General features: G+C 70.4%; 38 protein-coding genes and 2 pseudogenes. 24 read left to right on the forward strand and 16 right to left on the reverse strand.

Features of this window, described 5'->3' with window-relative positions; translation table 11 throughout:
- Nucleotides 1–598 precede the first annotated feature (598 nt).
- The 8 genes and pseudogenes from ACFWV8_RS21800 to ACFWV8_RS21835 all read left to right on the forward strand — a co-directional run bounded on the left by ACFWV8_RS21800 (nt 599) and on the right by ACFWV8_RS21835 (nt 8,309).
- Nucleotides 599–1,090 carry a flavin reductase family protein gene (locus ACFWV8_RS21800; RefSeq protein WP_384204541.1) on the forward strand — a complete coding sequence of 164 codons (492 nt, stop codon included), beginning with the start codon at nt 599–601 and terminating at the stop codon, nt 1,088–1,090.
- 51 nt (nt 1,091–1,141) lie between these two features.
- Nucleotides 1,142–2,500, forward strand: a complete 1,359-nt coding sequence (locus tag ACFWV8_RS21805) for an LLM class flavin-dependent oxidoreductase (protein ID WP_384204545.1) — start codon at nt 1,142–1,144, stop codon at nt 2,498–2,500.
- Nucleotides 2,501–2,571: 71 nt separating this feature from the next.
- Complete coding sequence (locus tag ACFWV8_RS21810; RefSeq protein ID WP_384204551.1) at nt 2,572–3,030, forward strand: RrF2 family transcriptional regulator; 459 nt, start codon at nt 2,572–2,574, stop codon at nt 3,028–3,030.
- A 142-nt stretch (nt 3,031–3,172) separates the two neighbouring features.
- The gene (locus tag ACFWV8_RS21815) at nt 3,173–4,516 is read left to right on the forward strand and encodes an acyl-CoA dehydrogenase (protein ID WP_384204556.1); all 1,344 of its coding nucleotides are present in this window, start codon (nt 3,173–3,175) and stop codon (nt 4,514–4,516) included.
- A gap of 186 nt (nt 4,517–4,702) precedes the next feature.
- The gene (locus ACFWV8_RS21820; RefSeq protein ID WP_384204561.1) at nt 4,703–5,677 is read left to right on the forward strand and encodes an esterase/lipase family protein; all 975 of its coding nucleotides are present in this window, start codon (nt 4,703–4,705) and stop codon (nt 5,675–5,677) included.
- A gap of 35 nt (nt 5,678–5,712) precedes the next feature.
- Nucleotides 5,713–6,689, forward strand: a pseudogene (locus ACFWV8_RS21825) (ADP-ribosylglycohydrolase family protein).
- Nucleotides 6,690–6,761: 72 nt separating this feature from the next.
- Nucleotides 6,762–7,403, forward strand: a complete 642-nt coding sequence (locus tag ACFWV8_RS21830) for an alpha-ketoglutarate-dependent dioxygenase AlkB (RefSeq protein WP_384204565.1) — start codon at nt 6,762–6,764, stop codon at nt 7,401–7,403.
- A gap of 153 nt (nt 7,404–7,556) precedes the next feature.
- On the forward strand, nt 7,557–8,309 hold the full coding sequence (locus ACFWV8_RS21835; RefSeq protein WP_384204570.1) for a carbonic anhydrase: 753 nt from the start codon (nt 7,557–7,559) through the stop codon (nt 8,307–8,309).
- A gap of 116 nt (nt 8,310–8,425) precedes the next feature.
- Here ACFWV8_RS21835 and ACFWV8_RS21840 read toward each other — a convergent pair whose 3' ends face one another.
- Entirely contained in the window at nt 8,426–9,190 is a 765-nt protein-coding gene (locus tag ACFWV8_RS21840) for a YqjF family protein (RefSeq protein ID WP_384204574.1), read from the reverse strand.
- A gap of 54 nt (nt 9,191–9,244) precedes the next feature.
- A complete protein-coding gene (locus ACFWV8_RS21845) occupies nt 9,245–9,559 on the reverse strand; it encodes a YkvA family protein (RefSeq protein WP_384204581.1) in 315 nt (104 codons plus the stop codon).
- 379 nt (nt 9,560–9,938) lie between these two features.
- Between ACFWV8_RS21845 and ACFWV8_RS21850 the strand changes: the two genes are divergently transcribed.
- The 3 genes from ACFWV8_RS21850 to ACFWV8_RS21860 all read left to right on the forward strand — a co-directional run bounded on the left by ACFWV8_RS21850 (nt 9,939) and on the right by ACFWV8_RS21860 (nt 12,304).
- The gene (locus ACFWV8_RS21850) at nt 9,939–10,712 is read left to right on the forward strand and encodes a polysaccharide deacetylase family protein (RefSeq protein ID WP_384204586.1); all 774 of its coding nucleotides are present in this window, start codon (nt 9,939–9,941) and stop codon (nt 10,710–10,712) included.
- An 82-nt stretch (nt 10,713–10,794) separates the two neighbouring features.
- The gene (locus tag ACFWV8_RS21855) at nt 10,795–11,289 is read left to right on the forward strand and encodes a DNA-binding protein (protein ID WP_384204592.1); all 495 of its coding nucleotides are present in this window, start codon (nt 10,795–10,797) and stop codon (nt 11,287–11,289) included.
- Between the two features lie 4 nt (nt 11,290–11,293).
- On the forward strand, nt 11,294–12,304 hold the full coding sequence (locus ACFWV8_RS21860; protein WP_384204598.1) for a D-cysteine desulfhydrase family protein: 1,011 nt from the start codon (nt 11,294–11,296) through the stop codon (nt 12,302–12,304).
- Nucleotides 12,305–12,366: 62 nt separating this feature from the next.
- Here the strand turns inward: ACFWV8_RS21860 and nhaA are convergent, their stop codons facing one another.
- The 3 genes from nhaA to thrS form a co-directional block, all read right to left on the reverse strand.
- Nucleotides 12,367–14,262: a Na+/H+ antiporter NhaA gene (gene nhaA / locus ACFWV8_RS21865; protein WP_384204603.1), complete on the reverse strand. Its 1,896-nt coding sequence runs from the start codon at nt 14,260–14,262 to the stop codon at nt 12,367–12,369.
- 105 nt (nt 14,263–14,367) lie between these two features.
- Nucleotides 14,368–15,099 carry a 2OG-Fe(II) oxygenase gene (locus ACFWV8_RS21870; RefSeq protein ID WP_384204609.1) on the reverse strand — a complete coding sequence of 244 codons (732 nt, stop codon included), beginning with the start codon at nt 15,097–15,099 and terminating at the stop codon, nt 14,368–14,370.
- 179 nt (nt 15,100–15,278) lie between these two features.
- Entirely contained in the window at nt 15,279–16,634 is a 1,356-nt protein-coding gene (gene thrS, locus ACFWV8_RS21875; protein WP_384204718.1) for a threonine--tRNA ligase, read from the reverse strand.
- Nucleotides 16,635–16,912: 278 nt separating this feature from the next.
- Between thrS and ACFWV8_RS21880 the strand changes: the two genes are divergently transcribed.
- On the forward strand, nt 16,913–20,200 hold the full coding sequence (locus ACFWV8_RS21880) for a LamG-like jellyroll fold domain-containing protein (protein WP_384204615.1): 3,288 nt from the start codon (nt 16,913–16,915) through the stop codon (nt 20,198–20,200).
- 89 nt (nt 20,201–20,289) lie between these two features.
- Here ACFWV8_RS21880 and ACFWV8_RS21885 read toward each other — a convergent pair whose 3' ends face one another.
- Nucleotides 20,290–21,420 carry a lectin gene (locus ACFWV8_RS21885; RefSeq protein ID WP_384204620.1) on the reverse strand — a complete coding sequence of 377 codons (1,131 nt, stop codon included), beginning with the start codon at nt 21,418–21,420 and terminating at the stop codon, nt 20,290–20,292.
- A gap of 190 nt (nt 21,421–21,610) precedes the next feature.
- On the reverse strand, nt 21,611–22,726 hold the full coding sequence (locus ACFWV8_RS21890) for a galactosyldiacylglycerol synthase (protein ID WP_384204625.1): 1,116 nt from the start codon (nt 22,724–22,726) through the stop codon (nt 21,611–21,613).
- A gap of 251 nt (nt 22,727–22,977) precedes the next feature.
- Between ACFWV8_RS21890 and ACFWV8_RS21895 the strand changes: the two genes are divergently transcribed.
- The gene (locus ACFWV8_RS21895) at nt 22,978–23,793 is read left to right on the forward strand and encodes an SDR family NAD(P)-dependent oxidoreductase (RefSeq protein ID WP_384204628.1); all 816 of its coding nucleotides are present in this window, start codon (nt 22,978–22,980) and stop codon (nt 23,791–23,793) included.
- A 146-nt stretch (nt 23,794–23,939) separates the two neighbouring features.
- On the forward strand, nt 23,940–24,716 hold the full coding sequence (locus ACFWV8_RS21900; protein ID WP_384204631.1) for a polysaccharide deacetylase family protein: 777 nt from the start codon (nt 23,940–23,942) through the stop codon (nt 24,714–24,716).
- Nucleotides 24,717–25,022: 306 nt separating this feature from the next.
- Here the strand turns inward: ACFWV8_RS21900 and ACFWV8_RS21905 are convergent.
- Nucleotides 25,023–25,235 (reverse strand): annotated as a pseudogene (locus ACFWV8_RS21905) (IS5/IS1182 family transposase); the annotation flags it as partial.
- Between the two features lie 110 nt (nt 25,236–25,345).
- Here ACFWV8_RS21905 and ACFWV8_RS21910 point away from each other — a divergent pair.
- Nucleotides 25,346–26,296: an NmrA/HSCARG family protein gene (locus ACFWV8_RS21910; RefSeq protein WP_384204635.1), complete on the forward strand. Its 951-nt coding sequence runs from the start codon at nt 25,346–25,348 to the stop codon at nt 26,294–26,296.
- Nucleotides 26,297–27,085, forward strand: a complete 789-nt coding sequence (locus ACFWV8_RS21915; RefSeq protein WP_384204641.1) for a 3-oxoacyl-ACP reductase family protein — start codon at nt 26,297–26,299, stop codon at nt 27,083–27,085.
- A 455-nt stretch (nt 27,086–27,540) separates the two neighbouring features.
- Here ACFWV8_RS21915 and ACFWV8_RS21920 read toward each other — a convergent pair whose 3' ends face one another.
- On the reverse strand, nt 27,541–28,134 hold the full coding sequence (locus ACFWV8_RS21920) for a GNAT family N-acetyltransferase (protein ID WP_384204644.1): 594 nt from the start codon (nt 28,132–28,134) through the stop codon (nt 27,541–27,543).
- Nucleotides 28,135–28,311: 177 nt separating this feature from the next.
- Between ACFWV8_RS21920 and ACFWV8_RS21925 the strand changes: the two genes are divergently transcribed.
- Nucleotides 28,312–28,569, forward strand: coding sequence for a type B 50S ribosomal protein L31 (locus ACFWV8_RS21925; RefSeq protein WP_384204647.1), 258 nt, complete (start codon nt 28,312–28,314; stop codon nt 28,567–28,569).
- A gap of 174 nt (nt 28,570–28,743) precedes the next feature.
- A complete protein-coding gene (locus ACFWV8_RS21930; RefSeq protein WP_384204651.1) occupies nt 28,744–29,115 on the forward strand; it encodes a VOC family protein in 372 nt (123 codons plus the stop codon).
- Nucleotides 29,116–29,144: 29 nt separating this feature from the next.
- Here ACFWV8_RS21930 and ACFWV8_RS21935 read toward each other — a convergent pair whose 3' ends face one another.
- The 4 genes from ACFWV8_RS21935 to ACFWV8_RS21950 all read right to left on the reverse strand — a co-directional run bounded on the left by ACFWV8_RS21935 (nt 29,145) and on the right by ACFWV8_RS21950 (nt 33,307).
- Complete coding sequence (locus ACFWV8_RS21935; RefSeq protein ID WP_384204656.1) at nt 29,145–30,539, reverse strand: MFS transporter; 1,395 nt, start codon at nt 30,537–30,539, stop codon at nt 29,145–29,147.
- Between the two features lie 31 nt (nt 30,540–30,570).
- Nucleotides 30,571–31,059: an RpiB/LacA/LacB family sugar-phosphate isomerase gene (locus tag ACFWV8_RS21940; RefSeq protein WP_384204660.1), complete on the reverse strand. Its 489-nt coding sequence runs from the start codon at nt 31,057–31,059 to the stop codon at nt 30,571–30,573.
- Nucleotides 31,060–31,062: 3 nt separating this feature from the next.
- Nucleotides 31,063–32,073 carry a ribokinase gene (locus ACFWV8_RS21945; protein WP_384204666.1) on the reverse strand — a complete coding sequence of 337 codons (1,011 nt, stop codon included), beginning with the start codon at nt 32,071–32,073 and terminating at the stop codon, nt 31,063–31,065.
- A 223-nt stretch (nt 32,074–32,296) separates the two neighbouring features.
- Entirely contained in the window at nt 32,297–33,307 is a 1,011-nt protein-coding gene (locus ACFWV8_RS21950; protein ID WP_384204670.1) for a LacI family DNA-binding transcriptional regulator, read from the reverse strand.
- Between the two features lie 195 nt (nt 33,308–33,502).
- On the opposite strand from ACFWV8_RS21950, the gene ACFWV8_RS21955 reads away from it, so the two are divergent.
- Entirely contained in the window at nt 33,503–34,282 is a 780-nt protein-coding gene (locus ACFWV8_RS21955) for an SDR family NAD(P)-dependent oxidoreductase (protein ID WP_384204673.1), read from the forward strand.
- A gap of 51 nt (nt 34,283–34,333) precedes the next feature.
- On the opposite strand, the gene ACFWV8_RS21960 is transcribed toward ACFWV8_RS21955, so the two are convergent.
- A complete protein-coding gene (locus ACFWV8_RS21960) occupies nt 34,334–35,272 on the reverse strand; it encodes an EamA family transporter (protein WP_384204677.1) in 939 nt (312 codons plus the stop codon).
- A gap of 40 nt (nt 35,273–35,312) precedes the next feature.
- Here ACFWV8_RS21960 and ACFWV8_RS21965 point away from each other — a divergent pair, with 40 nt between their 5' ends.
- Nucleotides 35,313–35,846 carry a MarR family winged helix-turn-helix transcriptional regulator gene (locus tag ACFWV8_RS21965; RefSeq protein WP_384204683.1) on the forward strand — a complete coding sequence of 178 codons (534 nt, stop codon included), beginning with the start codon at nt 35,313–35,315 and terminating at the stop codon, nt 35,844–35,846.
- 63 nt (nt 35,847–35,909) lie between these two features.
- Here the strand turns inward: ACFWV8_RS21965 and ACFWV8_RS21970 are convergent, their stop codons facing one another.
- Nucleotides 35,910–36,209 carry a hypothetical protein gene (locus tag ACFWV8_RS21970; RefSeq protein ID WP_384204687.1) on the reverse strand — a complete coding sequence of 100 codons (300 nt, stop codon included), beginning with the start codon at nt 36,207–36,209 and terminating at the stop codon, nt 35,910–35,912.
- Nucleotides 36,210–36,392: 183 nt separating this feature from the next.
- On the opposite strand from ACFWV8_RS21970, the gene ACFWV8_RS21975 reads away from it, so the two are divergent.
- Nucleotides 36,393–37,079 carry an ArsR/SmtB family transcription factor gene (locus ACFWV8_RS21975; RefSeq protein WP_384204692.1) on the forward strand — a complete coding sequence of 229 codons (687 nt, stop codon included), beginning with the start codon at nt 36,393–36,395 and terminating at the stop codon, nt 37,077–37,079.
- Nucleotides 37,076–38,491, forward strand: a complete 1,416-nt coding sequence (locus tag ACFWV8_RS21980) for an MFS transporter (RefSeq protein ID WP_384204701.1) — start codon at nt 37,076–37,078, stop codon at nt 38,489–38,491. The genes ACFWV8_RS21975 and ACFWV8_RS21980 overlap by 4 nt, the downstream gene beginning before the upstream one ends.
- Before the next feature lie 36 nt (nt 38,492–38,527).
- On the opposite strand, the gene ACFWV8_RS21985 is transcribed toward ACFWV8_RS21980, so the two are convergent.
- Nucleotides 38,528–39,271 carry an SDR family oxidoreductase gene (locus tag ACFWV8_RS21985; RefSeq protein WP_384204704.1) on the reverse strand — a complete coding sequence of 248 codons (744 nt, stop codon included), beginning with the start codon at nt 39,269–39,271 and terminating at the stop codon, nt 38,528–38,530.
- A 111-nt stretch (nt 39,272–39,382) separates the two neighbouring features.
- Here ACFWV8_RS21985 and ACFWV8_RS21990 point away from each other — a divergent pair, with 111 nt between their 5' ends.
- Nucleotides 39,383–39,856 carry an Rrf2 family transcriptional regulator gene (locus ACFWV8_RS21990; RefSeq protein WP_329377327.1) on the forward strand — a complete coding sequence of 158 codons (474 nt, stop codon included), beginning with the start codon at nt 39,383–39,385 and terminating at the stop codon, nt 39,854–39,856.
- Nucleotides 39,857–39,941: 85 nt separating this feature from the next.
- Nucleotides 39,942–41,231 carry an aromatic acid exporter family protein gene (locus ACFWV8_RS21995; protein ID WP_384204709.1) on the forward strand — a complete coding sequence of 430 codons (1,290 nt, stop codon included), beginning with the start codon at nt 39,942–39,944 and terminating at the stop codon, nt 41,229–41,231.
- The last annotated feature ends 90 nt before the right edge of the window (nt 41,232–41,321 follow it).

The raw sequence follows: 41,321 nt of genomic DNA on the forward strand, positions 1-41,321 counted from the left end.
GGGCGCTGCGGTTACGTTGCCGGACATGCAGCGATCCGCGCACCTGACGACTCGGGGTCACATCGATCTCAAGCGTGTGTGCTCCGCGGCGTGTCACCAGGGCTGACGACTCAGCGCCCACGCGGTCCGGCCGACCTCCGACCAAATGCGTCCCGGGGCCTCCGCCGCAGCCTTCGAGCATCTGGAAGACACCCGTGAGACAGCCGCAGGTGCCCGTCCGTCGCCCACCCACCCCGATACGCCGCGCGGACATCCCGCCGGCCACCGCCCCACCCCGCCGCGCCCCTGGCACGAAGAGTGTGCTGAACGCCGTCCTCGACCATGGCCCGGTCGCCCGCAGCACCGTCGCACGCCTCACCGGTCTTTCGCCCGCGTCCGTGCCCTGCCTCTGTTGTCGCGCGTGAATTCCCCCCGCGCCTGAATTCTCCTCGCGCCACGGTCCATCCCTCGATTCACCGGCGAGGGCCTTCGGCCCGCTCGGTACGCCTCGGTTCACCTGGTCCCACGTGTGCGTACGCCGGCCACCACCCGCACGGCCACCGCCTGCCCAATTCCGCAGATCCCACTTCTCTTCCTGGGGGAGACGTTGACTCTCATCGTGTCGTCGCATCTCACCGCGGGCATCGCCCCGGAGCGCTTCAAGAAAGCATTCCGCCGATATCCGGCGGGCGTCGTCGTCATCACCGCGGACGCCGGCCAGGGTCCGGCCGGATTCACCGCCACCTCGCTCACGTCCCTGTCCATCGCCCCGCCGCTCGTGTCGTTCGGTATCGCCCTCTCGGGATCGTCCTGGCCGACGATCGAGCGCGCGTCATCGGCCGTCGTCAACTTCATCGGCGCCGAACAGGAGCCGCTGGCACGGACGTTCGCGACCAGCGGTGCCGACAGGTTCGCCGCGCCGACCGCCTGGCACCGGCTGCCGGAGGGTGACCCCGTACTCGACGACACGGCCGGCTGGCTCCGGCTGAGCATCCAGCAGATCGTCCCCGCAGGCGACCACCGGATCGTCATTGGACGGGTCGAGGAGGCCCAACACGACGAGAACCGGCGCCCGTTGCTCTTCCACGACGGCCGCTATCTCGCGCTCTGAGCCGTCCCGGCAGCAGTCCCTCCGGCCGTAACCCCCAGGAGAAGAAGACCCATGTCACGCGACCCGGACCGTAAGCCCCTGCACCTCAACGCCTTTCTGATGACCGCCGGCCATCACGAGGCCGCCTGGCGCCTGCCGCGGAGTCCGAGCGACGGCACGGACGTCGAGCACTACAAGAATCTGGCCCGCATCGCGGAGCGCGGCAGACTCGACTCCCTGTTCCTCGCGGACGGGCCCGTCCTGCACGGCGACCCGGGGCGCCGGCCCTCCAGCATCCTGGAACCCACCGTCCTGCTGACCGCCCTCGCCGGTGTCACCAGCAGGATCGGCCTCATCGCCACCGCGTCCACCAGCTACAACGAGCCGTACAACCTGGCCCGCAGGTTCGCCTCCGTCGACCATGTCTCGGGCGGCCGGGCCGGCTGGAACATCGTCACCACGGCAGGCGCCGACGCCGCCCGCAACTTCGGTCTGGACGACACCCCGCCCCACCACGAGCGCTACCTCCGAGCGGCCGAATTCCTCGATGTGGCCACGAAGTTGTGGGACAGCTGGGCCGACGACGCGGTGGTGGCCGACAAGGAGCGCGGCGTGCACGCGCTCGCCGAACGCGTCCGGCCGATCGAGCACCGCGGAGCCCACTTCCGGGTCGAAGGACCGCTCAACGTACGGCGCTCCCCGCAGGGCTACCCCCTTCTCGTCCAGGCCGGATCCAGCGAGGACGGCAAGGACTTCGCGGCGCGCTACGCGGAGGCGGTGTTCACCGCCCAGCAGACCCTGGAGGAGGGCGTCGCCTTCTACAAGGACGTCAAGCAGCGCGCGGTGGCCTTCGGGCGTGACCCGGACGGCATCAAGATCCTGCCGGGGATCGTGCCGGTGATCGGCGACACGGAGGCCGACGCGCGGGAACTGGACGCCGAGCTGGACCGGCACATCGTCCCCGAGTACGCCCGCCGGCAGCTGGCCCGCCTTCTCGGCGTCCCCGACGAGCGGCTGGTGCTCGACGAGGAGCTGCCGGACGACATTCCCACCGAGGACGAGATCGAGGGTGCCAAGAGCCGCTTCACCCTGGTCGTGGAGCTGGGCAGACGCGAGCGTCTGACGGTACGTCAGCTCATCGGCAGGCTCGGCGGAGGCCGCGGACACCGCACCTTCGCGGGCACGGCCGAGCAGGTCGCCGACACCATCGAGCACTGGTACGACAGCGGCGCCGCGGACGGTTTCAACATCATGCCCGCGCTGCTCCCGTCGGGCCTTGAGGCCTTCGTCGACCAGGTCGTGCCGATCCTCCAGGAGCGCGGCCTCTTCCGTACGGAGTACACCGGGACCACGCTGCGCGAGCACTACGGACTGCCGCGCCCCGCCAACCGGCTGTTCGACACGGTGGGGAGCTCCGCCGGCACGGGCTGACGGCGAGGTTTCCGGGAGAAAGGGCAGGCGGGGCCCGGAGCGGGGGCCGAGCCGTACGCGATACTGCGCGCATGCGCATTTCAGCCAGAGCGGACTATGCGGTACGTGCCGCGCTGGAGCTCGCCATGTCCGGCGACGAGGCCCCGCTCAAGGCGGAGGCGATCGCCGCCGCCCAGGACATCCCGCACAAGTTCCTCGAAGGCATCCTCAACGACATGCGCCGGGGCGGGCTGGTGGTGAGCCGGCGGGGCGGCAACGGCGGTTACCGGCTGGCCAAGGGCGCGGACTCCATCAGCGTCGCCGATGTCATCCGCGCGGTGGACGGGCCTCTCGTCTCGGTACGCGGGGTCCGGCCGCCCGAGCTCTCGTACACCGGCCCCGCCGAGTCCCTGCTGCCGCTGTGGATCGCGCTCAGGGCCAACGTCCGCCAGATCCTGGACGTAGTGACCCTGGCGGACGTGGCCTCGGCCGGGCTGCCGGAGGGTGTGTCCGCGCTCGCGGCGGATCCGGAGGCCTGGACCAACCCGTGAGCGAGGTCCCGGCCGACGGTTGGTTTCGCGGTCCGGGACGCGAGTCCACCATATGAACGCGCACTTGGGGGAGCGATGAGTCCGTGCCAGTATTCCTACTAATCCAGTGGGAAAACTAGGGATGTTGGAGGTGGCCGGCACCGTGCCGACGAAACCCGTGGTCCGCACCGCCGCCCCGCACAAGCCCACCGTGCCCGACGAGGCCATGTGGCCGCGCGTCACACGGGAGGTGGCCGACGATCTCGCCGCCGACGCGATCGCCCGCGACCGGGCGGGCAAGCCGCCGTACGACGAGGTGGCACGGCTGCGCGAAGCCGGTCTGCCCGCGCTCCTGACACCGCCCGTCCTTCCCGGCCGGAGCCTCACCGGCCCCGTCTCCGGGCCCTCTCCCGATCCGGACGACCCGGGCGGCCACGGGGGCGGCGGCGGTCAGGGCGGCGCCGACTGGCGCACCGCCGCCGCCGTGATCCGCGAGATCGCGGCGGCCGACGGCTCCATCGGCGAGCTCATCGCGCGGCACTACGTGCTCTCGTGGAGCAGCCGCTTCTTCGGTACGACCGGGGGAGACCTCGCCGCCGGACACGAGCCGTCCGCCGTCGCCCACGGCTGGCTCCTCGGCGGCGGCACCGACCTCCCCGACCCGGAGACCGGCCCCGGCCTCACCCTCTCGCCCACCGCGTCGGGCCATCTGCTCAACGGAAGCAGGACCTTCGCCGCCGGTGTCACCGTCGCCGACCGTCTCGTCGTCGGCGCGACGTCCACGCGCACGGGCGAGCTGCTGATCGCACTCGTGAACCCGGCCCACCCCGGCGTACTCGCCGGTACCGACAACGACCGTCTCGGCCAGCGGCTCACCGGCGCGGGCAGCGTCGTTTTCGACAACGTGCCCGTGGAGGCCGGCCATATCCTCGGCGCGATGCCACGCGACGAACACTCCGTCTCCGCGTACACCGCGCTCGCGCCGCTCGCGCTGCGGCTCGTCCTCAGCCATGTGGCGCTCGGCATCGCGGAGGGCGCTCTCGCCGAGGCCCGTGACGTCAGCCGGGCCGTACGCCGCGCGCCGCGCTCCGAGGCACCTGATGCCGCCACATACGCCGTACGCCCGAGCGGGGACCCGTATCTCCTGCTCGCGTACGGGGAGTTGGCGACCGCGGCCCACACCGCCGCCGCCGTCATGGACCGCGCCACGGACGCCCTGGAGCAAGGGCTGCGCACCGGACGGGACATCGGCATGGACGAACGCGCCGAGATCGCCGTCCTCGTCGCCGCGGCCGAGGCCGTCACCGGCAGGTCCGCCGTCGACATCACCACCCGCATCCTCGAACTCACCGAAGCCGCGACGTCCTTCGACGGTGGCCCGGCGCTCGACAGATTCTGGCGCAACGCCCGTGCGCTGACCGCGCAGAGCTCATCCGTCCACCGGCTGCGCGACATCGGCGACCACTACCTCAACGGAACGCACCCGCCCTTCGCCGCCCGCTCCTGAGCACGGCCCACTCGTACCTGGCGGCGGGCTCCGCGCCCACCGATGGGGCAATCCCGCCCGGGGGAATCCGCATGGGATCGGATGGCGGGCGTCATCGAAAGACGCCCTCCTCCGCCCCGTGTCCCGGAGCTACGCGGCCGGGACCAGGTACGGGACCGAGCGGAGGCCTCACGCACGGGAGCCCTGTTGAAGCTCGGACATGCCGCCGCCGCACTGGTCGGATCCACACTGATCGCCGTCGCGGCCGCGGCGCCCTCGTCCTCGTCCCCCGCCATTCCGTCCCCCTCCATCGCGTCCGGTTCCTTCCCCTCCGGCTCCGCCCGCGCCTCGGCGGTCGCCCCCAACACCGGCCTGGCGGAGTTCTCCGCGGCGTTCACCCGGTCGCAGGCGGCCCCCGAGATGTCGCCGTCCGGCGCCAACGACTGGACCTGCCGGCCGAGCGCCGCCCACCCGCGTCCCGTCGTACTGATCCACGGCACCTGGGCGAACGCCTACGCCAACTGGTCGGGACTCTCGCCCGTACTGAAGAAGGCCGGCTACTGCGTCTACGCCCTCAACTACGGCGCGCCCCAAGGCGATGTGTTCAAGGCGAGAGGCCATGTCCCCAAGTCCGCCAAGGAGGTGGCCACCTTCGTCGACAAGGTCCTGGACGCCACCGGGGCGGAGAAGGCCGACCTGGTCGGACACTCCCAGGGCGGCGGACTGCTGCCGCGCTGGTACCTCAAGTTCGATGGCGGTGCGGCGAAGACCCACCGGCTGGTGGGTATCGCGCCGAGCAACCACGGGACGACGGCCTCCGGCATGGCGACCCTCGCCAGGTCGCTGCGGGTGCTCGACACCACGGCGCAGATGGCCGGACAGGCGGCGAAGGACCAGACGCTCGGCTCGGACGTCAACGCACGGCTCGACGCCGGAGGCGACACCATGCCCGGCGTGCGCTACACGACCGTTGTCACGCGCACCGACGAAGTGGTCACCCCCTACCGCCAGCAGTACCTCGCGGCGGGCCCCGACGCCCCGGTGGAGAACCTCGACCTCCAGGACGCCTGCGCGGTCGACATGAGCGCGCATCTGGGGATCGCCTACAGCGACGTCATGTACCGGATGGTGCTGGGAGCCCTCGACCCCGCGAACGCCCGCCCGGCGAACTGCTTCAGCTGAGCGGGGTCACCGGCCACGCGTGGTCGGAAAGGGAGATGTACGGCCGGAGGCCGCGCGACACCATGGGGCGCATGACGCAACAGACGCGACCTCCGGACCGGCCCCGCGCCACTCCTGAAACGCCCTCCTCGCCCTCTCCCGTCACCGGCCGCGAAGCCGCCCGCCGGAGTCTCGAAGGGCTCGCCCTCGGCGACGCCTTCGGCGAGCGCTGGTTCCCGCTCTTCCGGGACCGGCCCAGGCGTACGCGGAGATCAAGGCCCGCACCATGCCGCGGGAGCCCGACTGGCACTGGACCGACGACACGGCGATGGCGCTCGCCGTCCAGCGCGTCCTCGACGAGTACGGCCTCATCGACCAGGACCGTCTCGCCCACTGCTTCGCGCTCGGCTTCGACGCCGACCCGGGGCGCGGCTACGGGCACGGCATGCACATCCTGCTGCCCCAACTCCTCGTGGAACCCGCGAGTTGGCGGACCCTGGCTCCCACCCTCTTCGAGGGCGGGAGCCTCGGCAACGGGGCGGCGATGCGGGTCGCGCCGCTCGGCGCCTGGTTCGCGGACGATCTCGAACGCGTCGTGGAACAGGCCACTCTGTCCGCCGAGGTGACCCATGCCCATCCGCAGGGCATAGCGGGCGCGGTGGCCGTCGCGGTCGCCGCCGCGCTCTCGGCGCGCGGTGAGCTGTCGCTCGCGGCGGTCGCGGAGGCCACGCCGGAGGGCACCGTACGGGACGGTCTGGCGCGGGCGGTGGATGTGCCCTTCGGCACCGAGCCCTGGAAGGCGTCGGACATCCTCGGCAACGGACAGCGCATCCGGGCCGACGACACCGTCCCGTTCGCCGTCTGGTCGGCGGTCCGCCACCACGACGACCTGGAGGCCGCGCTGTGGTCGACGGCCGAGGCCTTCGGCGACGTCGACACCACATGCGCCATCACCGGCGGCATCGTGGGCGCGCGTACGGGAGTGGACGCCGTTCCGCACGAGTGGCTGGAGCGGCGGGAGGACCTGGGCTGAGCACAGCACGGCGGCGCGGCACCGGAACGTTCTAATCGCTCGTACGTTCGAGTGTGTGGTTATGCTGGACGCATGGCAGCACACGCACAGGGGTCGCTCTTCGACCAGACCGACGAGATCCGCTTGGGTCCGCTCAGGGACGTCCGGCGGACCGTGCTCGGCGACGGCGCGTGGATCGACCTGCTCCCCGGCTGGCTCACCGGGGCCGACGCCCTGCACGGGGAACTGGCCGCCGGCGTGCCCTGGCGCGCCGAGCGCCGGCAGATGTACGAGCGGGTGGTGGCCGTGCCGAGGCTGCTCGCCTTCTACGGGGAACGGGACGGCAGGCGGGAGGAGCTGCCGCATCCCGTTCTCACGGAGGCGCGCGAGGCGCTGAGCGCGTACTACGCCGGCGAACTCGGCGAGCCCTTCGTGAGTGCCGGCCTCTGCTACTACCGGGACGGCCACGACGGAGTCGCCTGGCACGGCGACCGCACAGGCCGCGGCTCCCGCGAGGACACCATGGTCGCGATCCTCTCCGTCGGCGCCCCACGCGATCTGACGCTACGGCCCCGGCGGCGCCACGGCTCCGTCATCCGAAAGCCGCTCGGGCACGGCGACCTCATCGTGATGGGCGGCTCCTGCCAGCGCACCTGGGAGCACGCGATCCCCAAGACCGCGCGTGCCGTCGGGGCGCGCATCAGCATCCAGTTCCGCCCGCGCGGGGTGAGCTGACCGGGCGTTCAGCGGCCTCTTCGGCAACTGACCGTCGCGAAAGGGCCGTCAGTTGTCACACTCGGATCACGCATAGCCAAGGGACGTTCAAGGGCACACCAAGAGTTGGCATGCATGAAAGTCCGTTAATATTACGGACGTTAGCTTCCGTACGTGAAAACCACCCCACACGCACAGACGCCGGTGACGACCAGCCGCCGCGCGCTGCTCCGCGCTTCCGTTGCCACCGCGGCGCTCTCGACCGCCGCCGGAAGCGCACTCATCGGCGGGGCCGGGCCGGCGGGCGCCGTCACCCGGACCCCCATCTCGCGTACCAAGAGGCCCTCCACACCCGCCGCCGCGCTGGCCGAACTCTCGGCCGGCAACCGCCGGTGGCGCACCTTCAAGCAGCAGCACCCGAACGAGTCGAGGGCCGTGCGGCAGGAACTGGTCTCAGGCCAGGCCCCCTTCGCCCTGATACTCGGCTGCATCGACTCCCGTGTCCCGCCGGAGCTGGTCTTCGACCAGGGGCTCGGCGACCTCATGACCGTCCGCTCGGCCGGTGAGGTCCTGGACGAGGCCGTGCTCGGCAGCGTCGCGTACGGCGTCCTGGAACTCGGCATCCCGCTGGTCCTCGTCCTCGGCCACCAGTCGTGCGGCGCCGTGTCCGCGGCCGTGCACGCGGAGGAGACCGGGGAGCCCCTGCCCGCCCACATCCAGTACATAGCCGATCAGATCAAGCCCGCGATCGACCACTCGCAGGAGGGCGACGCGCGGGTGGACGCCACCGTCAGCGCGCAGGCAGAACTGGTCCGTTCACGGCTGGTGGGTGAACCCGATCTCGCCGCCAGGGTGGCTACGGGCGAGCTGGAGATCGCCGCCGCGCGCTACGAACTGAACACCCAGCTGGTCCACCGGCTCAGCTGACCGAACAGGGGCCCGGCGAGGGCCACTTCACGGTGCACGACGGATCGCGGACGGGACTCCTCGTCCGCGATCCCCAAGCTCTGGGCGCGGGTGTTGTTCCGGCGACGCTCTTCGCGTCAGGGAGTCGGGATGCCGCCCGGACGCGCCGGCCGTCCGAAACTCACCGGGACGCCCGGCGAGTACAGCACGCTCACCGGGTCCCCGGCGGGCGCGGGCAGTCCCGCCGCCGTCACCAGATCCTCCGTGCACTCCACGAGATCCGCGTGGTGCAACGCCCAGCGCGGGTGCGCGTTCGGCAGATACATCTGCCGGCCGAAGAACGTGCTGTGCATGCCCCAGCGCGCGGTCAGGAAGTGTTCGAGCTCGCTCGGCTCCTCCAGGCGCCCACCGACCCGCAGTTCGATACGGCTGCCCGCGCCCCGGGGGCCGGGCCAGCGCCGTCTGCTCGTGTACGTGAAGGTGTCGCCGCTCCGTTCGACGCTCATGCGTGACCAGAGATACGGCAGCCGGAACGCCGCTCGCGCGACCGCGACCGGTATCAGCCGCGACGCGTCGAGCGAGCGGAAGACCACGCCGCGGCGCCCGTGCGCGTCCACCGAGTAGAGGCGGACGTTGGTCTCGGGAAAGGTCCCCAGATACGGAATGCCGGGCAACCGGAACCAGCCCACCCGGTGCATCCGGAACGCGACCAGTCCGATGTAGGTCTTGCCGTGCAAGGTGTCAGGGACCGTGCCCGGCGGCAGGAGCGGCGCCACGTCCGCAGGGTCGGCCGCCCAGTGCAGAAAGGCCAGATCGAGCCAGGACTGCGTGAGCAGGAGGCCGGTCGACGCGGTGGGCGGATCCGCCGATATCGGCGCGGGAGCCGACGGGGTGAACGCCATGCCGACAGGATCGCAGAGCCGATTCGCCGTTTGGCGGCCGGTACCCCCGAGGGCTCACGCGTCGGTGCGCTGCCGCTCCCTTCGTCGCGGACCGCCCACAGCCTTGGCCGACGCCGCGTGCAGGGAGCGCAGGGCGAACAGCAGGACGCCGATGTCGTCGAGGTAGACGGGGTCGGGCAGCAGATCGACCGGGCTCACCACATAGATGAGAGCGCCCCAGTACGCGGCGCGGTTGCTCAGCGGTATCCCGGCCTCGCGCAGCAGCGCACGGGTCCGGAAGACCTTGACGAACAGAACGACCGTCGCGATCAGCATCGCGAGGCACGCGACGGCGGCGACCGCCAGGACGAGCGTGAGATTGACGTCCATCGTTTCGGTGGCCTCCTCGGACGAGGGCCAGGGGCCTGTCCGTCGGATCAGTTCCTTGCCTGTCCCGGACCCTGTTCCCGTAACTGAGCACCGCTACATGCGAATTGAGCGGGTTCACCGTATTGGTGCGCACAGAGGGGCGCCTTCTGGACGTCTATAAACTCCATGTATACATCGCGTGTATAGTGATCCGCATGTCATGGGACCCGCCCTGGCCTGGCGTGTTCCGTCCTGCCCGGATCCATTCGGCTGATTCCGCTCCCACTCGCGGTGACGGAATCCGGATGTAAGCACTCGCCCCCTGAGGGCCCTTCTCGGGGCGCGGCGAGAACACAGAGAGAGCTCCGTCATGCCCAGAACCACCACACCTGGCTCCGCCATGCCTGAAATCGGCCCGTTCGCACCCGTGCGCCGTACGGCCGTCGCGCTCGCCGTCGCCCTGACCCTCGCGCTGACCCTCACCGGCTGCGGCACACAGACCGTCTCGCCCGCCACGGTCAGAGGAGACTCGGGAGGTGACGGCAAGGGGCGGTACGGCTCCGTCGACTGCGCCGAAGTCATGTGCGTGGCCCTCACCTTCGACGCCGGCCCCGGCAAGGGCACGCCCCGGCTGCTCGACATCCTCAAGAAGGAGAAGGTGCCGGCCACCTTCTTCCTGCTGGGCAAGAACCATGTGCTGGCCCATCCCGACACCGTGCGCCGCATCGCGGCGGAGGGGCACGAGGTCGCCAACCACACCTGGAGTCACCGCGTACTCACCGATCTCGACCGGGCCGCGATACGCGACGAACTCGGCCGCACGCAGGACGCCATCGAGAAGATCGCCGGTCACCGGCCCACGCTGATGCGCCCGCCCCAGGGCCGTACCAACGGCGACGTCACGGACGTCTCCCGCGAACTCGGTCTCTCGCAGATTCTCTGGAGCGCGACGGCCAAGGACTACTCCACGACCGACTCCGCCCTCATCGAGCGCCGCATCGTCGACGACGCGTCCGCCGACGGGATCATCCTGCTCCATGACATCTACGACGGGACGGTCCCGGCCGTGCCCGGGATCATCAAGCGGTTGAAGGAGCGGGGCTTCACCTTTGTGACCGTTCCTCAGCTCTTCGCTCCGGCGGTCCCGGAGCCAGGCGAGGTCTACCGCCCCTGAGTCCCGGCGGAGCGCCGAATATGAACAGAGTGTTCAACACGGATAGTTGACATCGATATGTGTGTCGACGCATGCTTGCCGTATGCCATCGACTCCTGACCAGCACGTCTCCGACCCCTTCAGCCCTCCCGACCCGGATCAGGCCCGTGCGCACCGTGTGCACGCGTCCCTGTTCCGTATCGCCGAGCGGCACGCGGCGAACGACGCTCAGCGCCGCAGGCAGGCGCATCCGTCCGTCATCGCGCCGCACGAAGCCGTCAGGCTTGTGTCGTTCCTGCTCAGCGGGGCGGCGAAGCGGGAAGCGGACGAGCCGGAGGTCGACCACGCGGACATCACCGCGGCTCTGAGCCTGGTGCCGCGCGCGCGGGGGGACATGGACGAACTGGAAGCGGGGCTGCTCCAGATGGCGCGAGGCCGGGGGATGACCTGGCAGGAGGTCGCCTTCGGCCTCGGTCTCGGCACGCCGCAGGCCGCCCGCCAGCGCTACGAACGGCTGGTCGGGCGTACGGCGGTGGACCGGACAACGGAACACGCCACCGACGGCACCGGCGAGTCGCGGAGCGAGCGGGCAGAGTAGAGCCATGGTGACCAAGTCCATGGGTGACGGGCAGCAGCCCCGCGCCACGCTCGGCAGTTATCCGACCCCGCTCGAACCGATGCCACGGCTGGCCCGCGCACTCGGTCTCGGCGCCGACGACCTGTGGGTCAAACGCGACGACCTCATCGGCCTCGGCGGCGGTGGCAACAAGGTGCGCAAACTGGAATGGACCTGCGGGACGGCGCTCGCCGACGGCGCTGACGTCCTGGTGACGACCGGCGCCCCGCAGAGCAACCACGCACGCCTCACCGCGGCGGCGGGCGCCCGGCTCGGACTCGATGTCGTCCTCGTCCTGTCCGGCGAACCGGGAGCGTCCGAGTCCGGCAATCTCACCCTCGACGGTCTGTTCGGCGCGCGGGTGGTGTGGGCCGGTGACGGCGGCAAGGAGGAACTCGCCTCCACCGCCCGGCATGTGGCCGGGACCCTGCGGGACCGCGGCGCCGTCCCCGCGCTGATCCCCTTCGGCGGCTCCAGCGTGCTCGGCGCCCGAGGCTATGTCGAGTGCGGACAGGAACTCCTCACCCAGGCACCCGACTTGGCGTGCGTCGTGGTCGCGCTCGGCTCCGGGGGCACCATGGCCGGACTGGTCGAGTCGCTCGGGCCCGAGCGGGTGCTGGGCGTCCACTGCGGAGCCCTCCCCGAGCCTGCCCGCGTCGTGTCGGACCTGGCCTCCGGTCTCTCCGGTACGCACTGTCCGCCCGAGTCCCTGCGGATCCGTCACGACCAGGTGGGAGCCGGTTACCCCGTGCTGACCGAGGCGTCCATGACCGCCCTCACCCTGGCCGCCCGCACCGAGGGCATGGTTCTCGACCCCATCTACACCGGCCGTGCGATGGCCGGGCTGACCGCCGCTGTCGAGTCGGGCGAGATCCAACCCGGCCGGCGCACGGTCTTCCTGCACTCGGGCGGACTGCCCGGCCTCTTCGGCCACCGGGAAGCCCTCGAACGGGCGGCGGAGGAACTCGCCGTCGACGGCGACCCGTTGAGCACCTGACGGCAACGGCAACGGCAACGGCAACGGCAACGGCACGGGCTGGGGGCGACGGTGCTCCCGCGTCACGAGTCCGGCTCGGCGATCGCCGCCTGCTGCCGGGCGGTCCGCACCGCCGCCGAGAGGTGGCCGATGTCGTAAGCCCCGTGGTGCCGCCGCCCGTTGATGAAGAACGTCGGCGTCCCCGACACCCCGCTCAGGTCGGCGGAGTCCACATCGTCGTCGATCCGACCCGCCCCCTTGTGGCGCCGCAGATGCCGCTCGAAGCGCTCCGTGTCCAGACCGAGGTCGTCCGCGATGCGCAGTGCCTCCGCGAACCGGAGCGTGCCCTCGCGCGCGAGCAGGAGATCGTGCATCTCCCAGAAGGCGCCCTGGTCATGGGCGGCCTCCGACGCCTCCGCGCCGAGCATCGCGCCCGGGTGTACGTCGGTCAGCGGCAGGTGCCGCCACACGTAGCGCACGTCTCCGAAGTCGGCCAGCAGCTCCCGGATGACCGGCTCGGCCCTCCCGCAGTACGGGCAGTCGAAGTCGCCGTACTCCACGACCGTGACCGGCGCCTCCAACGGGCCGCGGATCTTGTCGAGTTCGGGATCGACGGGGACCGCGAGGTCGATGATCGACTCGGCGGTGCCGAGGAGGGCCCGGATTCGGCGCCGCTTCGGAAGCAGCCCGATCACCGCGCTCACGGCCCAGGTCAGCACGAACGAGCCGAGCAGCGCGGTGAGCGTGCCGATTTTCGCGTTCTCCAGCTGTTCGCCGTCGAAGGCGAGGGTGGCGATCAGCAGGGACACCGTGAACCCGGCGCCCGCGATCGTCCCGCCGGCGGCCACCGCGCCCCACCCGACGGGCGGGCGCAGCCGGCCGCGGCTGAAGTGATCGGCCAGCCACGCGGCGCTGAGGACCGCGATCGGCTTGCCCGCGACGAAGGCGCACACGATGCCCAGTGTGACGGGGGAGGTGAATGCCTGCGACAGCTCGTCACCGCTGATCCTGATCCCGGCGTTGGCCAGCGCGAACACCGGCACGATCACATAGCTGGACCACGGGTGGTACATCCGCAGCAGCCGGTCGTTGGGCGAGATCGCCGTCGCGAGCCCGATCCGGGCGGTGCGTTCGAGCTCCGGTGTCGGCTGCTCCCTGAACCGGCGGAAGAGACCGGTGGCGCGCTCCAGATCGCCTCGGGCGGCGGGGTAGGCGAAGGTGAGCAGCCCCATCACCAGCCCGACGACGACGGGGTCGACGCCGGATTCCCACGTGGCGACCCACGCGGCGGTCGCCAGCACCGCGTACCAGCCGCCCCGGCGTACGCCCTCGTGACGAAGCAGCACGATCACGCCGAGGATGGAGAGGGCCACCAGCAGCGCCACGGGCGCGACACTCTCGCTGTATCCGAAGGTGATGACGGCGAGGGCCACGAAGTCGTCGACGACGGTCACGGCCAGGATGAACGTACGCAGCCCCGTGGGCAGGCGCTTGCCGAGCAGCGCCAGCATGCCCAGCGCGAAGGCGGTGTCCGTGGACATCGCGGCGCCCCAGCCGTGGGTCTCGCCGTCCCCGGCGTTGATGAGCAGATAGATCGCGACGGGCACGAGAATCCCGCTGACCCCGACGAACACCGGCAGCGCGATACGCCGCGCGTCCCGCAACTCGCCCAGGTCCCGCTCGCGCCGGGCCTCAAGACCGACGACGAAGAAGAACACCGCCATCAGGCCGCTGTTGACCCAGTCGCGCAGTTCGAGGGAGAGACTCCGCGATCCGAACGACAGCCCCACATGCGTCCGCCAGAAGCGGTCGTACATCGAGAGGTCGGCGTTCGCCCAGGCCAGCGCGGCCAGCACCGCGGTCAGCAGAACGGCCGCGCTGCCTGTCTCGGTGCGCAGGAACGCCCGCCACGGTGTGGGGCTCTGGCCGTCGCTCTGCGTCTGCCCGCTGAATCCGGCGTCTGGTGAGGAATCCGTCATTTCTGGATTCTCCACTCGCGGGCGGGCCGGGACCGGCAACGCTGCGGCGTGCCGTCCAGGCGCGGCGTCCTGACGCCGCGTCGGACGGCTCGGGCGGCGCCCGGATCAGGCGGCGTCGTGGAAGACGAGCCCGAGGGTGTGCCGGTGGCCGGAGCGCACCGTGCTCACGCCGTGCCGCATGGGCGCGTTCGACCAGCCCCGCGCGGAGCGTACGGGCCGGTCGCGGGTGGTGAAGACCAGCCCGTGGCCCTGCGGGATCGTGGCCGACGAGCCCCGCGACTGGGCGCGCGGACGCTGCTCGGTCATGATGAACTCGCCTCCGCTGAAGTCCGTTCCCGGGACGTCCAGGCCGACGACGACCTGGAGCGGGAAGACCATGTCGCCGAAGACGTCCCGGTGCAGGGCGTTCCAGTCGCCGGAGCCGTAACGGAGCAGGATCTGGGCCGACTTGGCCTGCCCCGCCTCGTGACACCTCGTCAGCCACTCGTCCAGCGAGTCGGGCCAGGGCGCGGGGTGGCCCAGCTTCCCGGCCCAGTCGCGCGCGACCGGCAGCAGCCGGGGGTAGAACGCGGCACGCAACTCCCTTACCAGGTCGGGGAGGTCGTGGGTGAAGTAGCGGTACTGCCCGGACCCGAATCGATGCCGGGCCATGTCGACGGTCGTACGGAACCGCTCCCCGTCCTCGTACAGCGCGGAGATCGCGCGGCACTCGGCGGGGGAGAGGAGCGGCTGTCCGGTGAGGGCGCTGCCGTACGCGTCGAGATCCCCGGCGATCGCGTCCCAGTCCTGCGCGGCGACACGATCGCCCGTCCGGCCCGCCCGGTTGATGGTCTTCATCGTCTCTCCGCCTCTCGGGTCACTCCCGTTCCACTGCCGAGAGTGCCGCCGGGAGACCGCGCCCGCTGGCGGGTCCGGACATCACGCTGGGCGCGGCGTCGGCGGCCTTCACCGCTCGTTCCCCGGCCACCGCGACCCGCCCCTGAGCGGTCGGCCCGTCGACGAGGGCAATCAGGTGCTTAGCCCCTGGGCCGGGACCGTGGTCCTGCCCCGACTTCCTCGTCCCCCTCCTTCTCCTCGTCCCAGAGGCGGGTACTGAACGCCCCGACCAGCGCACCGACACGGTCCAGCAGCTCCGCGGCCGGCAGGGCGTCCACGCGCCGCCCGTCCCGCAGCCGCAGAGCCACCGAGTCCCCGGCGGCCTCCCGCGCCCCGATCACCGCCTGGTACGGCACCAGCCTGGCCGCCCTGACACGCGCGCCCAGGGTGCCGTGCTCGGGCCCCGAAACCTCCGCCCGCAGCCCCCGCTCCGCACAACGCTCCACGAGCTCGGCGGCCTGCGGAAGTTCGCTGTCGGAGATGGGCAGCACCACGACCTGGGTCGGCGCGAGCCAGCCGGGGAACGCCCCGCCGTGCCGCTCCACGAGGTGTGCGACGGCGCGCTCCACGCTGCCGATGACGCTGCGGTGGATCATCACGGGCCGGTGCCTGGCACCGTCAGCGCCGACATAACTCAGGTCGAACCGCTCCGGCTGGTGGAAGTCGACCTGGACGGTCGACAGGGTCGACTCGCGCCCGGCCTCGTCGGCGATCTGGACGTCGATCTTCGGACCGTAGAACGCGGCCTCGCCCTCCACCGCCTCGTACGCGACACCCGAGCCGTCGAGGACCCCGGTCAGCAGCGCCGCGGACCGCTCCCACAGCGCCGGATCGGCCACGTACTTCCCGCCGGGGCCCGGCAGCGAGAGCCGGAAGCGCGCCGGGCGGATGCCGAGCGCGTCGTACGCCCGCCGGATCAGCTCCAGCGCGGCGCCCGCTTCTCCGGCCACCTGGTCCGGGGTGCAGAAGACGTGCGCGTCGTTGAGCTGGATCGACCGTACGCGGGTGAGACCGCCCAGCACCCCGGACAGCTCGGAGCGGTACATGCCGCCCAACTCGGCCATCCGGAGCGGCAGTTCGCGGTAGCTGTGGGCGCGGGACCGGTAGATCAGCGCATGGTGCGGACAGAGGCTCGGCCGCAGCACGAACTCTTCACCGCCCAGATCCATCGGCGGGAACATGTCGTCCTTGTAGTGCGCCCAGTGCCCGGAGAGCTCGTACAACTCCCGTTTGCCGAGCACCGGCGAGTACACATGCCGGTAGCCGGCGCGCCGCTCCACGCCGCGGATGTACTCCTCCAGGACATGCCGTACGGTCGCGCCGTCGGGCAGCCAGTACGGCAGCCCGGCGCCGATCAGCGGGTCGGTGTCGAACAGGCCCAATTCGCGGCCGAGTCTGCGGTGGTCGTGCATCGTGGTCTCCTCGCTGGTGCGGAGCGAGTGACCACGCGACGAAGCCCCGGGTACTCGCCCCGGGGCTTCGAACTGGATCAGCAGTCAGCGCGCCGGGACACTCTCCGGCGTCGTCGTCATGGCGGCACGCTTCATGGGACCGACGGTAGAGGCGAAACCCCGCCCGCGGCAACGTCATTTCTCCACCACGTGTTACCACGGGCACTCTCGCGCCACCCGCGTACCGCGAACACCTTCTGTCGTAACTCTGGACACCCGCCGAGCGCGCGTGCTGTCATTCCGCTGCGGACTCTTTCCAACGTTGTAATGCCCCGGGACGAAACCCTTCCGCCCCCGTCCGCGCGAGAACATCGAGGACTTCCATGAGACGCAAGCCCGCCACCCGTTCACGCCCACCGCTCCGCTCCCGCCCCCTGCTGCGCTCGCTCCTGCTCGCCGTCGCACTCCTCCTGCCGACGAGCGCCTTCACACCGGCCGCGACCGCCGCCGGCGCCGGCGACGTCCCGTCCGCCGCCGCACCCGCGGACGAGGTGCACGGCCTCAAGGGCGAGTACTTCAGCATGTCCGCGCCCGGCGCGCGCGACTTCGCCGACCTCGGGGGAGTGTCCCTCGACCCGCAGATCGAATTCCCGGGCCTGGCAACGACGTTCGAGTCGCTGACCGGTCGTACGGAGCACACCACCGCCCGCTGGACCGGCAGTATCGAGGCCCCCGCGAGCGGCGACTACACCTTCTACGCGATCGGCGACAACGGCTTCCGGGTGTGGATCGGCGGCAAGGCGGTGATCGACCACTGGGAGCCGGACTGGGACAGGGAGCAGACCAGCGAACCGGTGACGCTCACCGCCGGTGAGCCGCAGGAGATCCGGGTCGAGATGTTCCAGGACACCGGCGGCGCGAACATGTTCCTGCGCTGGTCGGGCGCCGGGATCCAGAAGCAGATCGTCCCCGAGTCGGCGTTCACCCCGCCGGCCGACTTCGAGATCTACCCGGTCTCCCTGGCGGTCGGGAAGGACGGCCGGCGGCTGCGCGCGACCTTCGAGTCCAAGGTCGGCGGCACGATCGCCGCCGTCAAGGACCATCTGAAGGTCGAGGTCGACACGACCCCGATGCCGCTCTCCTCCGTCGCCCGCACCCCCGGGGACCCCTACTCCCTGGACGTCACGCTGAAGGCGCCGGTCCAGAAGGACCAGCGGGTCAGCTTCCGTTACGACGGTCAGGGCGGCCTCCAGGCCGGCGGCGAGACCGTGCCCGAGATCATGCGTACGGCGGCCAACGGCTCCACGCACCGGCTCACCACCGAGTGGGGCGACAAGCTGGACCGGCACAACCCGCTGCCCGAGTACCCCCGTCCGCAGCAGGTACGGGACAACTGGAAGAACCTCAACGGGCCTTGGCAGTTCGCGGGCGCGGAGAAGGATGAACTGCCCGTCTTCGGCAAGGACCTGGACGAGAAGATCATCGTGCCGTTCCCGGTCGAGTCGCAGCTCTCCGGTCTCGAACGCCACGAGGACCACATGTTCTACCGCAAGCTCGTGGACGTCCCGAAGAACTGGAAGGTCGGCAGCGGCAAGCGGCTGAAGCTCAACTTCGGCGCCGTCGACTACGCGACCCGCGTCTGGGTCAACGGCACCCAGGTCACCGAACACACCGGCGGCTACACGGCGTTCAGCGCCGACATCACCGACGCCCTCAGATACGGCGGCAAGGGTCCCCAGGAGATCGTCGTCGCCGTCACCGACACCAACGGCCCCAACCAGCCGATGGGCAAGCAGTCCACCGACCCCGGCGGCATCGTCTACACCCAGTCGTCGGGCATCTGGCAGACGGTCTGGATGGAGCCGGTCGCCACGGCGGCCGTCGACGAACTCGTCACCACTCCCGACATCGAGTCCCGCACCCTGGCCGTCACCGTCAACTCCGCCAAGGCCTCACCCGACGCCAAGGTCAGGGCCGTCGCACGCGACGCCAAGGGCAGGATCGTCTCGGCGGTCAGCGGCCGGCCCGGCACCGAACTGCGCCTCCCGATCAAGAACCAGCGGCTCTGGACGCCTGACGACCCGTACCTCTACGACCTCGACGTCACCCTCACCGACGGCCGTTCCACCGACAGCGTCGACAGCTACTTCGGCATGCGGTCCGTCGGCATCGAGGAGGTCGGCGGCTACCAGAAGCTCGTGCTCAACGGGAAGCCGGTCTTCTCCCTCGCCATGCTGGACCAGGGATTCTGGCCCGACGGCCTCTACACCCAGCCCAGCGACGCGGCGCTCGCCTTCGACCTCGAAGCCCAGAAGAAGCTGGGCTTCAACGCCGTACGCAAGCACATCAAGGTCGAGTCGGCCCGCTTCTACCACCACGCCGACAAGCTCGGTCTGCTCGTCTGGCAGGACTTCGTCTCCAGCGACATCACCAGCGAGGCGGGGCGGCGGACCTTCGTCGACGAGGGCAAGCAGATGATGCGGCAGCTGCACAACTCGCCCTCCGTCATCGGCTGGATCGTCTTCAACGAGGGCTGGGGCGAGTGGAACCGTGAGGAGACCGGCCGGATCGCCGAATCGGTGAAGCAGACCGACCCCTCCCGGATCGTGAACGCCCACAGTGGTGTCAACTGCTGCTCGTCCAAGGGGGATTCGGGCAAGGGCGAGATCATCGACCACCACGACTACGTGAACAACGACGCCCCGTTCCCCGACCACCGCGCCGCGATGGACGGTGAGCACGGCGGCTTCACGCTCCGTACCCCCGGGCACATGTGGCCCGGCCCGCCCGCGGCGATCTACAGCGGGGTGGCGGACAAGGACGCGCTCACCGCGAAATACGTGCAGAACACCACCGACTTCTACCTCGAAGCGGCGAACGCCGAGTTGTCGGGCTCCGTCTACACCCAGGTCAGCGACCTGGAGAACGAGCTCAACGGCTTCTACACCTACGACCGCCGGCAGCTCAAGGTCGACCCCGCGCGGGTGCGGGCCATCAACCTGAAGGTCATCAAGGCCGGCGCCGAGGCGGGCAAGCGCGACGAACTGAGCGGCGGCGGGCACTGGCCGCTGGACGAGGGCAAGGGCACCACCTCCACGGACACCGGCCCCAACGGCAAACCGCTGAGCCTCGTCGGTGACCCCGCCTGGACACCGGGCGTCAACGGCACGGCACTGGACTTCGACGGAAAGGGCCAGTACGCGCAGACCGAAGGACCGGTCGTCGACACCACCAAGAGCTACTCGGTCTCGGCATGGGTCACCCTCGGCGCCCTCCCCGGCAACTACGCGACGGCGGTCAGCCAGGACGGCCGGCGTACGGAGAATCCGTTCTATCTCCAGTACGGCCAGGGCGCGTTCGCGTTCAGCACCCCCGGCGGCAACCGCGCACGCCTGGTGACCCAGCCCGAGCTGGACCGCTGGTACCACCTCGTAGGAGTGCGTGACTCGGTGTCCGGCGACATCAAGCTGTATGTCGACGGCGCGCCCGTCGCGACCGTGGCGGCGGGTCCGGCCGACGTGAGCACCGGACCCCTGGCGGTCGGCCGCGCCAAGTACGACGGTGCCAAGGGCGACTTCTGGAACGGATCGGTCGACCAGGTGCGCGTCTACGACAAGGCTCTGACGGACAGTCAGGTCAAGGAACTGCACGAGGAGGAACTGCCGCGCTGACGCGGGCGAACGCGCGGGAGCGCGTACGGCGTGTGGCCCCGGGGTAGCGCCCCCGGGGCCACACGGTGTGATCGTCCTGCCGAAGCGGATCAGCAGTACAGGTTGCCGCCCGGCGAGACACCCAGGATCTGGGTGAAGCGCTGGTAGTTGTCGATCCTGCTCTGGACCTGCGCGGGGTTGCGTCCGTCGCACTCCAGTGAGCCGTTGATGGAGCGGATCGTCTGGCCGAAGCCGGCCTGGTTGACCATCGCGTTGTGCGGGGTCATCGAGCCGGGACCGTTCTGGGTGTTCCAGTACCAGAGACCGGTCTTCCACGCGACGGCCGAGTCGTTCTGGACCCGCCATGGGTCGGCGAGCAGGTTGATGCCCAGCGCGTCACCGGCCGCCTTGTAGTTGAAGTTCCAGCTGAGCTGGATCGGACCGCGGCCGTAGTACGCGGCCTGGCCCGCCGGGCAGCCGTACGGCTGCGAAGTGTCGCAGTAGTGCGGGTAGTTGGCCGTGTTCTGCTCCACCACATGCACGAGCCCGCCGGTCTCGTGGCTCACGTTCGCGAGGAACGCCGCGGCCTCCTGCTTCTGGACCGTGTCGCTGCCCGTCTTGGCGAATCCGGGGTAGGCGCTCAGTGCGGCGGTGAGACCGCTGTAGCTGTAGAAGCCGTTGCGGCCCGGGAACATCTGGTTGAACTGCGACTCACTGACGACGAACCCGCCCGGCGAGGGGTTTCCGCCACCGCCGCTGGGCGCGTTCCACTTCTGGTTCGACTGCCCCGTACAGGTCCAGATCTGGAGCCGGGTGCCGTTCGCCGTGCTGCGGTTCTGGATGTCCAGGCACTTGTCCGCCTGGGGGTTGACGATGTCGTTCGCGCCGGAGACGGCCCAGCGCTGGTTCGCGCCGCCGGTGCAGTCCCACAGATGGACGAGCGCTCCGTCGGCGGTGCTGTTGTTGGAGACGTCCAGACACTTGCCGAGCGCGCGCAGCGTGCCGTCGCCCGGGTTGGACCAGCGCTGCGCGTTGGTGCCGTTGCAGTCGTAGATCTGAACGGGGGTGCCGTTGGCGTTGCTCGCCCCGGCGACGTCGACGCATTTACCGCCCAGACCGGTGATCTGGCCGTCCGCGGCCTGCGCGGCCGGGGCGGTGAAGAGAGTGGCGATGAGGGCCGCGACCGCGAGAAGGATCGCGGACCGCAGGAGGGAGAGGCCTCTGCCGGATTTGCTCAACATCTCTGAATGTTTTCCCTTCGCGCCAACGGCGCACAGAGCCCTGCCGGCGACGCGACAGGGCCAAGGAGGAGATGTGCGGGAGGTGTGTCGATTGGATTGAATTGGAAGGTCTAGACCTTGTCAAGTGCATGGCCAAGTCAGCCAGTTGACACCAGGTCACGCACGCGTACACGTACGGCCGCCGGTCGGCTCACGCCCCCGCCAGATCCTCCAGGTGCGGCAGGGCATCGGCGCCGAACAGACGCCGGGCCTCGGCGGCGCGCCGTTCGCGTACGGGACCCGGCACCGTCACCTCGTCCAGCGCCCGGATCAATGACCGCGGACCGGTCGCGTGCGCTGTGAGGCCCTCCTCGGCCATCCGTCGCACCCCGTCCTTGCCGTGCCCCGGAATCGGCCGGTAGCCGATCACCGGCAGCCCTGCCGCCAGCGCCTCCAGAGCCGTCTGTCCGGCTGCGTTGTCGACAAGAGCACGCGAGGCGGTCAGCAGACCGGGCATGTCCGTCACCCAGCCGAGGGCCGGCACACCGGGCGTCCCGGACACCCGCGAGCGCAGCCGGTTGTTCCTGCCGCAGAGGACGACCGGCAGAAAACCCGCGTCGGCGATGACTCGCGCCGTCTCCAGCACATGATTTCCGGCCCCCCAGGCACCCGTCGAGATCAGTACGGGTCCCCGTCCCGTACCACCGAGGGTGTCCGTCCAGTCCCCGGCGTCCGCAGGTGCGCGGAAGCGCCGCGCCACCAGGGGGCCCGAGACGACGGCGGAGCGCCCCGCCGAGCCCCGTACCTCCCGGGCGATTCCGGGCGTGAGGCACAGATTGAGGTCGTTGCCCGGATGAAGCCACTGCCGGTGGACCGCGAAGTCCGTGATCACCACGGCGCTCGGTACGGTCAGGCTCCCCCGGGCCCGAAGCCTGCCGGTGAGCTGGGCGGCGAGATGGAACACCGGAACGATCACATCAGGCCGCCACTCATCCACCAGACGGAGAAACCGCTTCTCGGCCAGGGCGGCGAGCGGTCCGTTGCCGGGGCGCGGTCCCTTGCCGGGCCGCAGGAACACGGCGTACACAGCCGCGTACACGGCGGGCACATGGCAGACGGCCACCCGGTAGAACTCCCGCACCCCGCGCCCGACACCCGGGGGCAGCAGCCGGAGGACGTCCAGCCCGGCGGCGGTGTGCCCGGCGGCTGTCAGTCGCCGCGTCAGCTCGGCCGCCACCGCCGCGTGGCCCGACCCCATGCCGGCGCTCACGATCAGGAAACGCCTGCCCGCGGATGTCGTTCCGTCGTTCCCGGCCGAGGGATCCATGTCGGCTCCGCATCGAGTTCACTGTTGCTCATCCCGATGTACCGGGCTCCGCGCGATCTCAAACGGTGCACCCCACCGGCCCGGACCGGCCGAAGCCCTTGGTGTGAACGTCGCTCAGCAAGGGTTGTGCGGCCCCCGGACGGGTCATATGTCGATGAGTCCACTTCGCGGGCCACGCGTCTTCCGTCTGGTCAGCCGCACATCGCGGCGGCGGCCCGCTCACAGCGTCGAAAGTCGGAACAGGGGCAGCCATGGCACCCGGCCTCTCCGGCCCCGAGCAGGCCGGCACCGCCCGCGACCCATCCGGCTCCGGACACCCGTCCCCGCGTACGGCCCTGGTCACCGGGGCCTCGTCCGGTATCGGGGCGGCGATCGCCAGGCGGATCGCTGCCGAGCCCGGCTGGCGGGTCGTGGTCAGCGGCAGGGACCAACAGCGCCTGGAAGAGATCGCTCACCTGACCTCGTCCGTTCCCGTGCGGGCGGACCTCGCCACGTCCGCCGGGGCCGAGCACCTGGTGACGGGTGCGCTCGACGCCGTCGGGCACATCGACGTGCTCGTGGTCTCCGCCGGGGTCGGCTGGGCCGGATCCCTTCCGTCGATGCCGGAGGCCGCCGTCGACGAGGTACTCACGGTGAACCTGACAGCCGCGGCACATCTTGTCCGGCTGGTCCTGCCGGGCATGCTCGCCGCGGGACGGGGACAGATCGTGCTGGTCGGTTCCACGGCGGGTACCTACGGCGTGCGCCAGGAGGTCGTCTACTCGGCCGCGAAGGCCGGCATCGAGGCGCTCGCCGACTCACTCCGCTACGAACTGCGCGACACCGGTGTCCGCGTCCTGCATGTCGTACCGGCCGCCGTGGACACCCCGTTCTTCGAACGGCGCGGGACCCCGTACACCAGAGGCGTGCCCCGGCCGCTTCCGCCCGAACGTGTCGCCGAAGCGCTCTGGGACGCCCTCACGCACGGGCGGGACGAGGTCTTCGTACCGCGCTGGCTGGGCCTGCCCCGGCGCCTGCGGGGCATGGCGCCCGGTCTCTTCCGGCGCCTCGCCTCCCGCTTCGGCTGACCGCGCCGTCCTCGCGGCTCGCGGGTCGCCGTCCGGCGCGGAGGTTGGGACACTTGGGGAGGGAGGAAGCGGGCCAGGCCCAGGGGCCTGTCGGAGGACGAGGCCGAATGGACGTTCATTCCGGGACAGTGCGGGAACGTCGTCGTGTGCCGCGCTCTCCGGGGCCGGCCACCCCGACCCGACGGCGTCTGCTGACGACCGCTCCCACGCTGGCACTCGCCGCCGCCCACATCGCACCGGCCGGCACCTGGCTCGCGGGACCGCGCAGAGCCTTCTTTCCCGGTCTGGCCGGCGTCGGCCGCGCCGACCATGTGGCACTCACCTTCGACGACGGTCCGGACCCGCGGTCCACACCGCGCTTTCTCGACCTGCTCGACGAACTCCACACCCGTGCCACCTTCTTCATGATCGGCACGGCTCTCCTGCGCCATCCACGACTCGGCCGCGAGATCACCCGCCGGGGACATGAGGTGGCGGTGCACGGGTGGACGCACAACCACCCCTGGCTGCCCACCCCGGCCCAGGACACCCATGATCTCGCGCGCGCCGCACAGACGGTGTGCTCCATCTGCGGAGCGTCACCGCTCTGGTACAGGCCGCCCTACGGAATCCTGACCGGCGGCCGTCTGCTCGCCGCCCGGCGGACGGGGCTGCGTCCGATTCTCTGGACCGCGTGGGGCAAGGACTGGACCGCCGAGGCGACCGCCGCTTCGGTGCTGGCGAACGTACGGCACGATCTGCGGGGCGGCGGCACGGTGCTCCTCCACGACTCGGACCAGACATCGGCGCCGGGCTGCTGGCAGTCCACGCTGGAGGCACTGCCCGACCTTGTCGGCGGCTGGCGGTCGGAGGGCATGGAGGTGGGTCCGCTGGTGGAACACTGGGGCTTCGCGGACGATCCCGGCGAAGTCCCGGCAGAGTAACTCGCCCCGTCGCAGGGCCTGTTGGCCCTGGCTTACGACGCAACCCTCACGCCCGGCCTCGCCGTTTCGGCCGGAGTGAGGCAGAAGGTCGGGTGGGATCGCGAAAGTGCCTTCTGAACTGGGACGACGAACCTTGTCGAGGGGTTCTGTCGGTCCAGGCGGAGGGCACTTTCTGCGTACAGGCTATCGGGTCGCGTCCCAAGCTCCCTGTCTCCGCGCACGGTTCAGGGGTGGTCGGGCACGCCGGGGCACGTTTGCTGGCGGATCTTGCCGAGGCTGCCGGTCGGACCACCCTTTAGGGTCTCTTGCGGGGAGCAGGCCGAGGGCGTCCACGGCCAGGTCGCGCTTGTGGCCCGGCACCCGCTTTGCCGGATCGTAGCCGGTCGTTGCGGCAATGACCCCGGCGGCCGCGTGGGCACTCTGGGTGTCCGGCACCACCAAGGTCGGGTCCTCCAATTGACGGGCTCCGTCACGGATCTGGCAGCGCAGGAGTTCATGGATGACCCGGTCGGTTCCGTCGCCTTCGCTACCTGGCTGAATCTCACTGGTAAAGGTTGATGCATCAACGTAATCCTGATTGAGTTGATACCTCAACTAGATGGTTCCCTACTCGGACAGGGGTTACTGGTATGAGCGACAAGAAGGTCATCGCGGTCGCCGGAGCGACGGGCGCACAGGGTGGTGGCACCGCACGGGCGATTCTCGCCGACCCGGATTCGGGCTTCACGGTGCGCGCGCTGACCCGGAACCCCAACTCGCCTGCGGCCAAGGAGCTTGCTGAGCTCGGGGCGGAGGTTGTCCAGGCGGACTTCTACGACGAGTCGACCGTGCACCAAGCGTTCGAGGGTGCTTACGGCGCCTTCCTCGTGACCAACTTCTGGGCGCATGGCTCGGCGGCCAAGGAGACCGAGGAAGTAAACGTGCTGGTCCGGGCTGCCAAGGCCACGGGGCTGCGTCATGTGGTCTGGTCGACGCTCGAGGACACGCGCGAACTGCTGCCACTGGACGACGAACGGATGCCCGTTCTGCAGGACAAGTACAACGTGCCGCACTTCGACGCCAAGGGTGAGGCCAATGAGCTCTTCACACAGGCTGGAGTGCCGACGACCTTCCTGAACACCACCTTCTTCTTCCAGGGCTTCCTGCAGGCCATGGCCCCTCAGCGCGCCGAGGACGGCGTACTGACCCTGACTCTGCCGCTGGAGGACGGCAAGCTCCTCGCCGGGGTGGACGTGGCGGACATCGGCCGCGTCGCGCACGCCATCCTCAAGGGGGGTGAGCAGTTCGTCGGCGGCACCATCAGCCTGGCCGGAGACCACCTGACCGGTGCGCAGTACGCGGAGAAGCTGGGAGCCGCGCTCGGCGAACCGGTGCGCTTCAACTCGGTGCCCTACGACGTCTTCCGCTCCCTGGACATCCCGGCGGCCGCGGAGATCGCCAACATGTTCCAGTATTACGGCGACTTCGACCAGGAGTTCACCGGCGCCCGCGATCTGAACCGGCTGCGCGAGATCAATCCGGCACTGAAGGACTTTGACGCCTGGCTGGCCGAGAACTCCTCGAAGATCGAGGTGAAGTGAATGAGCGCGACACGTACGGCGTCTCGTGAGGGCTCGGCGGGAAAGACGAGCGGGCCACTCAGCGGCAAAGTCGCCTTGGTCACAGGCGCGAGCCGTGGCATCGGTGCGGCCATCGCGCGTCGCCTCGCCCGTGAGGGCGCGGCTGTCGCCCTCACCTACCACTCGTCACCCGGCCACGCCGACAAGGTCGTCGCCGAGATCACGTCGGAAGGCGGCAGGGCGGTGGCGCTGGCGGCCGATTCGGGAGACGCCGAAGCCGTCCGCGCGACGGTCACCGGCACCGTGGAGGCCTTCGGCCGCTTGGACATCCTGGTGAACAACGCCGGAGCCGCTCACCTCGCACCGATCGGGGAACTTACCGTCGACGACTTCGACCGGGAAGTCGCGGTGAACGTACGCTCGGTGTGGGTGGCCACACAGGAAGCCCTGCGGCACATGGGCGACGGAGGCAGGATCATCTCGATCGGCAGCGTCTTCGCCGAGCGGATGCCGATCCCGAACGGCACGACGTACTCCCTCACCAAAGCGGCCATCGGAGGTTTCACTCGAGCACTGGCCCGGGAGCTGGGGCCGAGGGCGATCACGGTCAACAACATCCAGCCGGGCCCGATCGCGACAGACAGCAATCCGCCCGAAGGCGACTTCGCCGATCTGATGACCGGACTGACCCCGGTCAATCGGTTTGCGTCTCCCGATGAGTTGACCGGCCTGATCGTCTACCTCGCCGGCTCCGAGTCGGCCTACGTCACGGGCGCGACGATCAACATCGACGGCGGCTACACCGTCTGACACCAGCGACCGCCGTGGCTGAGGCCGCCGGCCTGGCTTTGGTGCCCCATGCGGCGGTGCCGTCGCGTGGGGCACCTTCGTCAATCCGCATCCGGGCTTCGAGCCAGGACCTGCCACCTTGACGCCCGCGCCAATTCCGGCGTCAAGGGGGCACCAGAGTCCAGTACGTGGATAGAGGGGATGGGCGTCGCGGTGGAGCACAGTGGGGTGCCCTGCCGAGCTGCGAAGTGACCGAGCCGGTCCGCCACGCGATCCGAGCCATGCCGCACCTGCACGTCGCCGCTCGCCTCACTCCGCCGCAGCCGCCGCCCGCGCCTGCGGATCTCGGCGAACCGAAAGACCTGGAGAACCCGACCCCCGCGCCGGGACTCCGCCATGCTCAAGCAACGGAGTCACCTCGCCCACCTGGCAGCAGACGATCACCGACGTACCATCCCCCAACCGAAACGGCGAGGCTAGCGCATGATCTCGACAGGGCCGCCCGCGTCGAGGTCGCCTCTGCGCAGACGGTAGACCTGCAATGACAGGTTGTAGTACTTCTCCGTCTCGCCGACCCACTCCATCCCGACCCGCCGGGCCGTCGCCGCGCCGCGGCTGTTCCGGGGCCGTACCACCGCGAACAGCTCCTCCACGCCCGCCTCCGACTCGAAAGCCTGATGCGCCACGGCATGCCCGGCCTCGGCCGCCAGGCCCTGACCCCACAGGTCGGGCGCCAGCTGCCACCCGATCTCCAGGTCGCTGCCGAACGGCGGGAGCGGCAGCAGGGCCACACCTCCGATCAGCTCGCTGGTCTCGCGCAGCGAGATGGCCCACCGGCCCTGAGGAGGTTCGAGAGTGGCCGACTCGGCCATCCAGCGCTCTATGAGGCGCTCCATGGCCGCCAGGTCGGACACCGGCTCCAGTGCCGGAGCCAGCCATCGGGACACCTTGTCAACGCCGTACACGGGCAGCGCCGCCTCGGCGTCGCCCGGCGCCCACGGCCGAAGGATCAACCGGGGGGTGGTGATCCGGGAACCTTCGACAGTGACCCGATGTATTCGGTCAGCCATATAACGAGAATATCACCGGCAGCCCTGGTCAGTCGGGGGTGATGCGGGTCAACTGCCTCTTCCTCGGCCGTGGGTGGACCACCGGAATTCGCTGGAATACCCGGCCTCCGCACGCCGTTCTAGTAGGTACCTGCGGGAGAAGAGGGCCCCAGGTGGTCGGCGACAGGAGGACCCCATATGAAGACTCAAATACACCCCGTGTCCCGTCCGGTGGTATTCAGGGACCGTGCCGCCGACTTCGCGTTTCTGACGCGGTCGACCGCCGACTCCGACAAGACCATCGAGTGGGAGGACGGGAAGAGGTACCCCGTCATCGACGTCGAGACATCATCGGCGAGCCACCCCTTCTACACCGGTAACTCGCAGGTTCTTGACACCGCGGGCCGTGTGGAGCGATTTGAGCGCCGTTACGGCGACGCGTCGAAGCGCGGATGAGCAGCGCCGGGAAGCGTCGGCGCGACAACGGAGACCTTGAACCCCGGTAGCGAGATCGGAAGATCGAGCTTCCGGGGTTCTTCTGTGCAGTCGCATTCATTCGTGCGGTTTCCCGCCGCCGCCGACGGCCGAATCGGATTGATCACCGCCGGCGAACTCTGACACCATTGCCCGGTGATCACTATCGGGACGATCGTGATGGGCGCCGCCGACGTACGCCGCGCCGCGGACTTCTGGACCCGGGCGCTGGACTATGTACCGCGCGACGGTGAGGTGGAGGACGACTGGGTCGTCCTCGTCCCCGCGCGCGGCCCCGGTCCCGGCCTCTCCCTCGGGCTCAGCATGACGCCCGTGCAGGAACACCCCCGCGTCCACCTCGACCTCTACGCGCGCGACGCCGCCGAGCAGACCGCGGAAGTGGAGCGTCTGATCTCCCTCGGCGCCGAACGCGTCGGCTGGGACAGCTATCCCGACGACGCCGACTTCATCGTCCTCGCCGACACCGAGGGCAACCGCTTCTGCGTCATCGACACCGGTCACGGCTGAGCCCCGGCCGCGCAAGGCGCCCGCCGCCGTCAGGAGCGGCGCACCGCTTCCTCCGAGCCAGCCGCCGTCGGCCTGTTCGCGCGCGGCTGCGGCCCCGCCTTGTCGGCGGCCTCCGCCGCCGCGCGCTCGCGCGGACCCCAGGTCTCCCGCGTCGTCGCGACGCCGAGCAGGCCGACGAGGCCGATGACCACGTAGAAACCGGCCGGCCCCGCCCAGTCGAACGACTCCGCCAGCAACACGGCCAGGAACGGCGCGAACCCGGCCACGGACGCCGCGGCCTGATAGCCCAACGAGGCGCCGGACGTACGGGTGTTGGTCTTGAACAGCTCGGCGAACCACGCCGCCTGCGTACCGGTCAGCGCCGCGTGGATCACACCGATCGCGATCAGATAGATCAGCACCACGAGCACGGGATTGCCGGTGTTGGCCATCAGGAACATCGGGAAGCCGAAGGCGACCGCCAGCAGACACCCGGCCAGGTACAGCTTCCGCCGGCCGATCCGGTCGGTCAGCGCCCCTGACAGCACCGTCGTGCCCACCGCGAGCAGACTCGCGATCACGATGCCCGCGAGCGCGATACCCCGGTCGTCCTCGTCGCGGTCGGTGATGTACGACAGCAGATACGTCGCCGTCAGGTAGTAAGCGCAGGACTCGACGACGCGCAGCGCGATGATCCGCAGAATGTTGCGCCAGTCGTTTCGCAGCACCGTGACGAGCGGGTTCCTGACCGTCCGGCCGCTCGCCTTCGTCTCCTCGAACTCCGGCGACTCCGTGAGCTTCACCCGGACGACGAGACCGACGACGATCAGCACCGAGCTGGCCAGGAACGGAACCCGCCACGCCCAGTCGCTGTCGAGATTCACCGACAGCAGGAAGACGATATTGGCCAGCGCGATCCCGAGCGGATTGCCCGCCTGCGGTATCGCCGCGTACAGCCCGCGCCGCCTGCGCGGTGCGTGCTCGTACGCCATCATCACGGCGCCGCCCCACTCGGCGCCGAACGCCAGGCCCTGCACCATACGGATCAGCACGAGCAGGATCGGCGCGGCGATGCCGGCCTGCGCGTAGGTGGGCAGCACACCGATGAGGACCGTGGCGATCCCCATCGTCAGCAGGGCCGCCACCAGGACGGGCTTACGGCCGTACTTGTCGCCCAGATGGCCACCGACGGCGCCGCCGATGGGACGCATGAGGAAGCCGACGCCGAGCGTGACGAAGGCCAGCAGGGTGCCGACGACCGGATCGGACTCGGGGAAGAACACGTCGCCGAAGTAGAGGGCGGACGCCGTGCCGTACGCGACGAAGTCGTAGTTCTCCACACAGGTTCCGGCGGCGGCTCCGAGGGAGGTCCTCAGCTTGCCGCGGGTGCCGCCGTCCTGAGCGGTGACGGCGGCCGGGGAGGACGCGCTGTTGCTCGCGCTCATGGCGTAACTCCTAATCTCCGTTGATCATCGTTTACGCGGATGGGGTACCGCTGCGGGCCGCGGTGAGTTCGCGGGCCGATCTGAGCTCCAGCTCATGGAGCTTGGCGACCCGCCGGACGGTGTCCTCGTCGTTGTCGAACGTCGCGCCGAGGAACGCCTCGACCACCGCGCCGGCCATCGCCGGGCCGATCAGCCAGGCGCCCATCGCGATGGCGTTGGCGTCGTCGTGCTCGACGGACTGGTGGGCCGAGTAGACGTCGTGCCCGAGACCGCAGCGGATCCCGGCGATCTTGTTGGCCGCCATCAGCGCGCCGGCGCCCGTGCCGCACACGAGTACGGCGCGGTCGGCCTCGCCGGTGCGTACGGCGTCGCAGGTGGCGAAGGTGATGTCGGGGAAGTCGACCGGCGCGTCGCTGTCGGTGCCGCGGTCGACGACCTCGTGGCCGAGCCGTTCGAGGACGCCGCGTACATGCTCCTTCAGCGCGTGTCCGGCATGGTCGTTGCCCAGAGCGATTCTCATGTGTCAGCCCTTCGTGGTGAGTTGGGTGGTGCCGGTGCCGGTGCCGGTGCCGGTGCCGGTGCCCGGTCCGGTGGTGGCGGCGTACGTGGACGTGTCGCCGAGCTCGTGCGCGTACGGGATCGAGGCCATCGCCCCGCGCCGGGTGACCGCGACCGCGGCGGCGGCCGAAGCGGTCGCCAGCGCCGCGGGCAGATCGGTCTCGCCCCGGGCGAGGGCCGCCGCGAGATAGCCGGTGTACGTGTCGCCGGCCGCGGTGGTGTCGACCGCGGTGACCCGCACGGCGGGAACGTGCGCCACCCTGTCGCCGACGTTGACGTACGCCCCGTCGGCGCCCGTCGTGCAGACGACCACGCAGTCCAGCACCCGGGCCGTCGCGAGGACCGTTTCCCGCACACCGTCCCGGCTGTCGGCTCCCGCACCGGCCCCGACCAGTTTGGCCACCGCCCGCATCTCCCCCTGGTTGACCACCAGCAGATCGATGTCGGTCGTCAGACAGCCGGTGTCGGCGGGCGCGGGAGCGGCGTTGAGTACGACGGTGGCGCCCCGCTCCTTGGCGAAGCGGGCCGCGTGGGCGACCACCTCCACCGGGGTCTCCAGTTGGAGCAGGACGAGGTCGCCCGGCGCCGCCCCGGCGAGCCCGGACTCGACGTCCTCCCGGGTGAGGCGGGCGTTGGCGCCGGAGGCCACGATGATGCGGTTCTCGCCGCCCGCCTCGACGGCGACGACAGCGGTGCCCGTGTGCGAATCCTCGGCCGTTCCCACCCACCTCGTGTCGACCCCGGATTCGGTCAGCGCCCGGCGTACGAGCCGGCCGTGCGCGTCGTCGCCCAGCGCGCCGATCATCACGACCGCCGCGCCGGCCCGTGCGGCGGCCACGGCCTGGTTGCCGCCCTTCCCGCCGGCGGTGATCAGCACGTCCGAGGCGAGCACGGTCTCGCCGGCCGCCGGGAACGCGGGCACCTCCAGGAGTTGGTCGGCGTTGAGGCTGCCGACGACGAAGACGGTGGTGGGCATGGGGGATCCCCGTTCATGGGTGCGGAAGGCAGGCACCGTACGGGCGGCAGGAGACGCCGGTCGGGCGTGCCGCCGCCCGTGAAGGGCCTGATAGGGATGGGTAGTTGTGCGAGATGCGACATGACGGTGCGCCGGGTACCGGTCCCGGCAGCGCGTAAGTCGGGGCAGTGGAGGTGGAGTCGCGGACGGCGGGTGCGGCCCGGGGTGTGGCCGCGTACGGCGCCTACGACCGGCGGGGTGTCCCGCCCGACGATTCCCGGACGACCAGGCGCGTCGGAAGCACCACCGATTCGGGTGTGCGGCCCTCGATGACGTCGAGAAGGAGTCCCATCGCCGTCGACCCCATGGCCTGGGCGTCGTGCGTGACGACGGTGAGCGGCGGATCGAGCTCGGAGAACCACTCGATGTCGTCGAAGGCCACCAGATCGATGTCCGATCCGATCCGCAGACCGCCGCGGCGCAGCGCGCCGAGCGCGCCGACCGCCATCGGACTGTCGGCCGCGAGCAGCGCGGTCGGCGGGCGCTCGCCGGACAGCAGCCGTTCGGCGGCGGTCGAGCCGCTGGCCGAGCGGAAGTCGCCGGAGGTGATCAGCTCCGGGTCGGCGTCGAGACCGTGCCGGGCGACCGCGCGCACGAAGGCGTCGTGTCTCGCGCGGCCGGTGGAGATGGACCGGGGGCCGCCGATGTAGCCGACGCGGGTGTGGCCGCGGTCGGCGAGATGGGCGACGGCCTGGTCGATGCCCAGCGCGTTGTCGGAGGTGACGCTGGGCACCTCGAACCCGTCGACGGTCCGGTCGACGAAGACGAGGGGCACGGTGGTGGCGAGGGTCCGGAGGTGGGTGCTGTCCTCGCCCTGCGGAGCGATGATGATGCCGTCGACCCGCTGGGTGAGGAAGGACTCCAGGTAGGTGTCCTGCTGCCGCGGATCCTCGTTGGCGTTGGCGAGGAGGGTGACGTACGACGAGCGCAGCGCCGCCTGTTCGGCGCCGTGCGCGACGTCCGCGAAGAACGGGTTGCGTACGTCGGAGATGAGCAGCCCCACCGTGTGCGAACGGGCCGAACGCAGGGAGCGCGCACGGGCGTCGGGCCGGTAGCCGAGTTCGGCGACGGCGGCGTGGACGCGTTCACGGGCGGCGGGGGAGGTGGAGGGGTTGCCGGAGAGCACCCGCGACGTCGTGCCCACGGACACGCCGGCGAGTGCGGCGACGTCCTTGATGGTCACGGGGTTGTCCATGGGTGCCTCTTGTGGATCGGCTACATGTGGGCGGGCATCTGGAAACGTTTCCATGGAAACGTTTCCGAGACAGGATCCTGGAGGCTCTTCCCGGCCGAGTCAAGGGGTTCGACCGATCGGTTTCCCCGCTCGGGCCGTGCTCCGGGCGCGCCCCCCACCAGGCCCGGAGCCCGGCGCGACAACTAATCTGCGGGGATGGAATCGCAGGCGTACCTCTCCCAGCTCTTCTCTCTCGAAGGCCGCGTGGCCCTGGTCACCGGTGGAAGTTCCGGCATCGGCAAGGGCATCGCCGAAGCCCTTGCCCGTGCCGGGGCGAGCGTCGTCATCGTGGCGCGCCGGAAGGCCGAACTGGTCACCACCGTCGATGAGTTGACGGACCGTGGCTGCCGGGCGGCATGGGTGGCGGGCGACCTCGGTACGCGCGCGGGTGTACGTACGGCGGCCGACGAGGCGGCGGAGGTCTTCGGCGAACCAGACACCCTCGTCAACTGCGCCGGGATCAACCTGCGGCCTCCGCTGGGGGAGACCGGCGACGACGTGTGGGACGCGACGATGGCGGTGAATCTTCAGGCGCCGTATCTGCTGGGGCAGCGGTTCGGGCCCGGCATGGCCGAGCGGGGTTTCGGACGGATCATCCATGTCACGTCCCAGCAGGCGCACCGGGCCTTCGTCCAGAGCGGTGTCTACGGCGTCTCCAAGGGTGCGTTGGAGTCGCTGACCCGCTCGCAGGCCGAGGCGTGGTCGCCGTACGGGGTCACCTGCAACGCGCTTGTGCCGGGCTTTGTGATGACGCCCCTGAACGAACGGCTGTCATCCGACCCCGAGCGGGTGGCCGCACTCGCCGCGCGCACGATGACCGGGCGCAACGGGGTGGCGGAGGACTTCGCCGGCGCGGCCGTATTCCTGGCGAGCCGGGCCTCCTCGTACGTCACGGGGCAGTCGGTCTTCGTGGACGGCGGATTTCACGTGCACTGAGGGGCGTCGGTTTGTGGATGGCTCAGACCCGGGCTCCGACCGCCCCCGGAGTCAGGCCTGTTGGCGCGGGCGCCGAAGTTCGGGTGGTGCGGCGACACCGGCCTCCGCCACCGACCGGCGGGCGCGCCTGGCACGCACCGCGCGCGTCACGCCCGGCTGCCCCAGCACGATGCCGACGAACACCAGCACCAGCCCGGCGCCCTGGCGTGCGGTGAGAGTGTCTCCGGCGACGAGTGTGCCGAGCAGAACGCCGGTGACCGGGTTGAGGAGCCCGATGAGCCCGACCGTTCCCGCGCTCAGATGCCGCAGACCCTTGAACCACGCGGTGAAGGCGAGAGCGGTCGTCACTCCGGACAGATAGATGAAACCGAGCGCCGCCCTCCCGTCCAGGACCGGCGGTGCCCCTTCGACGGCGACCGCGACGGGCACGAGAACGGCCCCTCCGGCGATGAGCTGCCACGAGGTCAGGGCGAGTACGTCGACGTCCGGGCACCACTTCTTGGTGAGTATGAAGCCGGCCGACGACATCGTCATGGCCGCGACGGAGGCGAGTACGCCGAGCGGATCGATTCCGGTCGCGTTCGTGAGGAGCATGACGCAGACGCCCGCGATACCGATGCCGGCGCCGACGACCGGCAGTATCTGCGGGCGCTCCGCCAGCAGCGGCCAGGCCAGCAGCATCATCACCACCGGCGCGGTCGCCATGACCGTCGACGCGATGCTGACCGGCAGGAGCTGCGCGGCGATGTAGACGAGGGCGAAGAACGCGCCCATGTTCAGGATGCCCAGCACCAGCGCCTTCCACCACAGCGCGCCGTGCGGCAGCCGCCGGCTGAGCGCCAGCAGCAGGATCCCTGCGGGCAGGGCCCGGAACGCCGCCCCGTACAGCGGATGGTCGGCCGGCAGATAGCGCTGGGTGACGAAGTACGTCGTGCCCCACGCGATGGGAGCGAGGGCGGTGACCAGTGACCAACGGGCGGTGGATTCCATGAAGGAGATAATATCTTCCTTGGAAGGTATTGTTCTGTGCATGGCCGAATCCCTTGACCTCATTGACCGCATCGGCACTGTTGACCGCGTGGCCCGTATTCAGCAGGAATGGGCCCGCGAACGCCCCGATGTCGACGTACGCCCGCAGGGCGTGATCGGGCGGCTGCACCGCCTCGGCGTGTTTCTCACCGAGGAGTTGTGCGTCGTGTTCCGGAAGTACGGGCTGGGGGAGGGCGACTTCGACGTCCTCGCGGCCCTGCGGCGAGCGGGCGCGCCGTACGAACGCGCCCCCGGCGAGCTGGCCGAGCACACGATGGTCACCACGGGCGCGATGACGAAACGCGTCGACCGGCTCGAACGGGCCGGACTCGTCTCGCGGCGGGTGAGTGACAGCGACGGGCGCGGCAGGGTCGTCGCGCTGACCCAGGAGGGCCGCGAGCTGATCGACCGCGCCTTCTCCGAGCACATGGCCAACGAGCGCCGTCTGCTCGACGCGCTGACGGAGGACGAGGCCGGGCAGCTCGAATCCCTGCTGGCCAAGTGGCTGTCCGTGACGGAGGGCCCGCGCGGCTGACCGGGGCTCCTGGGCTCTGGCCCAGGCTCGATCGCCGGCGCCGTACCTCGCCGAGCTCAGGTGTTAGTCGACACCGCTCTGTTCCAGGGAACCTTCCTCCGCGCTGGTCAGTTCGGCGATCGCCGAGAAGAAATCGGCGATCCCCGGCCGGTTCGGTCCCTTGTCCCGCGACGCGGCGAAGTCCTCCGGCGTCTCCCAGGTGATGATGTCCAGCCATTCGTTGTCCGGCAGCCTCACCAGCCGGGCATCGAGGAATCCCCGCCTGTCCGCGCGGAAGTCCGCGAGCATCGCCGAGCGGGTCGCCAGCAGCAGCTCGTTCTTGTCCGCGTCCACCCGGAAACGCGTCAGTTCCACTGTGACCATGACGTCCCCTCTCCTCAGCCCTCCGTCCATGGAACAACGGGGGAGAGCGCCGCGCATCAGCAGTAGCTGGTGCCGCCGCGTCGGGGGCGCCGGCATGAAGAGTCCACCCCGCACATCCCTTCGCGAAGATTTCTTCGCGAAGGAGTCTTCGCAAAGAGTTGTTCGCGGTCTAGGCTGCTCGGCATGACGGAATCGAACGACGCCCCGCACGGCCCCAAGCACGAGTCGAACACGGTCGTCCTGGACGCCAAGGGGCTGCGTGCCCTGGCGCATCCGGTACGGGTCCAACTGGTCGGGATGCTGCGGAAGTTCGGTCCGTCGACGGCCACCCGGCTCGCCGAGCGGCTGGGCGTCAACTCCGGTACGGCCAGCTATCACCTGCGCCAGCTCGGCGACGCAGGGTTCGTCGAGGAGGACACCGAGCGCGGCAACGCGCGGGAACGCTGGTGGCGCGCGGTTCACCGGTCGACCTGGTTCCGCGAGGCCGACCTCGCGGAACGGGAGCCCGAGGCGGCCCTGGCGTATCTCCAGTCGGTCGCCGCCGCGTACACCCTGCGCACCCAACGGGCGCTCAGCGAACTCCAGACGATGCCCGACCGGTGGCGCGGCACCTTCGACATCAGCGACTGGCCGCTGCGGCTGACCCCCGAGGAGACGGTGAACCTGCGGGAGGAGCTCTACGCGCTCATCGCCCGTTACCGGCCGGACAGCCCGGAGACGGCGGCCGAGGCGCCGGAGGGCGCCGAGCGTGTCTCCCTCATCTCCCAGATCCTGCCGGAGCTGGACGTACCCGACACCCTCGACCCCTCTGACGAGACTCCCGACAGCGACCCCGCTCCCGAACGGTGGCGGGGAACGGAGACCTCATGAGGGAGTCCGGGGGCCGCGAGCCGGGGACGAAGGGCTCCGACGGCGCGCCGGAGCCGCCGGGGCGGCGTACGCTGCTGCCGCTCGTGGGCGTACTCACCGCGATGGCGGTCTCGTTGACCGGTACGCGCGTCTCGGCCATCGCGCTGCCCTGGTTCGTTCTCGTCACCACCGGCAGTGCCACCCGGACGGGGGTGGTGGCCTTCTGCGAGATGGCGCCGTACGTGCTGGTGAAGGCGTTCACCGGACCGCTGGTGGACCGGGCCGGGCCCCGGACCATCTCCTGGACCACCGACCTGGTCAGCTCCGCCGCCGCCCTCGCCGTGCCCGTACTCCACGCGGCTGACCTGCTCTCGTTCCCGCTGCTGCTCGTGCTCGTCGCGTTGATCGGCGCGGCGCGGGGACCGGGCGATCTCGCGAAGGACGTCATGGTCCCCGAGGCGGCGGACCACGGCCGTGTACCTCTGGAGCGGGCCACCGGCTTCGCCGGCGTGACCGAACGGCTCGCCTCCACCATCGGCCCGGCGGCGGGCGGCGCCCTCATCGCGGTCCTCGGGCCGTTGACCGGGCTCACGGTCAACGCGGCCTGTTTCGCGCTCGGTTCGGTGGTCATCGGGCTGGTGCTGCCGCGTGGCATGGGCCGCCCGGTCAAGCACACTCCGCCGCCGCAGGACGGCGCGGACGCACCCAAGGAGCCGGGCTACTGGCGGCGGTTCGGCCAGGGCTTCACCTTCCTGCGCGGCGAGCCGCTGCTCCTCACGATCGTCGTGATGGTCATGGTCACCAACTTCCTGGACGCGGCGTTCAGCGCCGTCCTCCTCCCCGTCTGGGCCAAGGAGTCGGGCAACGGACCGAGCGCCATCGGACTGTGCGCGGGCGCGGGCGGACTCGCCGCGATCGGCGGCAGCCTGATAGCGGCGGGCGTCGCGCACCGGATGCGGCGCCGCGTGGTGTTCTTCGGCGGATTCCTGCTCGCGGGCGCGCCGCGCTGGCTGATCCTCGCCTCGCCCGCACCGCTGTGGGCCGTGGTGGTCGTGTTCGCGGTCGGTGGTTTCGGCGCCGGATTCCTCAACCCCATTCTGGCGGCTGTCAGTTACGAACGCGTACCCCGCCGACTGCTCGGCCGGGTCAAGGCGCTCAGCGGCGCGCTCTCCTGGTCCGGGATGCCGCTCGGCGGGCTGCTCGGGGGCGCGGCGGTGGCCCTGACCGGACTGGCGCCGGTGCTGCTGGTGGGAGGGGCGGTGTACTTTCTCACGACGAATCTCACCGGACTGCGCCCGGAATGGCGGGAGATGGACCGGCTGCGCGGCAAGGGCCGCGCGGCCGACGACCCGGTCGCACCAACACCGCGTCGGCCGCCCGGCTCGGGCCCCGAGCCGGAATCCGGCACCCGGCTGACACGAACCGTCAAGTGACAGGCCCCGCCACCGGATACGCCAAGGGCCCGCCCTTTACCGCTGTTCCGCCAGCCACTCGTCGAAGCTGGTCGGTGCGATACGGGCGTTGTCGCCCGCCAGCATGACGTTGCCGGCCATCTCCGGACCGAAGATGCCCGACCAGGTCGGCACCAGCTTCACCGTGTGTCCGCGGACGTCGTTGGTGCGCCGCGCCATGTCCACCAGGTCCTGCGGGTCCGGCCCGACGACATCGGCGTACCGCCCCCGCGGCTCACCCGCCACGATCTCGGCGAGGACGTCGGCCACGTCCGCGGGTGCGATGGGCTGCATGAGGAGCGGCGCGACCATCGCGACACCGTCCTGCTCCGTCCAACTCGCCACCATCGCCGCGAAGTCGTGGAACTGCGCCGCGGGGACGATCGTCCACGGCACCGGCCCGGCCGTCACCAGGCGCTCCTGCTCCCGCTTGCCCGCGTAGTGCGCGTTGCCCTCGACGCGATCGACACCCACGATGGAGAGCAGCACATGGTGCCGCACCCCGGCCCGCGCCTCGGCGGCCAGCAGATTGCCCGTGGCGGTGCCGAAGAACGAGACCGTCCCGGCCCGGTCGGCCGGAGGGCTGTTGGTGACGTCCACGACCGCTTCGACGCCGGTCAGCGCGCTGTCGAGTCCGTCGCCCGTCGACAGGTCCACGCCCAGGGAGCGGCTGATACGTACGATCTCGTGGCCGCCGCGTTCGAGCGCGGCCACGGTGAGGGTCCCGATGTTCCCGGTCGCGCCGGCCACTGCGATCCGCATGGTGCTCTCTCTTCTCTCGAATCTCTCGAAATCCTTCTCACGATCCCGCCCCGGACAGTAACAGAATCATGGATGAAAAAGGTCCGTAATATCTGCGATAGGCTCGGCGTCGTGAAGCTGCCTGTGAGCACCGAATGGGTTCTGCACTGCGCCACGTCCCTGGCGCAGCTCGATTCGGGCGCCGGAGCGTCGACCGCGCAGCTCGCGCAGTACTACGACCTGCCGGCCCCCTATCTCGCCAAGCAGCTCAAGACGCTCGTCAGGGCCGGCCTGCTGACCGCGACCACCGGGCCACGCGGCGGATTCCGGCTCGCTCGGCCCGCCTCCGAGATCACCCTGCTTCAGGTGGTCGAGGCCGTCGACGGCACGTCACCGCCGTACGAGTGCAGGGAGATCCGCCAGCAGGGACGAGGCGCGCTGCCCGCGGAGGACTGCCGTCGTACCTGCGTCCTCGCCGAGAAGATGGCGGACGCGCACGAGGCATGGCGCGACAGCCTCGCCGGGGTCACCCTGGCCGACATCCTGGCCTCGCTGCCCGCGTACGCGCCCTCCCGTACCCGCCTCCGGCTGACCGGAACGCCGTAACGCCTGACCGGTGGGCGCTCGCGTCAACACCGTGTGCCGCGTGTCGTACGGACTCCGCGCGCCGACTGTGGGCAGGGTGCTGCTCATGAGACTGCGGGCCGCGGACAGAGACGACAAGGATGGCTCCGGGGACGGGGCGTTGGCCTATCTGCTGAATCTGCGGAAGGACCCGACCTTCACCCAGACGCTGCGCTCGACGGCGGCCGCGACGCTCGCCTACCTCGTCGCACTGTGGCTGAGCAGCGAACCCGCCCCGCTGACCGCGCCCCTCACCGCGCTGCTCGTGGTCCAGGTGACTCTCTACTCGACGCTCACCACCAGTGTCCGCCGGGTGAACGCCGTCGTCGCCGGCGTGCTCATCGCCGTCGCGTTCAGCATCCTCGTGGGGTTGTCGTGGTGGAGTCTGGGGCTGATCATCCTGGCCTCGCTCCTGGCCGGCCGGCTCGTCCGCGTCGACGAGTTCGTGCCCGAGGTCGCGATCAGCGCCATGCTGGTACTCGGCGTCACCCATGCGGCGGGCACCGCCTGGGACCGCATCCTGGAGACGCTGATCGGCGCGGTCGTGGGGCTGCTGTTCAACGTGCTGTTCGTGCCGCCGGTCTGGGTGGGCGCCGCCGGGGAGTCCATCGAGGGCCTCGCCCGGCAGATGCGCCGGCTGATGCGCGACGTCGGCGAGGAACTGACCACTCCCACCCCGGTCGAGCGCGCAGCGGCCCGGCTGCACGAGGCGCGGCGGCTCGACCACGGCGTCGCCGGGGTCGACGCCGCACTGCGCCAGGCCGAGGACAGCCTGCGGCTCAATCCGCGGGTCAAGGAAGGCCTGCTGCACCGGGTGGTGCTCCGTACGGGTCTCGACACGCTGGAGATCTGCGCGGTGGTCCTGCGCGTCCTCACCCGCACGATCACGGACCTCGCCAAGGCGCGGCAGGATGAAGACCTCTTCGCGCCGGAGGTGGGAGCGGCGCTGGAGGAACTGCTGTCGCAGGTCGCCGACGCGCTGGTCAGTTTCGCCGTGCTGGTCACCACGCAGGTGAGCGAGGCGGCGGAGGCGGCGGAGGACCGCCTCGCGGGGGACCTGAGCGCTGCGGCCGCGACCCGCGAGAGGGCGGCGAATCTGCTGCTGGAAGGCGTACAGCGGCATCCGCGCCAGTGGCAGCTGCACGGCGCGATGCTGTCGGAGATCGACAGACTGCTCGACGAACTCGACACGGACCACCGCTCCCAGCGCCTGCTGGAGGAGCTGGACAGATCCACCCGGGAACAGCGCGAGCGGCACCCTCAGCTCACGGCGTTCGCGGCATGGCTGCGCGGTGTGAACTGGCCCAGGATCAAACGGCCGACGCTGAGGCGGCGCGGCAGGAAGAACAAGTCCTAGGTGTATTGATCACGAGCGTTGTTGACACTGGTCGGGCTTGATCATGGCGAAGACCTCCGGTGTGGTGGAGCTGTCTAGGACTGCACCACT

Source organism: Streptomyces sp. NPDC058665 (assembly GCF_042714995.1).
In the GTDB taxonomy this organism is placed as follows: Bacteria; Actinomycetota; Actinomycetes; order Streptomycetales; family Streptomycetaceae; genus Streptomyces.

Bases quoted from the DNA above. Each gene is read 5' to 3' on its own strand.
- ACFWV8_RS21960 (WP_384204677.1), bottom strand. From the start codon at position 35,272: ATGGAATCCACCGCCCGTTGGTCACTGGTCACCGCCCTCGCTCCCATC.
- ACFWV8_RS21850 (WP_384204586.1), top strand. From the start codon at position 9,939: ATGCCTGAAATCGGCCCGTTCGCACCCGTGCGCCGTACGGCCGTCGCG.
- ACFWV8_RS21980 (WP_384204701.1), top strand. From the start codon at position 37,076: ATGAGGGAGTCCGGGGGCCGCGAGCCGGGGACGAAGGGCTCCGACGGC.
- ACFWV8_RS21845 (WP_384204581.1), bottom strand. From the start codon at position 9,559: ATGGACGTCAATCTCACGCTCGTCCTGGCGGTCGCCGCCGTCGCGTGC.
- ACFWV8_RS21860 (WP_384204598.1), top strand. From the start codon at position 11,294: ATGGTGACCAAGTCCATGGGTGACGGGCAGCAGCCCCGCGCCACGCTC.
- ACFWV8_RS21915 (WP_384204641.1), top strand. From the start codon at position 26,297: ATGAGCGCGACACGTACGGCGTCTCGTGAGGGCTCGGCGGGAAAGACG.
- ACFWV8_RS21955 (WP_384204673.1), top strand. From the start codon at position 33,503: ATGGAATCGCAGGCGTACCTCTCCCAGCTCTTCTCTCTCGAAGGCCGC.
- ACFWV8_RS21910 (WP_384204635.1), top strand. From the start codon at position 25,346: ATGAGCGACAAGAAGGTCATCGCGGTCGCCGGAGCGACGGGCGCACAG.
- ACFWV8_RS21950 (WP_384204670.1), bottom strand. From the start codon at position 33,307: ATGGACAACCCCGTGACCATCAAGGACGTCGCCGCACTCGCCGGCGTG.
- ACFWV8_RS21920 (WP_384204644.1), bottom strand. From the start codon at position 28,134: ATGGCTGACCGAATACATCGGGTCACTGTCGAAGGTTCCCGGATCACC.
- ACFWV8_RS21830 (WP_384204565.1), top strand. From the start codon at position 6,762: ATGGCAGCACACGCACAGGGGTCGCTCTTCGACCAGACCGACGAGATC.
- ACFWV8_RS21940 (WP_384204660.1), bottom strand. From the start codon at position 31,059: ATGAGAATCGCTCTGGGCAACGACCATGCCGGACACGCGCTGAAGGAG.
- ACFWV8_RS21855 (WP_384204592.1), top strand. From the start codon at position 10,795: ATGCCATCGACTCCTGACCAGCACGTCTCCGACCCCTTCAGCCCTCCC.
- ACFWV8_RS21925 (WP_384204647.1), top strand. From the start codon at position 28,312: ATGAAGACTCAAATACACCCCGTGTCCCGTCCGGTGGTATTCAGGGAC.
- ACFWV8_RS21945 (WP_384204666.1), bottom strand. From the start codon at position 32,073: ATGCCCACCACCGTCTTCGTCGTCGGCAGCCTCAACGCCGACCAACTC.
- ACFWV8_RS21840 (WP_384204574.1), bottom strand. From the start codon at position 9,190: ATGGCGTTCACCCCGTCGGCTCCCGCGCCGATATCGGCGGATCCGCCC.
- ACFWV8_RS21885 (WP_384204620.1), bottom strand. From the start codon at position 21,420: ATGTTGAGCAAATCCGGCAGAGGCCTCTCCCTCCTGCGGTCCGCGATC.
- nhaA (WP_384204603.1), bottom strand. From the start codon at position 14,262: ATGACGGATTCCTCACCAGACGCCGGATTCAGCGGGCAGACGCAGAGC.
- ACFWV8_RS21935 (WP_384204656.1), bottom strand. From the start codon at position 30,539: ATGAGCGCGAGCAACAGCGCGTCCTCCCCGGCCGCCGTCACCGCTCAG.
- ACFWV8_RS21810 (WP_384204551.1), top strand. From the start codon at position 2,572: ATGCGCATTTCAGCCAGAGCGGACTATGCGGTACGTGCCGCGCTGGAG.
- ACFWV8_RS21965 (WP_384204683.1), top strand. From the start codon at position 35,313: ATGGCCGAATCCCTTGACCTCATTGACCGCATCGGCACTGTTGACCGC.
- ACFWV8_RS21890 (WP_384204625.1), bottom strand. From the start codon at position 22,726: ATGGATCCCTCGGCCGGGAACGACGGAACGACATCCGCGGGCAGGCGT.
- ACFWV8_RS21805 (WP_384204545.1), top strand. From the start codon at position 1,142: ATGTCACGCGACCCGGACCGTAAGCCCCTGCACCTCAACGCCTTTCTG.
- ACFWV8_RS21970 (WP_384204687.1), bottom strand. From the start codon at position 36,209: ATGGTCACAGTGGAACTGACGCGTTTCCGGGTGGACGCGGACAAGAAC.
- ACFWV8_RS21880 (WP_384204615.1), top strand. From the start codon at position 16,913: ATGAGACGCAAGCCCGCCACCCGTTCACGCCCACCGCTCCGCTCCCGC.
- ACFWV8_RS21975 (WP_384204692.1), top strand. From the start codon at position 36,393: ATGACGGAATCGAACGACGCCCCGCACGGCCCCAAGCACGAGTCGAAC.
- ACFWV8_RS21895 (WP_384204628.1), top strand. From the start codon at position 22,978: ATGGCACCCGGCCTCTCCGGCCCCGAGCAGGCCGGCACCGCCCGCGAC.
- ACFWV8_RS21995 (WP_384204709.1), top strand. From the start codon at position 39,942: ATGAGACTGCGGGCCGCGGACAGAGACGACAAGGATGGCTCCGGGGAC.
- ACFWV8_RS21985 (WP_384204704.1), bottom strand. From the start codon at position 39,271: ATGCGGATCGCAGTGGCCGGCGCGACCGGGAACATCGGGACCCTCACC.
- ACFWV8_RS21870 (WP_384204609.1), bottom strand. From the start codon at position 15,099: ATGAAGACCATCAACCGGGCGGGCCGGACGGGCGATCGTGTCGCCGCG.